The organism is Streptosporangium sp. H16 (assembly GCF_051918855.1).
Taxonomy (GTDB): Bacteria; Actinomycetota; Actinomycetes; order Streptosporangiales; family Streptosporangiaceae; genus Streptosporangium.
Map to the genome: position 1 here is coordinate 1 of NZ_JBPXMD010000049.1, position 41,284 is coordinate 41,284.

General features: G+C 67.0%; 39 protein-coding genes and 2 pseudogenes. 23 read left to right on the forward strand and 18 right to left on the reverse strand.

All coding sequences use genetic code 11. The features are described 5' to 3' along the window. Positions 1–86: 86 nt before the first annotated feature. The 6 genes from ACTOQ2_RS40195 to ACTOQ2_RS40220 form a co-directional block, all read right to left on the reverse strand. On the reverse strand, positions 87–737 hold the full coding sequence (locus ACTOQ2_RS40195; protein WP_440106704.1) for an arsenate reductase ArsC: 651 nt from the start codon (positions 735–737) through the stop codon (positions 87–89). A gap of 576 nt (positions 738–1,313) precedes the next feature. Next, entirely contained in the window at positions 1,314–2,681 is a 1,368-nt protein-coding gene (locus ACTOQ2_RS40200) for a M28 family metallopeptidase (protein WP_440106706.1), read from the reverse strand. A 344-nt stretch (positions 2,682–3,025) separates the two neighbouring features. Then, positions 3,026–3,163, reverse strand: coding sequence for a hypothetical protein (locus ACTOQ2_RS40205; protein WP_440106708.1), 138 nt, complete (start codon positions 3,161–3,163; stop codon positions 3,026–3,028). Between the two features lie 319 nt (positions 3,164–3,482). Further along, positions 3,483–3,830 (reverse strand): ArsR/SmtB family transcription factor, encoded by a 348-nt coding sequence (locus ACTOQ2_RS40210; RefSeq protein WP_440106710.1) that lies wholly within the window; start codon positions 3,828–3,830, stop codon positions 3,483–3,485. A gap of 9 nt (positions 3,831–3,839) precedes the next feature. Continuing rightward, the gene (locus ACTOQ2_RS40215) at positions 3,840–4,997 is read right to left on the reverse strand and encodes an MFS transporter (protein WP_440106712.1); all 1,158 of its coding nucleotides are present in this window, start codon (positions 4,995–4,997) and stop codon (positions 3,840–3,842) included. 89 nt (positions 4,998–5,086) lie between these two features. Beyond that, positions 5,087–5,767 (reverse strand): FAD-dependent oxidoreductase, encoded by a 681-nt coding sequence (locus ACTOQ2_RS40220; protein ID WP_440106714.1) that lies wholly within the window; start codon positions 5,765–5,767, stop codon positions 5,087–5,089. 642 nt (positions 5,768–6,409) lie between these two features. Here ACTOQ2_RS40220 and arsM point away from each other — a divergent pair. Beyond that, positions 6,410–7,171: an arsenite methyltransferase gene (gene arsM / locus ACTOQ2_RS40225; RefSeq protein WP_440106716.1), complete on the forward strand. Its 762-nt coding sequence runs from the start codon at positions 6,410–6,412 to the stop codon at positions 7,169–7,171. On the opposite strand, the gene ACTOQ2_RS40230 is transcribed toward arsM, so the two are convergent. After that, positions 7,168–7,503 (reverse strand): ArsR/SmtB family transcription factor, encoded by a 336-nt coding sequence (locus ACTOQ2_RS40230; protein ID WP_440106718.1) that lies wholly within the window; start codon positions 7,501–7,503, stop codon positions 7,168–7,170. The genes arsM and ACTOQ2_RS40230 overlap by 4 nt on opposite strands. 65 nt (positions 7,504–7,568) lie before the next feature. On the opposite strand from ACTOQ2_RS40230, the gene ACTOQ2_RS40235 reads away from it, so the two are divergent. The 6 genes and pseudogenes from ACTOQ2_RS40235 to ACTOQ2_RS40260 all read left to right on the forward strand — a co-directional run bounded on the left by ACTOQ2_RS40235 (position 7,569) and on the right by ACTOQ2_RS40260 (position 12,475). Continuing rightward, positions 7,569–8,648 carry a flavin-containing monooxygenase gene (locus ACTOQ2_RS40235; RefSeq protein WP_440106720.1) on the forward strand — a complete coding sequence of 360 codons (1,080 nt, stop codon included), beginning with the start codon at positions 7,569–7,571 and terminating at the stop codon, positions 8,646–8,648. 2 nt (positions 8,649–8,650) lie between these two features. Further along, positions 8,651–9,514 (forward strand): hypothetical protein, encoded by an 864-nt coding sequence (locus ACTOQ2_RS40240; protein ID WP_440106722.1) that lies wholly within the window; start codon positions 8,651–8,653, stop codon positions 9,512–9,514. A gap of 193 nt (positions 9,515–9,707) precedes the next feature. Beyond that, positions 9,708–10,079 (forward strand): annotated as a pseudogene (locus ACTOQ2_RS40245) (hypothetical protein); the annotation flags it as partial. Between the two features lie 339 nt (positions 10,080–10,418). Beyond that, positions 10,419–10,550 (forward strand): hypothetical protein, encoded by a 132-nt coding sequence (locus ACTOQ2_RS40250; protein WP_440106724.1) that lies wholly within the window; start codon positions 10,419–10,421, stop codon positions 10,548–10,550. A 342-nt stretch (positions 10,551–10,892) separates the two neighbouring features. Beyond that, positions 10,893–11,159, forward strand: a complete 267-nt coding sequence (locus tag ACTOQ2_RS40255) for a hypothetical protein (RefSeq protein WP_440106726.1) — start codon at positions 10,893–10,895, stop codon at positions 11,157–11,159. Beyond that, on the forward strand, positions 11,156–12,475 hold the full coding sequence (locus ACTOQ2_RS40260) for an MFS transporter (RefSeq protein ID WP_440106728.1): 1,320 nt from the start codon (positions 11,156–11,158) through the stop codon (positions 12,473–12,475). Before ACTOQ2_RS40255 ends, ACTOQ2_RS40260 begins: the two co-directional genes overlap by 4 nt. A 552-nt stretch (positions 12,476–13,027) precedes the next feature. Here ACTOQ2_RS40260 and ACTOQ2_RS40265 read toward each other — a convergent pair. Both ACTOQ2_RS40265 and ACTOQ2_RS40270 read right to left on the reverse strand, forming a co-directional pair. Further along, entirely contained in the window at positions 13,028–13,552 is a 525-nt protein-coding gene (locus ACTOQ2_RS40265; protein ID WP_440106730.1) for a DinB family protein, read from the reverse strand. Positions 13,553–13,559: 7 nt separating this feature from the next. Further along, positions 13,560–14,036 (reverse strand): hypothetical protein, encoded by a 477-nt coding sequence (locus tag ACTOQ2_RS40270; RefSeq protein WP_440106732.1) that lies wholly within the window; start codon positions 14,034–14,036, stop codon positions 13,560–13,562. Between the two features lie 15 nt (positions 14,037–14,051). Between ACTOQ2_RS40270 and ACTOQ2_RS40275 the strand changes: the two genes are divergently transcribed. From ACTOQ2_RS40275 to ACTOQ2_RS40295, 5 genes are all read left to right on the forward strand, one after another. Beyond that, positions 14,052–14,339: a hypothetical protein gene (locus ACTOQ2_RS40275; RefSeq protein ID WP_440106734.1), complete on the forward strand. Its 288-nt coding sequence runs from the start codon at positions 14,052–14,054 to the stop codon at positions 14,337–14,339. 244 nt (positions 14,340–14,583) lie between these two features. Then, positions 14,584–15,993 carry an FAD-dependent oxidoreductase gene (locus ACTOQ2_RS40280; protein ID WP_440106736.1) on the forward strand — a complete coding sequence of 470 codons (1,410 nt, stop codon included), beginning with the start codon at positions 14,584–14,586 and terminating at the stop codon, positions 15,991–15,993. A gap of 24 nt (positions 15,994–16,017) precedes the next feature. Beyond that, complete coding sequence (locus tag ACTOQ2_RS40285) at positions 16,018–16,269, forward strand: hypothetical protein (protein ID WP_440106738.1); 252 nt, start codon at positions 16,018–16,020, stop codon at positions 16,267–16,269. A 263-nt stretch (positions 16,270–16,532) separates the two neighbouring features. Then, positions 16,533–16,877 (forward strand): metalloregulator ArsR/SmtB family transcription factor, encoded by a 345-nt coding sequence (locus ACTOQ2_RS40290; RefSeq protein WP_440106740.1) that lies wholly within the window; start codon positions 16,533–16,535, stop codon positions 16,875–16,877. Between the two features lie 14 nt (positions 16,878–16,891). After that, entirely contained in the window at positions 16,892–17,971 is a 1,080-nt protein-coding gene (locus ACTOQ2_RS40295) for an ArsO family NAD(P)H-dependent flavin-containing monooxygenase (RefSeq protein ID WP_440106742.1), read from the forward strand. Positions 17,972–18,520: 549 nt separating this feature from the next. Here the strand turns inward: ACTOQ2_RS40295 and ACTOQ2_RS40300 are convergent. From ACTOQ2_RS40300 to ACTOQ2_RS40315, 4 genes are all read right to left on the reverse strand, one after another. After that, positions 18,521–19,774: a GNAT family N-acetyltransferase gene (locus ACTOQ2_RS40300; RefSeq protein WP_440106744.1), complete on the reverse strand. Its 1,254-nt coding sequence runs from the start codon at positions 19,772–19,774 to the stop codon at positions 18,521–18,523. Continuing rightward, positions 19,764–20,120: an ArsR/SmtB family transcription factor gene (locus ACTOQ2_RS40305; protein WP_440106746.1), complete on the reverse strand. Its 357-nt coding sequence runs from the start codon at positions 20,118–20,120 to the stop codon at positions 19,764–19,766. The genes ACTOQ2_RS40300 and ACTOQ2_RS40305 overlap by 11 nt, the downstream gene beginning before the upstream one ends. Before the next feature lie 75 nt (positions 20,121–20,195). Further along, on the reverse strand, positions 20,196–20,504 hold the full coding sequence (locus ACTOQ2_RS40310; RefSeq protein WP_440106748.1) for an ArsR/SmtB family transcription factor: 309 nt from the start codon (positions 20,502–20,504) through the stop codon (positions 20,196–20,198). 362 nt (positions 20,505–20,866) lie between these two features. Beyond that, positions 20,867–21,208 carry an ArsR/SmtB family transcription factor gene (locus ACTOQ2_RS40315; RefSeq protein ID WP_440106750.1) on the reverse strand — a complete coding sequence of 114 codons (342 nt, stop codon included), beginning with the start codon at positions 21,206–21,208 and terminating at the stop codon, positions 20,867–20,869. Positions 21,209–22,420: 1,212 nt separating this feature from the next. Here ACTOQ2_RS40315 and ACTOQ2_RS40320 point away from each other — a divergent pair. The 10 genes from ACTOQ2_RS40320 (at position 22,421) to phnE (ending at position 33,750) form a co-directional block, all read left to right on the forward strand. Further along, positions 22,421–23,284 (forward strand): amino acid kinase family protein, encoded by an 864-nt coding sequence (locus ACTOQ2_RS40320; RefSeq protein WP_440106752.1) that lies wholly within the window; start codon positions 22,421–22,423, stop codon positions 23,282–23,284. Positions 23,285–23,412: 128 nt separating this feature from the next. Next, on the forward strand, positions 23,413–24,006 hold the full coding sequence (locus ACTOQ2_RS40325; protein WP_440106754.1) for a cupin domain-containing protein: 594 nt from the start codon (positions 23,413–23,415) through the stop codon (positions 24,004–24,006). Positions 24,007–24,713: 707 nt separating this feature from the next. Next, positions 24,714–25,301, forward strand: coding sequence for a hypothetical protein (locus tag ACTOQ2_RS40330; protein WP_440106756.1), 588 nt, complete (start codon positions 24,714–24,716; stop codon positions 25,299–25,301). Further along, the gene (locus ACTOQ2_RS40335; protein ID WP_440106758.1) at positions 25,298–26,071 is read left to right on the forward strand and encodes an SDR family oxidoreductase; all 774 of its coding nucleotides are present in this window, start codon (positions 25,298–25,300) and stop codon (positions 26,069–26,071) included. The genes ACTOQ2_RS40330 and ACTOQ2_RS40335 overlap by 4 nt, the downstream gene beginning before the upstream one ends. A gap of 65 nt (positions 26,072–26,136) precedes the next feature. Then, entirely contained in the window at positions 26,137–27,456 is a 1,320-nt protein-coding gene (gene aroA / locus ACTOQ2_RS40340) for a 3-phosphoshikimate 1-carboxyvinyltransferase (RefSeq protein WP_440106760.1), read from the forward strand. Next, on the forward strand, positions 27,453–29,042 hold the full coding sequence (gene gpmI / locus ACTOQ2_RS40345) for a 2,3-bisphosphoglycerate-independent phosphoglycerate mutase (protein WP_440106762.1): 1,590 nt from the start codon (positions 27,453–27,455) through the stop codon (positions 29,040–29,042). Before aroA ends, gpmI begins: the two co-directional genes overlap by 4 nt. Beyond that, a complete protein-coding gene (gene aepY, locus ACTOQ2_RS40350; protein ID WP_440106764.1) occupies positions 29,039–30,190 on the forward strand; it encodes a phosphonopyruvate decarboxylase in 1,152 nt (383 codons plus the stop codon). The genes gpmI and aepY overlap by 4 nt, the downstream gene beginning before the upstream one ends. Before the next feature lie 5 nt (positions 30,191–30,195). Further along, complete coding sequence (locus ACTOQ2_RS40355) at positions 30,196–31,107, forward strand: phosphate/phosphite/phosphonate ABC transporter substrate-binding protein (RefSeq protein ID WP_440106766.1); 912 nt, start codon at positions 30,196–30,198, stop codon at positions 31,105–31,107. A gap of 62 nt (positions 31,108–31,169) precedes the next feature. After that, on the forward strand, positions 31,170–31,946 hold the full coding sequence (phnC, locus tag ACTOQ2_RS40360) for a phosphonate ABC transporter ATP-binding protein (protein ID WP_440106768.1): 777 nt from the start codon (positions 31,170–31,172) through the stop codon (positions 31,944–31,946). Then, complete coding sequence (gene phnE / locus ACTOQ2_RS40365; protein WP_440106770.1) at positions 31,921–33,750, forward strand: phosphonate ABC transporter, permease protein PhnE; 1,830 nt, start codon at positions 31,921–31,923, stop codon at positions 33,748–33,750. The genes phnC and phnE overlap by 26 nt, the downstream gene beginning before the upstream one ends. A 375-nt stretch (positions 33,751–34,125) precedes the next feature. Here the strand turns inward: phnE and ACTOQ2_RS40370 are convergent, their stop codons facing one another. The 5 genes and pseudogenes from ACTOQ2_RS40370 to ACTOQ2_RS40390 all read right to left on the reverse strand — a co-directional run bounded on the left by ACTOQ2_RS40370 (position 34,126) and on the right by ACTOQ2_RS40390 (position 40,006). Then, the gene (locus ACTOQ2_RS40370; RefSeq protein WP_440106772.1) at positions 34,126–34,674 is read right to left on the reverse strand and encodes a thioredoxin family protein; all 549 of its coding nucleotides are present in this window, start codon (positions 34,672–34,674) and stop codon (positions 34,126–34,128) included. 1,591 nt (positions 34,675–36,265) lie between these two features. Beyond that, positions 36,266–36,445, reverse strand: a complete 180-nt coding sequence (locus ACTOQ2_RS40375; protein WP_440106774.1) for a hypothetical protein — start codon at positions 36,443–36,445, stop codon at positions 36,266–36,268. 1,091 nt (positions 36,446–37,536) lie between these two features. Then, a pseudogene (locus ACTOQ2_RS40380) lies at positions 37,537–38,293 on the reverse strand (IS256 family transposase); the annotation flags it as partial. Between the two features lie 455 nt (positions 38,294–38,748). Beyond that, positions 38,749–39,636 (reverse strand): permease, encoded by an 888-nt coding sequence (locus ACTOQ2_RS40385; RefSeq protein ID WP_440106776.1) that lies wholly within the window; start codon positions 39,634–39,636, stop codon positions 38,749–38,751. Further along, on the reverse strand, positions 39,629–40,006 hold the full coding sequence (locus ACTOQ2_RS40390; RefSeq protein WP_440106778.1) for an ArsR/SmtB family transcription factor: 378 nt from the start codon (positions 40,004–40,006) through the stop codon (positions 39,629–39,631). Before ACTOQ2_RS40390 ends, ACTOQ2_RS40385 begins: the two co-directional genes overlap by 8 nt. A gap of 923 nt (positions 40,007–40,929) precedes the next feature. Between ACTOQ2_RS40390 and ACTOQ2_RS40395 the strand changes: the two genes are divergently transcribed. Further along, positions 40,930–41,250 carry a hypothetical protein gene (locus tag ACTOQ2_RS40395; RefSeq protein ID WP_440106780.1) on the forward strand — a complete coding sequence of 107 codons (321 nt, stop codon included), beginning with the start codon at positions 40,930–40,932 and terminating at the stop codon, positions 41,248–41,250. The last annotated feature ends 34 nt before the right edge of the window (positions 41,251–41,284 follow it).

Consider the following 41,284-nt stretch of genomic DNA (forward strand, 5'->3'; position numbering starts at 1 on the left):
TCCATCGGACCTCCGGGGATAGATGCTTATCGAAGTCATGCTCTGTCCATATTGACAGACGTCTATGAGTGCTCGGTATGCGGAGGTCAGCTGACCGGCACGCCGAGCTCGTCAAGGAGGGCGCGCACCCGGCGCTCGATCTCCTCGCGGATCGGACGCACCTCCTCGGCGCTCTTGCCCGCCGGGTCCTCCAGCTCCCAATCCAGGTAGCGCTTGCCGGGAAAGATCGGGCAGGTGTCCCCGCAGCCCATGGTGATCACCACATCGGCGGCCCGGACGATCTCCTCGGTCCACGGCTTGGGGAACTCCCGGGAGATGTCGATGCCGCGCTCGGCCATCGCGGTGATCGCGGCCGGGTTGATCTCCGTGGCGAACTCCGAACCGCCCGACCAGCCAACCGCGTAATCGCCGGCCAGATGGGAGAAGAAGCCCAGCGCCATCTGGGAGCGGCCGGCGTTGTGCACGCACAAGAACAACACGATCGGCCGCCCGTCGCTTTTGCCCTCGACGCGAGCCAGGGCGTGCAGCCGCTGGCGGGCGAAGCGCTCGGCCAGCAGCGGCAGGAAGTTGGCCACCGCGGCGCGGGTGGCGAACTGGTCGTAGCTGGTGTGCAGGAATCGCTCGATCGTCTCGACCGAGAAGGTGCCGGCGAACTCCTCACCCAGCCTGCGGGCCGCGGTGGCGATGGCCAGCTGCTGGTCGATGGTCAGGTCGTCGCGTTTGTCGGTACTGGTCATCGCTGGCTCCCAGAGCGTTCGATATGGAATCGACGAGCGTCTAATTCGACTCACGCCGATATTGACATCTACCGATCCTGATATGGGTAAACGGCGAATGAACAGCCGACGTGCATCTTTGCCCAGCCCTGGGTGGGAGGGCAGCATCGGCCCGTGCCACGGGCGGGCGCGGCTGGAGGTCTTGACGCTCTGGGCGTCGATGAGGCAGGCCGACGGCTCGGGCCGCGCGCCTCAGGCCACGAGAGCTCGGTCGCCATCACCGGCGAGCAGCCCAAGGTGTCGACCATCCCTTAGGCGTGTGGGCCTATGACGTGGTCAACACCGTGAGCCGTGGGCGCGCCTGTCCGTTCTTTTTCGGCAAGGGGTACTGAGGACTGCAAACTCGATGATCCCTCAGGCCAAAACATCGAGGTCGCGCGGACCGTTCGCGGTGAGACCGGTGTCCTTGTTGAAAACTGATCGACGAGCTCGACACCCGACGACCCGCCCCGGACCACCCGGACCTGCACAGCCCGCTGGAGTCGTCTACCCAGATATCTGGACTTAGAGAGCCCAGGTTCCGCAGGGTGCCGCCGTTCAGGGCCGGGGTGCGACGGTCAGCAGCCACACGGTGGCCACCAGCAATCGCGCGGCGGCCATCAAGGTGTCCGGCTCGACGCGCTCGGGGGTTTCGGCGGGGGTTTGGTAGCCGGGCATACCCATCCCGATGCCGATCGCGGCCAAACCATGCGCGGCGTAGCGGCGGTTGTCCGACGCCATCGCTCCGGCCCGCAAGGCCACCCCGGTGCGGCGCCCGGCCTGGTCCAAGGCGGCCAGCAGCCCATGGGCTGGGCCGCCCGCCTCGACGGAGGCGGCCTGGTGCAGTTGCGCGGCCCCGTCCAGGTTGATGACCTGGGTGCCCGGCGCCACGGCGGGGGCGTGGTGGGCCGAACCCCATGCGCCGCTCTCCTCGGCGTCCAGGAAGGACACCGACAGATCCACCGGCGCTCTCAACGAACCGCGCAGGACGCGGGCGGCCTCCAGCACCGCGGCCACCCCGGAGGCGTTGTCGGCTGCGGCGGGCAGGCGGCGATCCGGGTCGTCGCCCACCCCGTCGAAGTGCGCGCTCAGCAACACTTGCGGCCCACCTGCCGGCCCTGCCCCTGTTACTTCCTCATCCGGCGTGTTTGACGTGATGGGCAGGTGGGCGTGGACGTTGACTCCCTCGGCGCCGACCGACCGCAGTGGCATCGACGCCGTCACGTTCACCTGCCCCGCGCCGAGGGCGCCGGCCAATTGCCGGTGCAGGTCGGGGCGCAGTCCGATGACCGCCACCGCGCGCCGGGTGGGTCCGGCGATCATCTTGGGCATCCACCCCTCGGCGTCGGTGCCGCGGACCATCAGCACGCCGAGCGCGCCGCCGGCTTCAGCGCGCCCGCATGCCTGGGTCCAGTCCTCGGCTGAGGCCAGCACCCAGCGGCCGCCGAGGTCGGCCGCCTCCGCCCCCACCAGTGGCGCCGAGCGCGGCTCGGGCACCTCGGCCGAGACCAGGTGCTCGACGAAGTCGCGGCGATGCTCCAACGTCCGGACCGCCGCATCGGTGCTCCAGCTCAGCACCGGCGTGCGATACAACTCCCGTACCTCGGCGACGTCGAACGCATCGAGCCGCACCTGGGCGCCCAACCCGCTCAGCTGCTCGGCGAGCCAGGAGGCCGCGGCCCGTCCGCCGGGGGTGCCCACCCGTCGGCCCGCGTAGGCCTCGCCGGCCAGGTGTTCGACGCAGGCGAGCATCCGCTGCGCGCTGACCTGCTCCAGCGCGGCCGCCAGGCCGAAATCCTCGACCACCTCCGCCGCCACCGGCGGTGAGGCCGCAGGTGGGGTGGAGGGCGGGAAGCTCATCCGCAGCACCCGGCGGCGGCGCCACCGGCCGAGGGAGTCGCCACGGCTGGTGCCTGCCCGCAGCATCCGCTCTGAGCCGCCTGCTCGGCCTCAGCCGTGCTTCCGCAACACGACACCGCCGCGGTGTCGGCAGAGGCGGGCGACGTGGTGGCGGCAGGGGCGGGACTTCCGCAACATCCTCCTGCCGCGGGCGGGGCGAAGGCCTCCTGCAGGTTCCCGATGAATCCGCCCGCGCTCTGATCGGTCATGGCATGCTCCCCTTTTTCGGGTCGACGGCAGGCGTCGCACAGCCGCGAACCCCGTTCGAATTTGACGTTTATCTAAGTAGAGGCAGCGTCTCACTCTGATTAGAGGAATGTCAAGATAGACTCTAATCTAATTAGGGAAGTCTCGTCTCGGCGCACAGTGATTCAGGACGCATCGCGGGCGATGTCGTTGACGGTGTCACAGGTGACTTGGGAGACGGCCTCGTCCGGGTATGTGCGCATGATCATCCCTAGCTGAGGGCGGGCCTTGGCGGCGATCTCGGCGGCCAGCTCTTTGGCCACCTCCCGGCCGAGGTACGGGGCGGCGCGATCCAGCTGTCCAGCGGGGGGTCAGGCTCCACCACGGCGTAACCACGGCCCGGCGCCAGCGCGTCGGGCCGCGTCGGGCCGCGTCGAGGCGACGATCACACCACCGACACCGCTACCGGGGGCCACCTCACCATCACGAGCGTTGCGGGGACATGGGGAAGAACGCACCGCTCAACGTCCTGCTCCTCGGGTGGTGAACACTGAAACTCCGGTAGGAGGGCGAGCCGCACCATCGGGTGTGGCTCGCCGGCTCATTGCCGGTCGGCCGGTTACGCCATGAGGGTTTTCACGCTCACACGCTTGCGGGCTCGGCCATCGGGGTGAAGAGCGCTCCCAGCCGGGCCACGGCCGCCGGAACGATCGAGTAATAGACCCAGGTACCACGATGCCTGGAATCGATTAGTCCGGCCATCCGCAGCACTTTGAGATGGTGGGAGATCGTGGGGGCACTCAGGTCGAAGGCGCCGGTCAGGTCGCACACGCACGCCTCGCCGTCCGCGTGGGAGCCGATTATCGACAACAGGCGCAACCGGACCGGATCGGCGACGGCCTTGAGCATCGTCGCGAGCTCGGCCGCGCCGGTCTGTGACAGTGACTCACGGACGATCGGCGCGCAGCACGGGATGGGAACGGTGGTCATCACGACTCCTTAAGTCGGTACTTGGCTGAGTGGCAGGCGATGGTAGGCCGTCAGGGCGAGCGCGGCGGCCAGACAGGCTGAGGCGACTGTTGTCATCACCGAGCCGTATCCGATGAGTTGCGTCAGCGCTACGGCGCTCAGCGGGGCGGTGGCTCTGGCGGTGATGGAGAAGAACGCGATGCGCCCGGCAAGGCTGGCGTAGGCGATGGTGCCGTAACGGACGGTGAGCAGGTAGGGCTGAGTGATGGCGTCGATGCCGAAGCCGAGCCCGAACAGCAGCACGCAGCCGATCGCGCCCGGCACGCTGTCGCCGACCAGTGGCAGCAGGAGTGCGCCGATCGCCTGCAAAGTGAAGATCACCGCCGCGACGATCGCGGCTGGCAACCGGCGTTGCAGGCCGGTGGTGACCAGCCGTCCGGTCACCGATAGCACCCCGAGCAGTCCGGCGACGCCCGCGGCGAAGATCGGGGAATGGTCGAGGTGGACGAGGTAGGTGATCAGCAAGATGGCGATAGTGGCCACCGCGCCGCTGTGCGCGGTGAAAGCGATCACCAGCAGCCAGAAGGGCCGCGCCCGGACCGCAGCACGGACGATTGTGGTCCGCTCTCGAGAGAGGGCCGCAGCTTTGACGGGTGGGTGAGGGCGGTGGCGCAACACGAAGGCGTGCAGGGGGATCGCGCTGAGGCCATAGACCAGAGCCAGGACGACCAGGGCGTGGCGCCAGCCGTAGGACTCGACCAGCAGGCCGGTCAGCGGCAGGAAGATGGAGGAGGCGAATCCGGCGACGATGGTGAGGGCCAGCAGCGCGTTGGCCCGGCTCGTGCCGTCGAACCAGCTGACGATGACGGCGAAGGCGGGCTCGTACAACACCATGGCCGAGGCGATTCCGACCACGACGAAGACCGCGTACAGCTGGGGCAGGCTATCGGCTCGCGACCAGGCCAGTACCGCCAGCGTGCCCAGCGCGGACCCGGTCGCCATGAGCCCGCGACCACCTCGTGCGTCCACCAGGCGGCCGACCAGCGGAGCACATAGCGCGCTGATCAGCACCGCCAGGGTGAACGCCGCCGCGACCTGAGTGCCGCTGCCGACCAGATCGCGTTGCATCGGAGCGAGGAAGACGGAGAAGGCGTAGTAGAGAACGCCGTAGCCGATGGTCTGGGTCACGGCCAAGGCGGCGACGATCCGCCGGCCTCGGCTGAAACGTGGCCGACCGCTGCTCCTCGCCACGAAGATGGCGGCTTCGGTGGTGACGCTCACCCGCGTGCCTCGGACAAGGCGATCGGCCGGCGTCCATACGTCGTGGTCGTCCGATCCTCGGCGCAGGGGTCTTTGACGATGAATCCTTGGGAGCACAACCTGCGGGGCAAGGAGCCGGCCCTCGGAGCGATCGCGAGGTCGAAACCCGGTTCGCCGTTCGGCCTGCGGGCGGCGTTCAGCGTCCCACGGTGACAGATGAGCCCCAGCGCCTTCTTCCGGGCCACGGCGGGACATGCCCTGGACATTGCGGACTCCTTTGCGGTGGGCGGGTGCGGCTCAGCCGTAGCCGCCGGTGGTGACCTGCGGCAGCGGGGTGGCGAGCAGGCCGCCGCTGATGCCGGTGGCCGGCCGACGCGCCGCTCCTGGGCCTCGGCCGGCCCCGAGGAGCACATGCCGGTCTCGGGCAGGTCGAGCTGGACGTCATGGGCGGCCTCCCGGTCGCCGACGATGGCGACGACCTGCTTGTAGCCGGTGGCCATCAAGGAGGTGAGCGAGGCGCCGATCCACCGCCCGGCCTCGATCAGCGCGAAGTCCAGGCCGCGCTCGGCCAGATGAGCGGCGGCGGCCAGGCCGACCGGACCCGCTCCAACAACCGTGACGGGCAACGCGCCGGGCGCGGCGTGCGCCATGATCTGTTCGAACGGTGCAGCGGTGGTGCCGCAGTGGTTGTCACTCATGATCGCTTCCCCTGAATTCGTCTGGTGATCACCGGATTTCAGTGAAGGAGCGGCGGTCCGGGGACCGTCCGTAGCGGCGCTCACGCGGCAGTTCGTGTCACAGGCCTTGCCACGAGCCTCCTCAACGGCGAGGTCGGCGCTGGAGTGGAACTGGTGAGGCAGAACGTGCCCACACATCTCTTGCTTAGAATATTGTCTAATCAGTAAGCGGAGTCACCCTACTAATTAGAGGTTTGTTAAATTAGATAAACACCTAATCTGAAGGTGCGTTCGGGTCGGGCCGCGGCCACCTTTTGCCTGGGGAGGCTCGACGGGAGGCGGTGTGTCGATCGGTCGTACGCTGGTCTCGGCATTGGCGGCGAAAGCACTGAAGCCGGCCCCGGGCGGCGATTCCCTTCTCCGCAGACGAACGTCTTCCCCATCGAGGCGACGCGCCGCAGCGACATCTCCGCCTCCTGAATGAAGTCTCGCCTTCAGCGGGCTCGCACCAATGGCGGGCGCCCACCGCCGGATCCCCTGCCAGCCTGCGGCGATCTCCGCGATCTCCGCGATCCCCGCAGACGGGCCACGCTCTTGCCATCCTTCGATCGGTGAGTTGCTATTTAGATAAAGCTCTCATCGGTGACGAGCAGGGAGGTTGTCATGACACAGCTCGACGACCTGCGCGAACAGGTCAGAACGCGCTATGCGGCCGCGGCTCGGGCCGTTACCGCCGGCACGCCTTCGGGATGTTGCGCGGACCGATGCGGTTGCGATCCCAGTGATCTTGAGCCGATCTTGTTCGGTAGCGGCCTGTACGGCACGGACGAATGCCAGGCTCTGCCCGCCGACGTGGTCGCGGCGAGCCTCGGCTGCGGCAACCCCGTCGCGGTAGCCGACCTCCACGACGGCGAGACCGTCTTGGATCTCGGCTCCGGTGCAGGGCTCGACGTTCTGTTGTCGGCCCGCCGGGTCGGTCCTACCGGCAAGGTCTACGGCCTGGACATGACCGACGAGATGATCACTCTGGCCGAGGCCAACGCGGCCAGGGCCGGTGCCGCCAACGTCACCTTCCTCAAGGGCGCCATCGAGGCCATCCCGCTGCCCGACCGCACCGTCGACGCCGTGATCTCCAACTGCGTGATCAACCTTTCCGTCGACAAGCCCGCCGTCTTCGCCGAGACCTTCCGCGTCCTCAAGCCCGGCGGCCGGCTCGGGGTCTCCGACGTCGTCGCCGAAGACCACCTGTCCCTCGCCGACAGGGCGGCGCGGGGCGACTACGCCGGCTGCATCGCGGGAGCGGTGTCCGTCAAGGAGTACCGCGAGGGCCTGAGTGCCGCCGGATTCGTCGCCATCGAGATCGTCCTCACCCATCAGGTGGCCGACGGGATGCACTCGGCGATCGTCCGGGCGCTCAAGCCTTAGCCGCAGGCGGTGTCCGGTGCGCACGCATCCGGCGGGCAGCACGCCTGCAAGCTGACCTGCAGGTCGGCTAGCGCCTGGCCGATCCGGCCGGGGTCGGCCCGGTAGTGAACGGTCTTCCACTCCCGCCGCGAGGTCAGCATCCCGCCGTCGCGCAGCATGGCCAGGTGGATGGAGGCAGCCGACTGGGCCAGTGACATGCGTTCGGCGACTTCGCCGACGGTCAACTCGATCCCACCGGAGAATAGCATCAAGATCTGCTGACGGGTGTCGCTGGCCATCGCCTTGAGCAGGCCGCGCGCCGCATCGCTCAGCTCGATCGAACTCGACGTCATAGTCATAGCATCACCCCTCCAGCATCATATTGTCATTTTCGAAAATGACAATATGATGCTGGGTCATGGACACCATCGTCATCGGCGGCGGCCAATCCGGCCTGGCCGCCGCCCGCGCCCTGCTGGACGCCGGCCTGACCCCTGTGCTGCTCGAAGCAACAGACCAGGTCACCGGCTCCTGGCCGCATTACTACGACAGCCTCACCCTGTTCTCTCCCGCCCGCTACAGCTCACTGCCGGCCATGCCCTTCCCCGGCGATCCGGACCGTTACCCGCACCGCGACGAGGTCGTGGACTATCTGGCCCGCTACGCCCGTGACCTCGGCCGCCTCGGCGCAGACATCCGCACCGGCGCCCGCGTCGTCGCGGTGGAGGGAGGCGAGAGGGGCGAGGAGGGCTATGTCGTACGGCTCGCCGACGCCACCACCCTGAGCGCCCCCAGCGTGATCGCCGCCAGCGGCTCCTTCGCCAACCCCAATCTTCCCGCCCTGGAAGGCCGGGCGGACTTCACCGGCGACATCCTGCACGCCGCCGGCTACACCAGCGCCACACCCTATGCGGGCAGGCGGATCGTCGTGGTCGGCGCCGGCAACTCAGCCGTCCAGATCGCCTACGAACTCGCCGAGACCAGCGCGGTAACGCTCGCCACCCGCGAGCCGATCCGTTTCGTCGACCAGCGCCCGCTGGGCAAGGACCTGCACTTCTGGTTCTCCGTCACCGGTTTCGACCGCCTTCCCGCCCGCCTGGTGAGCACCCCGCCCGGTGTTCCCGTCCTGGACGAGGGCCGCTACCGCCGGGCGCTGCGCCAAGGCCGCCTGAAGCGGCGTCCGATGTTCACCCGTTTCGACGGCGACCACGTGGTGTGGGCCGACGGCAGTCGCGAACACGTCGACGTGGTGCTGCTGGCCACCGGATACCGGCCACACCTGCATTACCTGGACGGGCTCGGCGCGCTCGATGACAGCGGCTACCCCCGTCATACCCAGGGCCTGTCCACCACGCATCCCGGGCTCGGCTTCCTGGGCTTGGAATGGCAGCGCACCCCCTCCTCCAACACCCTGCGCGGAGTGGGCCGCGACGCCCGTCACCTCGCCCGGAAACTGAAGGCCCACCTGGAGACACAGCACTCTCGAGCGGGCGCGTAACGGTGGACGGCTCCCCGACGGTGACGATCGCGCTGGTCGTCCTGCTGGTGGCGACCATGCTGACAGTGGGCACCGGTCTTACCGGCTCCGCCTTCACCGGCCTGCTGCGCCGCCCGCTCGCACTCGCGCTCGCGTTGACGGTCAACGTCATCGTGATCCCGGCCGCCGCCGTCATCTTGACCGCCTGGCTGCGGCTGGACGGCCCCATCGCCTACGGGCTGATCCTGGCCGCCGCCGCACCCGGTGGAGGAACCGGTGCGCTGCTGACCTACCACGCTCGCGGGGACTTGGCGTTGGGGGTGAGCCTGCAAGGAGCACTCGCCGTCCTGGGCCTGGTCGCGGTGCCCGCCTGGAGCCTGGCCGCCCCCTACGACGGTGCCGCAACCGGCGGGGGCGGCGGCGCGCAGGTCGTCGCGACCCTGCTGGGACAGTTGATTCCCGTCACCGCCGGCATGCTGTTGCGAGCCCGCAAGCCGCTGCGTGCCGACCAGGTGGCCAAGGTATGCCGCCATGTCGCCAACGTGCTGCTGATCACGATGGTGATCTACATCTTCGCCACCACCGCCGACCAACTGGCCGACATCCCTTCACCCGCGTTCGCCGCGTTCGCCCTGCTGGCACTGGGCTCGTTGGCCTCCTACGCCACCCCCGGGCTCCTCACCTCACCCGCCCGGCGGGCGGTGGCGATGACCACGACCGTACGCAACCTGTCGCTGGCGCTGCTGGTCGCCGACTTGGCCGCCGACCCTGGTCAGGTGAGCGTGACGGTGCTGGCCTACGGACTGGTCATGTACGCCGCCGCCGCACTCGCCCTCATCCCGCTCCGCCGCTCCAGCCGCGACCTCATCACCGTTTCCCGCCGGTAGTAACCGCCTTGTCCGAAGAGGACCACTCATGATGGATCCCATCCCCGCCGCCGTCCTGCCGGTCGCGGTGATCGGCGCCGGGCCCACCGGCCTGGCCGAGCGCCGCCTGCCCTTCGTCGTCCTCGAAGCCGGTACCGGCGCCGCCGCATCGGTACGCCAGTGGGGACATGTGCGCCTGTTCAGCCCGTGGCGCTACGGCCGTGCTCCGACCTTCCTGCTGGCCACCGGGTATGAGCAGGCTCGTTCGGTCGTCGCCGCCCTGGCCGGTGACTGGGGCAGCGCGCGGGAGGTCCGGCTGGAACTGCCCGAGACCGGTGTGTGCTCGGCGACCTTGGGCGTGCGGGCGATCGCCGAGAGCTTCGGCCTTGCTCCGGACGTGCCGGCCAAGCTGATCGCGGCGGCCACCCGGCACCTGCCGGCGCGCCCCAGTGCCGCCGATGCCGTCCTGGCCGCGGCCGCCGAGCTGGGCATCGAGTCCGCCGCCGCACTGCGACTGGCCGCGTTCACCTCCGAGCAGTTCGGCGAGGCCCCGGTGGCCGCCGTGCCACGCGGTGCAACTCGTTGATCTGCGGCGCCACATCCAGAAAAGGTGGCGATGCCGGAGGCTTCGCCACCTTTTCCGCGCGAGGCCGTCCCCTTTCAGGCATGCGGACGTTCTGTGCCGCCACAGGTGCAAAAAACCACGGACCCCTGCGAACACTGTGCTCTGGGTGCCGACGTCAGTAAGGAGAGGCGTTCCCGGCCGATCTTCGGCTGGGGGAACGACTCATCTGGACAGACGTCGCGCTCGAAGAAGGATCCGTCCCGTACCTCTCCAATTGAACTACCAGTTGATTTGACAAGCTTCTAACTAAAATGACAAGGTGAAATTTGATTAGACACTTTTCGAAACATGAGGTGTGAGATGCGTTTCCCGTTTCGCCGTCCGGCCTCGCTGAACACCTCCTTCGACGAGACCACCGGCCAGGTCCGGGGTCGCGCCTGTCGCGCCGAAGCCGTGATGGAGCGCGTCCCCACCCCCTGGCCGAACCGCTGAAGCCGGTGGCAGGCAATCAACCATGAGCGGCAGGCGTCCCCGCCCGGCGGCCGCCGGGCGGGTCGGGCGGAAGACTCAGACGGCCAGGCCATGCCGGGACGCCCCGTCGCCGACGGTGCTCGGCGCAGATCCGGTCAGCCCGGCCCGTGCCATGTATTCGGCCAGGTATGAGACCAGCATTCCGATCCACAGGCCGGTTGTCAGATCAGGGTCTCGGCCGCCTGGCGTGGCGGAAACGCAGCGGACGCAGGCTGGCTGCTCGCAGGCACCGAGCCATCGACAACCATCTCGCCTCACCGACGGCTGCCGTGGCGGCTGAACCGCACCCGAAAGGACGTGTTCATGCCCAAGGAACTCCTCACCGCGATGTTCAAACAGGCGCCGCACCTCATCTGCGGTCACGGCCCGCCGACCTGCCACCGGATCGGTGAGCATCGCGTCGCCCGTCGCGTCGACGTCGATTCCAGCCATGCGTCGGCCCCCCGGATGGCCACTGCCGGGGCCGGGCGGTTTCAGGCCTCGAACCTCGTCCTCGGTACCAACTGCGGCACGCGGACAAGCACACCAGGCGGCCAGGAGCCGATCACCTGCCCGGCCCGGTTCACATGAGCCCTCTTGCGCAGGCAGACCAGGCCACCGCCCGAGCGGAAAACGGCGGCCGAGCCGGTTTCACTGCCCGACGGATCGTCGCCGTCCTGGCTCTCACCCAGACCATCGGGTACGGCGTGCTCTACTACGCCTTCTCGGTCTTCCTCACTCCCATGAGCCGTGATCTGGAGGTCGGAGGAACACAGATCACCGTCGCGTTCACTTTGGCGGTGCTGACCACCGCGCTGTGCGCGCCGCTGGTCGGCCGCTGGCTGGACGCCCACGGCGGCCGGGCTTTGATGAGCGCCGGTTCGGCCCTTGGGACGCTGGCGGTGCTGGCCTGGTCAAGGGTGGAGACCCTGCCGCAGCTGTACGGGGTGTTCCTGGCCATCGGTGCCGCCTCGGCGATGGCGCTGTACGAGCCCGCTTGCGCGCTCATCGTCAGCTGGTTCGATGACCCCGCCGGTGGTCCCTCCGCCAGCCGAAACCGTGCGAACGCACTGCTGGCGCTGACCGTCGTCTCCGGGTTCGCCTCCTCGATCTTTCTCCCGTTGACCGGCCTGCTGGTCCAGCATCACGGCTGGCGCCATGCTCTGATCATCCTGGGGATCGGCTACGGGGCGACCGCAGTCCCGTTACATGCCCTGGTACTGCGCCGTCCCCGCTCCGCGGTGACGGCGGCCAAGGTCGCCACATCGGTCCAGCGGACCGGCCTGGTCAAGGCGGCGGCGCGAGAGCGCCCATTCTGGCTGCTGGCCACCGCTTTCACCGCACACAGCGGCGCGGTGGCCACCATCGCCATCTTGCTGATCACCTACCTGATCCACCTCGGTCATCGCCCGGTCTTCGCCGCGGCCGTCGCCGGTCTGCTCGGTGTGCTGTCGGTCACCGGCCGCTTGGTCACCACGGGACTACGCCGCTGGTGGCCTGCGGCCCCGGTCGTGGCAGCGATCTTCGCGGTACAGGGCGCCGCCGCGCTGCTGCTGCCCCTGGCGGGCCGGACCGTGCCGGGCGCGATCGGCTGCGTACTGGGCTTTGGGATCGGCTTCGGCGTGGGAACCATCACCTTGCCCCACCTGTTGGCCGAACGCTACGGCACCGTCGCCTATGCCAGCCTGTCCGGACGCATCGCCCTGTTCTCCATCGCCGCCAAGGCCCTCGCCCCGCTCGGCGCCCTGGCCTTAGCCCTGGCTACCGGGTACGGCTGGGTGATGGCCGCCGTGGCGACCGCGTGCGTGATCGCCACGGCGGCGCTGACCGCTTACCATCGCCTGTCGCTGAGGCGGCCCTTCGATCAGGAGGCGGTGCGGGAACCGCGGCAGGAGACATCATCATGACGTGCGTCACCCCCACCACGAGACCGCAAGGCCGTGCTGCACGGTGTTTCTCCCACCACACATAGTCCTACGGCACGGTCGGGGACATCTTCTCAGGCCAGCTCGGCGCCCCTGACTCGTTACGTTCGCCACATCACCGGGTCAAGGTGATGCCGGGCCTCTCCCGCCGAAGACGTACACGCCCCGCGAACGCCCTGATCCAGACAGCCGAGTCTTGCTGAGACCACGAACCACCAGCACGCCATGGCGCCACGTCGCGAACATGCTCGTGGCGTTATCAACGCAGGTCAAGACAAGTGTCAATGACGAAGCGCTCAGAAAAACCGAACCGGTGTGAACGCCGACCAAGATGATGCGGGCGAGCCGACGGCGTCGCCGAAAAGGGGTCGCCGACCCGGTGCCGCCTGCCGCGACCGGCATGCCGTCACGTTTGCCGCAGCCATGACAGGCGTGGTGGCCACCGAATCTCCGGTTCCGAGCCGGGAGGCGGAGATCACCGAATACACCGTCGGCGGCCTCGCACCTCGGCCCGCAGATCTTTGAGCTCTCATCTCATGCCCCGGTGGCGCCGTCGATCCGTTGGCGCAGCAGGTCGGCATGACCGTTATGGCGTGCATACTCTTCGATCATATGTAGATACACCCATCGAAGGCTCATCTGGACCTGCCGACGCGTGTGGTAGAAGGTCTCCTCCAGGGAGCGCCCGGCTACTGCCGTGCGGGCCAGTTCGGTCTCACGGGCGAAGACGTCGAAGTCCGCTTTCGCGTTGGTGGCGTCGACATCGTCGAAGTCACCGTCGGGGTTGGTGTCGGGGTCGCAATACAGGAAGTCGACCGGTTCACCAGCCACCCGGCGCCGAAACCAACTGCGCTCCACCTCGGCCATGTGACGCACCAGACCCAGGAGGGTCAAATTCGACGGTTCGATGCTGCGCCGTGTGAGCTGCTCAGGGGTCAGCCCGGCGCATTTCATCGCCAGGGTCTGCCGGTGGTGATCGAGCCAGGCTTCCAGGAGGGTGCGCTCATCGGCGACCGGCGGCACATCGGCTCGTGTGCCCTGCGGAGCAGTCCAGTTCATCGAACCATCATGCCCGCGTTGCGGGAAAACCGACGTCTCCTGCCCCGATACGGGCCGCAACAACCGGGTGCCGGATCCGGCCGAGCAGTACCTTCCGACGATCCACACGTTCCAGAGGGCGGGAGGCGGCCGAGTTGTGGTTCCGGGCTGTTTGCGGGCCCGCCGATGGCCAAGGCGGTTCCGCGACATTGTTGATTGTCGGCGGCAGTACCGAAGACGGGCCTGCAGATCGCGAGGGCAGCGGTGACGGTGTGCCTGTCGGCCCGCTAAGCACGATTTTGCTCTCCTCGGGAGAGGACGCGATGCCGCCGCGTTTGGGTTCGGCGAGCTGTTCGGAGGCGCACGGTTGTCCTCTGCCGATGAGCTCGGCGACCTGGCCGACCGACAGTTCGCCGCCGCGTGTGAACAGCGGCACGATGTGCTGGCAGGCCGGGCTGGCCGGCACTTGAAGAAAGGCATGGACGGCCGGGCTGAGCTCGATCATCTCCGGCTCGCTCGTGTGTGCCGTGCAGCACGTCGTCTCTGCTGCGCGAACAGGTGGAGCCTCGACATCCGGCGACTACCGAGCCTGCGATACCTGCGCCCGTTGGGGGCGCTGGCCGTCGACGGCTTCCCCCTGCACCATGGCGGCAGTTCCACCACGCATCCAGGCTTGGTCTATCTGGGACTGGAGTTTCAGCGCTCGTTCGCCTCCAGCACCCTGCGCGCAGTCAGCCGGGATGCCGCCTACGTCGTCGGCCCCTTGGTCGCACACGCGAGCAACGCTCCAGCCGCCGTCGGCCTGTGATCCGGCCGCTTTGACCCATCATTGATTTGACATGCTTCTAAGCAATGCGTCATGATGGCTATTGCTTAGATGGACTTCTATCCAGGAGGGTGTGATGTCCACTCCGCCATCCACATCGTCCAGGAGCGAACGTCTGCCTTGATCGGGCCCGCTCGCCGAGGTGACGCCCCTGCGGCGCCGTCGAGCGGACCGCCTTGCCCCTCTCGCCCATCTCCACCCACGACGCGTATTCAGGAGAAGAGTCATGAGTGACAACTGCTGTGGCCCGTCCGCAATCGAGATCGAAGCGCCCGTCTCCCCTTCTCAGAGCGGCCAGCTGCCGATCGTGGTGATCGGTGCGGGCCCGGTCGGCTTGGCCGCCGCGGCCCACCTGGCCGAGAGGGGCCTGGACTTCCTGGTGCTGGAGGGGGGCCCTCAGGTCGCCGCCTCGGTCGCGCGATGGGGTCACGTGCGGGTGTTCAGCCCGTGGAAGTACAACATCGACGCCGCAGCTCGCCGCCTGCTGCAGGCCGACGGCTGGAGTGCGCCCGATGAGGACTGGCTGCCCACGGGCGCCGAACTCGTCGACGACTACCTCGCACCACTGGCCAAGCTGTTCGATGCCCGGATACGCCTCAACGCCACGGTGAGCGCGATCAGCCGCCTGGGTTATGACCGGGTCCGCACGAACGGCCGGGAGGAGGCGCCCTTCCTGCTACGGCTCGAGAACGGTCAGGAACTCCAGGCGCGGGCGATCATCGACGCCTCCGGCACCTACACCAGCCCCAACGTGCTGGGCGCCAGCGGACTGCCCGCTCACGGTGAGCAGACGGTGGCCGAGCGGATCGACCATGCCCTGCCCGACGTGCTCGGCACCGACCGTGAACGCTATGAGGGCAGCCACGTCCTGGTCGTGGGCGCGGGTCACTCGGCCGCAACCACTTTGCTGGCCCTGGCCCAGCTGAAAAACACCCCCATCACCTGGGCGATCAGAGCGGGCAGCGCAGGACGGACCTACGGCGGCGGCGACGCCGACGCCCTGCCCGCCCGCGGCGCACTCGGCACCCGGTTGCGGGCCCACGTCGACTCGGGCCGGATCCACTTGCTGACCGGTTTCTTCACCCACACCGTGGAACGGGACGGCGACCAGGTACGCGTGGTCAGCCGCGACCCGTCCGGCGCCGAGCAGACGGTGCGTGCCGACCGGATCGTCAGCGCCACCGGCTACCGCCCCGACCACTCGATCGCCGGCGAACTGCGTCTGGACACCGACCCGATCCTGGGCGCCCCCCGGGCACTGGCGCCGCTGATCGACCCCAATGCCCACTCCTGCGGCACCGTGCCCGCCCACGGCGTCGACGAGCTGGCCCACCCCGAAAGCGGGTACTACGCCGTCGGTGTCAAGAGCTACGGCCGCGCCCCGACCTTCCTGATGGCCACGGGCTATGAGCAGGTGCGCTCCGTGGTGGCCGCGCTGGCCGGCGACTGGGAGGCGGCTCGCGAAGTGCGTTTGGAACTGCCCGACACCGGCGTGTGCTCCTCGAATCTCGCCGAGGCTCAAGAGCAGCGCGTCGGCCTGGCCACCGGCATCAGCGGTGGTCTGCTGTCGGCCCCGCTCCAGCTGGCTTCCGTCTCGGCCACCGGCTCGGCTTCTGAGGGCGGCTGCTGCGGCTGAGCCGCCGACCGGGAAGGACCTGTGATGTCTGAGGGATATCCCACCGCGGCGCAGAAGGAGGCCTTGCGCCTTATCTGTGACCACGGCCCGCTGGACACAGACCAGCTCGGCGAGTACCTGATCGCCGCCCGCCACGCCAGCACCAATGCCGGCTACGCCCCGGCGATCGCCCGCATGGCCGGCACCCTCATCTGGCGGTTGCACGCCCAGGGGTTCATCACCGAAGCCGATGACGCGTGGATCACGACAGCCGACGGCCGTCTGATCGTCTGCTGACGATGAGCTCAGCCACCTCGTAACGCACAACGCCGCCGCCTCCGCTACGCGGAGCGGCGGCCGTCTGCGCTGCGGCACGTAGATCACCGCCGTCCCGGTTACGGCTCAGGCCCTTCAGGGCCGGTGCGTCGCAGTGAGAAGCGACAGCACCGGCTCAGATCACGGGTTTCCTTTGGGATTACCGACGCACTCATGGTGGGACGTTCACTGTTTGCCCGCTATCGCCTATAATTTCGACCAATGTCGAAACAAGGAGCCGCGGGATGACCCCCACCGTCCGGTGCTGTGCACCGATCATGCGTGAGCCGCTGAGCAGGAGCGAGGCTGCTGATCTGGCCGTGTTGCTCAAGGCGGTCGCCGACCCGGTCCGGTTGCGGTTGCTGTCGATGATCGGTTCCCATCCCGGTGGTGAGGCGTGTGTGTGCGACCTGACCGATACCTTCGATCTGACCGCTCCGACGATCTCCCATCACCTCAAGGTGTTGCGGGTGGCCGGTCTGATCGACAGCCAGCGGCGTGGCACCTGGGTCTACTACTGGGTGGTGCCGGAGGTGGTGGCCCGGCTGGGTGAGCTGTTCGCCTCACCCGCCACCGCCCAGAGCGTGTAACCGGCTTGGGTGCGGTGATCGGCGCACCGCGACTCGTCGACGTCCTGGTCATCGGCGCAGGGCAGGCCGGGCTCGCGGCCGGCTACCACCTCCGCCGCGCTCAGGCCGACTTCGTCATCCTGGATGCCCAATCCCAATCCGGCGGCGCCTGGCGACACGCATGGCCCTCCCTTCGCCTGTTCTCTCCCGCCCGCTACAGCTCACTGCCCGGCCGGATGATGCCGCCCTCGCGCAGCGGCGACTATCCCGACGCGGCCGATGCCGTCGCCTACCTGACCGACTACGAACGACGCTACGACCTGCCGGTGATCCGGCCGGTGACCGTGCACAACGTGCGGCGCGGCGACGCCTGCCTGCGGGTCGAGACCGACGCGGGAATATGGCGCGCCCGCATCGTGATCAGTGCGACCGGAACCTGGTGGCGCCCCTACGTGCCCTACTACCCCGGCATCGGCGACTTCACCGGCCGCCAGCTCCACACCGCCGACTACCGCGGCCCCGAGGCCTTCTGCGGCAAGAACGCGGTGATCGTCGGTGGCGGCAACTCGGCCGCGCAGATCCTCGCCGAGATCTCCACCGTCGCGCGGGCCACCACCTGGGTCACCCGGCGAACCCCCCGGCTGCTGCCCGACGAGGTGGACGGCAAAGCGCTGTTCGATCTGGCCACCCGCCGTCATCACGCCGCGCTGGCCGGTGAAAGCGCGACCGGAATCAGTGATCTGGGTGACATCGTCGCCGTGCCCGCGGTTCGCCAAGCCCGCGACCGGGGCGCGCTCAAGGCCGAGCCGATGTTCAGCCGGATCACCCCGCACGGCGTCGCCTGGAGCGATGGCGCCGAGCTGGCCTGCGATGTCATCGTCTGGTGTACCGGCTTTCGGCCCGCCCTGGGCCATCTGGCTCCGCTGCGCCTACGTGGCCCCGAAGGCGTGATCCCCACGACGGGCACCCGCGCCCTCGGCGAACCCCGCCTGCATCTGCTGGGCTACGGCGACTGGACCGGACCCGCCTCCGCCACCTTGATCGGAGCCGGCCGTACCGCCCGAGACACCGTCGCCGAGGTCATGAAGCAGGTGAGCGAGGTTTCCGACGGCTGACATCGTGCGAGCGCCCTCTCACCGTCGGCCGCTGAGGTCACGTCGACGGCCAGGGGCGTGGATATCTCCCTCCTGGGTGATCCGCTGGCGAGCGGCCTGCTGAAGGGCATCCCAGGGGCTGCCCGGCGGCGGGGTGTGGGCGAGGTCGAGGTCGGTGATCTGCGCGACGGTGATGCTTGTGGTGGATGCCCGCGGCCAAGGCGTCAACGCGTTCGGCCACCTCGGGCGCCGAGGTGGCCGAACAGTTACGCGCCGAGCAGATGGCCGGTGGACCGGTCACCGGTCGATCGCGTGCGGATCGGCGTCGCCTCCGGATGGTAGGCCTGGTGGTTCTCAGCCGTACTTTTCGATAATCAGCGGGGCGCCCCCGTCTCAGTGGCCTTCCGGTCACCTACGCCGGTACCTGGTGCCGACCACGGTCTGGTCCGCCCGATCCGTGACGAGATCCGTACCCGGGCCAAGTGCGCGGCCGGTGCGGCGCTTGGCTGCGACCGGCAGCGGCATCACCACCGAGACTCCTGCGGCAATGGTTACCCGGCGAAGCAGTGATCAGAGTCCGGCGACCGCGCTGCGCCGTTCCATCATGATCACGTCACGCCAGGTGCCGTGGTGGCGTCCGACGCGCTCGCGGGTGCCGACCAGGCGAAAGCCGAGTGCCTGGTGCAGGGAGAGGCTGGCGGTGTTCTCCGGGAAGATCCCGGCCTGGATCGTCCAGATCCCGGCGTCCTCGGATCCGGCGATGAACGCGCTCAGCAGGGCGCGGCCGATGCCGTGGGCCTGGCAATCGGGGTGGACGTAGAGGCTGTGCTCGACGACTCCGGCGTAGACCGGGCGCGCGGACACCGGTGAGGCGGCCACCCAGCCAACGACCTGGCCGGTGTCGGTGTCGACGGCGACGTAGCGCAGGCGCGCGAGCCTGCCCGCGGTGAAGCCCTCCCAACTGGGGGCCGTCGTCTCGAAACTGGCCTGGCCGCTTTCCAGGCCCGTCTGGTAGATGGCCAGCACCTGCTCGGCGTCGGCCTCGCGCATCGGCCGGATCTCCAGTCCCGGCGAGATCGCGGGTTTGACCGCCTGGACGATGGCCGAATGCACGCCGTCGCCGTGATCGGCTGTCAGGGTGATCGAGGTGGCCACGAACCCGGCCGCGGCCAGCAGAGCCCGGTATTCAACGATGGTGAGGGATCCGGCGACGCAGCCCACCCGCTGCTCGGTGGACGCGCGTCGCTGCGCCTGGGTGGCTTCATCAGTGGCTTCGCCGGTGAGGCTGTCGGTGACGACGTCGCTGATGCCCAGGCGCCCGCCGGGCCGCAACACCCGGAAGGTCTCGGCCAGCACAGCGGCCTTGTCGCTGGAGAGGTTGATCACGCAGTTGGAGATGACGACGTCGACCGTGTAATCCGCCAGCGGGATCGCCTCGATCGCGCCGCACAGGAACTCGACGTTGGCCGCGCCCACCTCCGCGGCGTTGTGCCGGGCGAGGGCGACCATGTCGGCGCTGGCATCCAGGCCGTAGACCTTTCCGTACGGTCCGACGCGGCGCGCCGACAGCAGAACGTCGATGCCGCCTCCGGAGCCCAGATCGAGCGCGGTCTCGCCCGCGCGTAGCTCGGCGACGGCGACCGGGTTGCCGCAGCCGAGACTGGCGCGCAACGCGCCCTCAGGCAGCCCCGCGGTGTCGCTGTAGCCGGCCGCGCCGAAACGGCCCCGCTCGAACGCATCCGAGCCGCAGTCGGCGATGATCTCACCGGCCACCGCCGCGCGAGCCAGGCCCGAGTAGCGCTTGACGACTTCCTCATGTGCCATGGCGTGTTCCTCGGTCGGGAGCGGGGGCCATAGGGGCAGGGTTGCCCATCACCACGTCGGCGGCGGTGGGAAAGCAGCTCACGCACTCTTCGTTGATCCGGTACAGGCTGGAGGTGCCCTGCCGCTCCACCAGGACGAACCGTACCTCCGACAGGATCTTCAAGTGGTGCGACACCGTCGACTGGCCGATCCCGACGGCGGCGACGATCTCCCCGACGCTCATCGGCTCGCGCCGCCGGGCCAGCAACGACACGATCTGGATGCGCGTGCCGTCGGCCAGCGCCCTGAACCAGCCCGCATACTCCTCCGCAGCCTCGCGCTCCAACGGCCCCGATTCCCGATTCATCAAAAATCGACGATAGTCGATGGATATCGGGAGGGCAACCCCCCTTGATCTCGCCCAGCCGTCACGTCCCGGGAATCACTCGATGTCCGCGGCGGGTGAGGCGAACAGCTCACCCAGCCGGGCCACCACCTCCGGCACCACCCAGTAGTAGACCCAGGTGCCACGCCGCTGGCTGTCGATCAGACCGGCCACCCGCAACACCTTGAGGTGATGGGAGATCGTCGGAGCGGTCAGATCGAAGGTATCGGTCAGGTCGCACACACACGCCTCACCACCGGGATGGGAACCGATCATCGACAGCAACCGCAACCGGACCGGGTCGGCGACCGCCTTGAGCAACACGGCCAGATCAGCAGCCTCGCTCCTGCTCAGCGGCTCACGCATGATCGGTGCACAGCACCGGACGGTGGAGGCGGTCATGACGTCGGTCCCCTAATTCGATGGCTACCTAAATTTTACGCGACGGTAGGCGATTGGGGCGAACGCGCCGAGAACGCAGGAAGCGGCCACAATGCACATCACCGCAGTAAAGCCGACGATCTCCACCATCACCACCAGAGGTGCGACGGCTGTGGCCATGGTAACGGGCAGAGTCATGGCCCCGCTGACACCTGGTGTAGGTGGCGTGCCGTACGCCGGTCGGCGGGTGGTGGTCGCCACCGCGAAGCCGAGACCGGACGGGGCTACCGGGACGAACGCGCCGGAACCATTCGGGACCAGAGGAAGGAATCTTCCCTCGCGGCCGGTCAGGCCGGGACGGGGACGGTGATCAGAACAGACAACTCGGCCAGGGTCTCGGGGACCAGCCGGTAATACACCCAGGAGCCGCGCCGCTCGGAGGCCAGCAGGCCGACCTCTTTGAGGACCTTCAGATGATGGCTGATGGTGGGCTGGGAGACGTTGAAGGCGTCGGTGATGTCGCACACGCATGCCTCGCCACCGGCGTAGCTGGCCACGATCGACAGGATGCGCAGCCGCACCGGATCACTCAGCGCCTTGAACACCCGCGCCACGGCGGCGGCCTGCGCGACGTCGAGCGGCTCGCGGGTCAGCGGCGGACTGCAATCCAGCAGTTCCAACGGCTCCATCGATCCCTCCCTGGAGAAGTCAACCGAAGCGGACTCTCACTCATATTGGCACAGGTCTATTTATCTTCAATGCGGTTTATCGACTTGCCGGGCGGCAGATACACCGAAGTCACCGGCAGGGCACGCACCTGGCTGTTCGGCCACGTCGCGGGATCGGGCACCCCTTCTTGCCGTTCTTGCCGTTCTGTTCACCCGGTTCACGGTTCAGGTGACGCCCTTTCGAAAGCCCCGGCCAGACTCCATCGCAGTCCATCGTGACCACAAGGGCGATCTCCCGTCCCGGGCGTGGAGAACTCGAGGTGCCGACGCCGGCCCTGACGGCGAACCCGATGCCGCCGGACCAGACGATCACGCCACCGCTCAGGTCTCGGGACCGGCTGGGGCGCATGATGGACAGCGCGACGGTCCGCCTGGTGCTCCTCGGGGAAGCCCGGCGCACCGGCGCCATCGGCGCCCCGTGGCTGCGGTCCGGCTCGTCACGTTCAAGCCGAACAGGCCAGTGAATTGCGAGCCACACGCTGAACACGGCCTGTTTCTGCAGCCATTTATTGCTTGACGGGTGGCATCAGGGGAATGCGGAGATCGGCTCATACACCACGTTCGCAGGATGTGATGGCTGGCGGCCTGGCCCCTCCGCCGATTCAAGGGGAAGACGCCTCCCGCCGACGCCCGCGATCTTCGTGCCGGGAAGCCGGCGGCCGATGCACAGGAGGACCGAAACTCCGAAGCCGGTAACCGCGGCGGCCCCGGCGGCGGTGTCTTCGTCGCCGCCGATCCCATCACCAGCAACAACAACCCCACGAGCTTCTGGAATAACTCACCCGCCTACAGCTCCTTACGCGCTCGCGCGATGCCGATAAAACCCCTCGCTCACCTGTGCAAAGCCCGGATGGCACCACCACCTCTCTGATTACAGAGCGAATTATCTCCATCACCCTAGGTTGCAATAGCCATTACTGTTGTCAATAATAGATATTATAAGGTGACCAGAATGGCCGTACACCACGCATATAGATAAGAGTAAATTTCCTACTCGCAACCTCTAGACGCCGCCATTTGGAGCCGCTAACGTACGAGAGAGAAAAGAGTAAGATCAACAGTAAAGCCGAGATGGCCACCTCCTCACGGCCGCTCGCCTGACCATTCGGTCAGCTTCCGATTAATCTTTCCGGAGCGCAGAGGACGATAACGTTGAGCAGTAGCCCCGTTGTCATGGAAGAAAACAGACGGCACGCACCCGAAACTCCCGACAGGAAAGGGCAAGAGCAAATCCTCGCCATCAAAGTCGGAGGAAGCCTCTTCTCCGACAAGAGCATCGAGGGCAGCTTGGACAGGGCGGCCATCGCCGAATACGCGCACGTGATCGCCAACCTGTTCAAGAGCAACCGGGGACGCGTCGTCTTCATCTCCGGAGGCGGAGCCGTCGGGCACGGCGCGCTGCGCGACATCAACGGGTCCGATCCGTTCGGCTGCCTTCCCCTGACCAAGGCGCTCGCGGACGTCAGATGGGCCTGGACCGAGGCCCTGGTAGGCGAAGGGGTCCGGGCACTGCCCCTGCAGCTCGGGGCGATGTCGGCGCTGAACGGGGACGGCACGTTCTCCGTCAGGGCCGACACCGTCCGAGACGTCCTGGCGAGCGGCGCGCTTCCCGTCCTGTCCGGCGACAGCGTCCTGGGAAGCGACGGCGCTTTGTACGGCCTGTCCAGCGATCGCGTCCCGGAGTTCTTGATGCGCGCCCTGAAAGTCCCCTTGCGGGTGGTGAGCTTCACCGACGTGCCGGGAATTCTCCTGGATGGACCCAACGGCAAGGAAACCCTCAGATACGTCGACCCCGGCCAGCCGGACGAGGCCTACAACGCGCTTTGGGCGAAGAGCGAGTGGGACACCACCGGCGGCTTCAAGACGAAGCTGGATGCCCTTATCAGCTGCGCATCTTCGGGCGCAGAATGCTTCATTCTTCAGGGGTCCGCGCATGACGCGGAGCGCCGATACCTTCTCTCTCCGTACAGCCAGTGGCCGAAAGACGTTCACTGCACCCGAATCGCGCTTCCGGAACCGGAGGCGCACCAAAGCTGACCCGGCAAAGGAAAGGGGGCAAGCGGGAATCGGAGAACCTTGCATTCGGGTGAATGCTGCCTCCGTACAGATTTACCAGCACAAAAGACCGATGACCGTCTCATCGAAACTGCGTCAAGGAGATTCACATGACCATCGCACCCGCCCTGGAAGAGACCTACGGCCAGAAGATCAGGGCTCGCAGGGAGCACATCAAGATGGACCGCGACGCCTTCGCGGGGGCCCTGGGAGTGACCCCCGACGAGGTCACCGCCCTTGAGGAGAACAGCGGCGTCCTCACCCTCGACAGACTGACCTCCATCGCGAGCGTGCTCGGCACCTCGCTGCCCGAGCTCACCCCGGAGTTCGTCAGCGACCTCGACGGCGGGGTCCGCTACCAGCTTCCGGGTGACAACCCCGTCATCGAGGGGCACCGGGGCGACACCGAGTACTACACCTACAACTGCCTGGTGCGTACCCGGACCGTGCCGAAGCTGGTTCCGCTCCTGCTGGAGGTGAACGTCGACGACCCGGAGAAGGCCGCCTTCAACGTCGGGCACGACGCTCACGAGGTGATCTACTGCATGGAGGGTGACATTCACCTGAAGTGGGGCGACAAGGAGAACCCGAAGGAGGTCACCCTCCCCCAGGGAAGCAGCTTCTACATCGCCCCCGGCGTCCCGCACACCCTGACCACGACCAAGGGCTCGGGACCGGGCAAGGTCATCTCCATCAACTTCTGATCGATCAGAAGTTGATCAGCCGGCTCCCCGGCGCCTCGGGACCTCTCCCGAGGCGCCGGGGAACTCACCCCCCACGCGTCATCTCGCCGGTGATGTCCTACCGGATTTTGCTGCGTTCACGGCCGCTTCCCAGCGTGCGGTTCGCCGACATTCCGTGATCAGCGGCGTTGGCGCCCATCGCGCGGCGGTTCGGGGTCGTGTGGCGCCCCGGTCGTTCATCGCGGCGAGTCCCCACCCGCCATTGCCGCCGGTCACCCCGCCTGGTGAGACCGGGACCGGATAGTGACGGCGCGGCCTCCATGAGCCTGCGGGCTGTGCGGCGCGCCGCACGACCGGAGCACTGAGGCCCGGCGGCACCGGCCGCGAAGCAACCGGGGAGAAATCGGCGGTCGGCACCCCACGACCACAGGTCCAGCAGGTCCAGCGGTGTCCCGGTCGTAGAGCGGCTGGGATCGGCGGGTTTCCCCCCTTCAAACGGCCCAGGTCACCTGCGGGAAAGACCTCATAACCGGCGCCGGCCTCTGGGGATTTCGCCGGTACGTGCCGCAGCCCTCGCAGACGCGACGACGCCCGGTGAGAGGTTCACGGGGAACAGCGCGTCCCGGTGGCCGCCACGGCAAGGACTCTTCTCGGCCGCGTGGTCCTTTCCCCGCAGCCATGGCCGAAGAGGGTGTTGCCACCCGAAGACGCGCGAACACCATTCGATCATGAGGTACGCGAAACCCCAGAACACAGGCACCGAACCGGTGCTTGTGGTCTTCGTATCGCGGCAGGAGAGGCCGGGTGTCTCGGGCCTTCCTGCGATGGCAGACGACGGCGAGCCACTAAGGAAGATGGCCCAACGTATGGAAATCTCCCCCCACTTCTCTTCGACCACGCCGTACGACCCTTTGTCGGTCGCCTACTTCGCGTCCTGCCATGACGGTCCTGGGCGCTTCACGGCCGCACTGTCGGCAACCGCGACCGAATCCGCGGTTGACATCGGCCCCGGGCTTCGCGGGGTGCGGCGTAGCGCACCAGACAGCCCGAGCCCGGTCGTCGGCGTCCACAACCCCACCGAAACGGTGCAGGAGTTCGTGGCCCACCCCCTTTTCCCCGAGGTCGTCGCGGGACGAGCGCACCTGGTGTTCGTCAGCGGCCATGTGGAGACCGTCGGCGCCCCAGGTGAGCCCCCCCGCTTTCGCCTGCGTCCCGGCGCCCATGTCTGGCTGGCGCAGGCGAGCGATTCGGGATCGGCCGGAGCGCCTCATCGATCGCACTCCGCCGCCCGCGAGCACACCAGCGTCCACTCATGAGCGCGGAGTCCGCCGACGGACAGCGCACTGCTCTGATCACCGGCGCCGGCAGCGGTATAGGGGCGGCCACCGCCCGCCGCATGGCCGCCGAAGGGTATCGGGTCGTGCTCACCGGCCGGCGCCTGGAGCGGCTGGAGAGCGTCGCCAAACAGATCGCCTCGCACGGCGACACGGCCGAGATACGTCTTTTGGACGTTACCGACCAGGCCGCCGTAAGTGCCGTCGCCGACGAGCTGGATCGCTGTGACGTTCTGATCAACAACGCCGGAGGGGCCATCGGCACCGAATCGGTCGCGCACGCCGCCGCCGGTGACTGGCGGGCCATGTACGAGACGAACGTGCTGGGGGCGCTGCACATGACGCAGGCGCTTTTGCCCAAGCTCACCGCCAGCGGTGACGGAACGGTCGTGGTCGTGTCCTCCACGGCCGCGTTCACCGTTTACGAGGGTGGCGGCGGCTACAGCGCCGCCAAGCACGGTGAGCATGTTCTCGCCGCGACCTTGCGCCTGGAACTGTGCGGCGAACCGGTCCGCGTCATCGAGATCGCCCCCGGCATGGTTCACACGGAGGAGTTCTCCCTGAACCGCTACCGGGGGGACGCCGGCAAAGCCGCGGAGGTCTACGCGGGCATCGCCGGCCCGCTGGTCGCCGAGGACGTCGCCGACGCCATCGCCTGGGCCGTCACCCGACCCTCCCATGTCAACGTCGACTTCCTTGTGCTGCGTCCCCGCGCGCAGGCCGCACAGCACAAGGTCCACAGACAGTCGTGACACGAGCACGGCGCCATGGTTTTCCCGAATACCACCGCAACCGATGATGAACAGGACGGCCACTTGTGGAAAGCACCCCCCAGCCCTCGACCCTTGACCTTCCCGAAGTCGCGATCACCCCGTTGAAGGAACTGGACGCGACCGTCGGCGTCGTCGGTTCCAAGAGCTACACCAACCGCTTTCTGGCGATCGCCGGTCTGTGTCGCGACCAGACGGTCCTGCACAACGCCCTCCACTCGCAGGACACGCTCCTCCTGGCCGACGCCCTGCGACGGTTCGGGCACGTCGAGGTGGACGTCGACGGTGTCTCCAAGAGCATCACGGTGACCCCCAACGGCCGTCCCATGAGTGCTCCCGAGGGCGAGATCGACATGGGAAACGCCGGAACCCCCATCCGTTTCCTCATCACCATGGCCGCCCTCGCCCAGGGGCGAACGGTATTGACGGGCAGCACCCGCATGCGGGAAAGGCCGATGGGGCACCTCCTCGACGCGCTGGGCGTGCTCGGGGTGAACGCGCGCGCCCTGGCCGCGAACGGCTCACCTCCGATCGAGATCCAGGGACCGATGCTGCGGGGCGGGCCCACCCGCATCGACGGGACGGTGAGCAGCCAGTTCGCCAGCAGCCTGCTCATCAGTGCCCCTGTCACCGAACAGGGGATCGATCTCGACGTCGTCGGCGACCTCGTCTCCAAGCCCTACGTCGACATGACGGTCACCGCCATGCGGCAGAGGGGAATCGAGATACGGCGCGAGGGCTACTCGGCCTTCTCTGTCCAAGGCGGCCAGAGCTACCGCGGCGGAGAGATCACCGTGGAGCCCGACGCCTCGGGAATGTCGTACTTCCTGGCCGCGGCCGCGATCCTCGGCGGCAAGGTCACCATCCCCGGGATCGGCCTGGACTCCCTCCAAGGAGACGTGGGACTCGTCCAGGTGTTCGTCGACATGGGATGCACCTCCAGCGTCGACGGCGACGGCATCACGCTGGAAGGTGGGACACTGCGCGGGATCGACATCGACATGACGAACATGCCCGATGTCGTTCCCACCCTCGCCGCCGTCGCGGCCTACGCCAGCGGACGCACCCACATCACGGGGATCGGCAACCTGCGTTTCAAGGAGTGCGACCGGATCGAGGCCGTCAGCACCGAGCTGGGCAGGATGGGGGTCACGGTGGAGACCACCGAGGACACCATGACGATCCACGGCGGCTCGGAGCCGAAGGGCGCGGTGATCGACACCTACGACGATCACCGGATCGCCATGACGTTCGCCATCGCCGGACTGCGCACCCCGGAGGTCGTCATCCGCGACCCGGCATGCGTCACCAAGTCCTTCCCGAACTTCTGGGAGCGGCTCGAGGGCCTGCGGGGAGAGCGACGGTGAGGCTCTCTCCCGGGATCCTGCTGATCCTCGACGGATGGGGACAGGCACCCCCCGGCCCCGGCAACGCGCTCGCCGCCGCCGATTCCCCCTTCCTCGACGAGCTGACCTGCGATCCGCGCAATCTGCTGCTGGCGGCCTCCGGCCGCGCGGCCGGCCTGCCCGACGGGGTCGTGGGCAACTCCGAGACCGGTCACCTCATCATGGGAGCCGGCCGGCCGGTGGAGTACGACAGCCTGCTCGTGGAGCGTCAGGTGCGATCCGGTGCGCTTGCCTCCCACCCCCTGCTCGATGAGGTCTGCCGGCAGCTGGCTCGAACCGACAAAAAACTTCATCTGGTCGGGCTCACCTCCGATGGGCGGATTCACTCCGACATCGCTCACCTTCCCCAGGTGCTGCGGGCGGCACGAAACGCCGGGCTGGAGCGGGTGAGGATCCACGCGATCACCGACGGACGCGACGTGCCCGACCATACGGCCGCAATGTACATGTCTCGTCTGACGGCCATGCTCAAGGAGGCCGGGGTCGGTTCCGTCGCCAGCGTGATCGGCCGCGACTACGCGATGGACAAGAGCGGAAGAGATCATCTGACCGCCAAGGCCTGCCGTCTGCTCCTCGACGGTGAGGCGGACCGCATCGCCCCCGACGCCGAGAGCGCGGTCCTGGCCCCGGAAGGCGACGGTGCCATCCCCCCGACCGCCGTCGTCTCCGCCGTTGGGTCGCCGACTCGCGTCCGCGACGGCGACGCCATCGTGTTCATGAACTTCCGTAGTGACCGCACCGCCCCTTTGGCCGACATGGTCGCCGCCTTTCTGGCCCGCAGTGGTCGCACCGGGGTGCGGTTGCTCAGCGTCGGCCAGTACGACACCAAAGCCGACATCCCGGCGCTGGTCCTGCGGGCGGATGCCTCCGGAGGAATGGCGGACGCCTTGGAGGATGCAGGCGTGCGATCGGTCCGGATCGCCGAGCGTGAGAAATTCGAGCACGTCACCTTCTTCCTCAACGGCCGAGACGCGCGCCGGCGGCCGACAGAGGAGCACCTGCTCGTTCCCGCGGCCGGCGACCGTCCCCTGCGTGAACATCCGCAGATGAACCTCAAGGAGGTCGGCCGCAGCGTCATCGACGCCATGACTCGCCCCGACGTCGGCCTGGTCGTGGCGAACCTGGCCAACATGGACGTGTTGGGACACACCGGCGACTACGCCGCGACCCGTGAGGCGGCGGCGGCCGTTGACCGCGCCGCGGCGCGGATCTGTGCCGCGGCCCGCGCCGCCGGACGCTGGGTGCTGCTCGTCGGCGACCATGGAAACGCCGAGCAGATGCTCACCACACCCGCCCCCGACGTCTCGCCCGTGGCCTACGGAGGGCACACGTGCAATCCGGTGCCCTGCGCGCTGGTGCCGGCAGGCGGGGAGCGACTGGCCTCCGTTCCCCCCGGCGCCGCGGCGATCCCCTCCGTCGGCCCCACGGTGCTGCGTCTGCTCGGCCTGCCCATCCCGGCGACCATGTCGGCTCCCGCCCTGGCCATGCACTTCGCCCATCCCTCGGCTCCCCCTACATCCGATTCCCGGCACGGAGTACAACGATGATCTCCGCCGAACTCTTCTGCGACGCCTTGGAGCAGCGCGGGTTCAGCGTCGCCAGCGGCGTTCCCTGCTCGTTCTTCGGCGGACCGATCGCGCTTTTGAGCCAGAGGCCAGGCCGGTACGTCCCCGCCGCCAACGAGGGAGGAGCACTCGCCGTGGCGGCGGGGGTGGCACTGGCCGGCGGCCGTTCCTACGTCATGTTGCAAAACTCCGGGCTGGGCAACCTCATCAACCCCCTGACCTCGCTCGTCATGACCTACCGGATCCCTTTGCTCAGCTTCGTGAGTCTGCGCGGCTGGCCGGATCCCACCCAAGACGAGCCTCAGCACGCCGTCATGGGGCCGACCACCCGGCCCTACCTGGAACTCCTCGACCTGCCGAACTGGACGCTGCGATCCGGCGACGACCCAAAGCGTTTCCAAGAGATCCTGGACGCCGCCCTGCGGGCGTTCCAGACGGGCCAGGCCCCTTTCGTCCTCGTCGAGAAGGGCGCCGTCGCGAAGGCCACCGCCGCCGAACCCGTCTGCCGGCAGCCGAACGGCCCAACTCACCGGCTCGACAGCACCGAGGTGGTGCAGGTGATCGCCAAACTCGTCGGCGACACTCCCATCATCGCCACCACCGGCTACACGGGCCGTGAACTTTTCGGGGTGGAGGATCGGCCGGCCAACTTCTATATGCAGGGCTCCATGGGACACGCCTCCTCGGTCGCGCTGGGGGTCGCCCTGGCCCGGCCGGAGCGCAAGGTGGTCGTTCTGGACGGCGACGGGGCCGCGCTCATGCACCTGGGCGCGCTGTCGACCATCGGCTTCCAAAGCCCGCCCAACCTGGTTCACATCGTGTTGGACAACGGTGTCCACGAGTCTACGGGTGGCCAGCCGACGACATCGGCCACCACCCGGCTGGAGGGCGTCGCCTTGGCGTCGGGGTACCGAAGCTGCCGTCGGTATCACACGCTTGCCGAGGTAGGTGAGGGGGTCGCCACGGCCCTGGCCTCCCCTGGACCGCACATGTGCGTCATCCCCACGCGTCCGCGAAGCGGCCCGATACCACCGCGCGCGACCAACGCCCATCCGCCGGAGTCCATGCGTGCCCGCTTCACGGCCGCGGTGGGCGCTACACCGAGCACCTCTGCGCCGAACGAAGGGTGACCTTTATGCCTCGATCACTGCCGAAGAAGAAATCACTGGGAATTATCTGTGCGCTCACTGTTCTGGTCAGCGCCGCCTGCGGTTCCGGGACGAACAGCGTCACCAATCCCGAGACGATCGTCATGGGACTGATTCCGAACGAGAACGCCTCCACCTTGAAAGCCGAGTACGCGCCGCTGGTCAAATTGGTCTCCGAGGCGTCCGGGAAAGAAGTCAAACTCGAGGTGATGAACAATTACGCCACCCTGATCGAGGGGCAGCGTGCGGGCACCGTACATATTGCGATGTACGGGCCGCTTAGCTACGTTCTGGCCAAGGACTCCGGCGTTGACATCTCACCGATCGCGGCGGAAATTTACAAGAAAAACGGCTCGGCCAGCTACCAGGGTTATATGGTCGTCCGCGCCGACAGCGGAATCAAAGACCTGCAAGGCCTGCGCGGGAAGAACATCTGCTTCGTCGACCCCAACTCCACCTCGGGGCGCCTGTACCCGCTCGCCGCCCTCATCGAGGCCGGCCTGCACAAGGGGGACTACAAGGAAACGTTCTCCGGAGGGCACGATGCCTCCCTCCTGGCCGTCCGCGACGGTGACTGCGCCGCCGCGGGCATCAGGGACCTTCTTTTCAACGAAGTGCTCCCCCACCAGGAGGACATCAACATCAAGGACTTCACCATCCTGTGGAAATCACCACCCGTGGTGAACTCCCCCCTGGCCATCTCCAACCGGCTCGACGCCAAACTCCGCACCTCCATCACCACGGCGATACTGGAGCGCGGAAACGCAGACAGTCTCGGTGTCGACAACATCGCGGGCTACTGGGGATTCACCAAAGTAGACGACGATTTCTATGACCCCATTCGCAAGATATGCAAGATCACTGGGGCGGAGGCCTGCAAGGGAAAAAACGACCAGTAGAAATCGGTCACCATGACGTTCGTTTTTATTCAGGTTCGCGACAACAGTGGGTTGAGGTGTAGATGGACAGCCGGCAGACACAGGAGCCCGTGATTTCCCTGGAGGGAGTCACGAAGAACTTCGGAAATGACATCATGGCGCTTGACAACGTCAGCCTCAATGTGCCGGAAGGCCAGTTCCTGGCACTGCTGGGCAGTTCGGGGGCAGGCAAGTCCACCCTGCTCCGCCACGTCTGCGGCCTGCACAGGCCCACCAGGGGGGCGGTCCGCGTGCTCGGGGTGGATGTCCGAACCGCCAGTGAGAGGATGACACGGCGCCTTCGATGCCGCATCGGGTTCATTTTCCAGCAGTTCAACCTTGTCGGACAGCTCAGCGTTTTGGAAAACGTGTGCAGCGGCGCACTGGGGCGCCTCAGCGGCCCCCGGCTCGGACTGTTCTCCTACTCCTCGCGGCTGCGCCGGGAGGCTTTGGAGCACCTGGACCGGGTCGGGCTCGCCGATCAGGCGTTTCAGCACGCCGGCACCCTCTCCGGCGGCCAGCAGCAGCGGGTGGCCATCGCACGGGTGCTGATGCAGCGCCCGGCGGTACTGCTCGCCGACGAACCCGTGGCCTCCCTGGACCCCGACAGCGCCCAGACGGTGATGCGACTGCTGCACGACATCGTTCGCGACAAGGGGGTGACGCTGGTCAGCAGTTTGCACCAGATGGATTTGGCGCTCTCCTGGGCCGACAGGATCGTCGGTCTTCAGCGCGGAGGGATCGTGTTGGACACACCGGCAGGCGCCCTGAACACCGACACTGTGATGGGGATCTATGGTAACGCAGCATCAAGCCGGTGACACCGAGAGCGTCGCAACGGCTGAGCGTGCCAGGGGAATCGTTTCCCCGGAGGTCACGGATACAAAACCGGTACCGGTGCGCGCCGAGGGCCGCAGGCGTCCCCGGCGCCATAAGAGTGCCGCCGCTACCGGTTTCGTATCCGTTTTCCTTGCGATCGGAACCTGGTCGGTGCTGGAGCTGGAGATCAACCTCTCCACCCTGGCGCTCGGCTACTCCAACGCCGTCGCCTTCATCCAGCGGATCTGGCCACCAGAGGTGCCGAGCCTCGACGAGGCGCTGCGGCAGAGCGGTCTCACCCTCGCCATCACCTTGCTGGCCACCCTGCTGTCCATCGTGATCAGCCTGCCGCTGGCCGTCTGGGCGGCGGCCAACACCACCCGCGGCGCCCCGTTCCGGGTCGGCTCGCGCAGCGTGATCGTCGCAGCGCGCGCGATTCCCGACATCGTGCTGGCCATCATCTTCGTGCGGCTGTTCGGCCTGGGAGCCTTGTCCGGAATTCTCGCGATGGGCCTGCACTCGGTCGGCATGGTCGGCAAACTCTATGCGGACGCGATCGAGCAGACCTCCGACAAGCCCCGAGACGCCCTGCGCAGCGTCGGCGCCACCCGCAGGCAGCAACTCGTCACCGGGGTATTGCCCCAGGTACTGCCGGCCCTCATCGCGGTCGGCCTGCACCGCTTCGACATCAACCTGCGCCACTCGGTCATCTTGGGATACGTCGGTGTGACCGGGATCGGCTTTGAGATGTACAAGGCGTTCGGTTCACTAAAATTCGGCCTGGGCATCAGCTGGGCCCTCATCTTGCTGCTGCTGTGCCTGCTCACCGAGCTGCTGTCCACCTCCATCCGCAGAGCGCTGCTTCGCGACTCCCTGGCGTTGGAACAAAGCGATCGCCATACGATGATCGGATTCCTGCGGCGCCGTCTGACGGCGCGTACGGGCTTGTCGGCCGCGACGTCGCGGCAGGCGCGGCCGGTCGGCCCGCGCCCCGTGGCCGCCGCACCCGTCTGCGTAAGCCTCAGGCCCGTTTCGCCCGCGTGGACGTTCGCGCGGGCGCGCCGGCTGCTGTACGCCGTACTCGCCGTGGCGATCGTAGCGTGGTCCTTTACCGGCAGCGGGGTGCTGGACAGCAGACTCGCGGGCGGTCTGGCGGGATTCCTCTCCACCCTGGCCATGTTCTGGCCGCCGGGTTCAGCGGGAATCATGAACGAGCTGCTGCAGGCACTGCTCGTGACGGTCCAGATCGGTTTCGCCTCCGCGTTGATCGGCGCGATGTTCGCGATACCGGTCGGATCGTTGGCGGCCCGTAACATCTCAGGCCACCGTAGCCTGCACGTTTTCTTCCGCGGATTCGTCCTGCTGGTAAGAGGCGTGCCCGAGCTGGTGCTTGCGATCCTCTTCGTCGTGGTCATCGGCCTGGGCCCGGTCGCGGGTGCGCTGGCGCTGGCTGTTGGATCTATCGGCCTGCTGGGCAAACTCGTGGCCGACTCCCTGGAGGAGATCGACCCGCATCCGATCGAGGCGATGCGAGCCCTCGGTGCCTCCCGCATCCAGATCTACTTCACGGCTGTCCTCCCTCAGGCGGCGCCCGCGATCATCGGGGCGACCCTCTACCAGTTGGACGTCAACATCCGTGCCGCCACGCTGCTGGGGCTCGTCGGCGGTGGAGGCGTCGGTTTCTATCTGCTGCAGGCCTCCCACACCCGGGAGTACGAGGTGATCACACTGATCGTCTTGATGACGTTCGCGGTGGTCTTTGTGCTGGAACTCCTGGCAATGCTCGTCCGGCGGATCCTCAGATGAGCCGCAAGGAATTTCTCCGCAGTGCACCAGGTCACATCACCTGAACCGTACAAAGCAGGGCAGCATGTCGACACAGCGAAGCGAGTCGACGCACGCCGGCCGCTGAGGGCTGGATTCGCGGACGGGCACCTGCGCCGCGGTGATGGACGGCGAAGGCCAGGCGCACAGGGACACCAAGACGCCGCACCGGCGGCCGGCCGCTAGATGGCCCGGCCGCCGGTGAGCCTTTGCCGGGGCCTTCGCGTGGAGCCTTCACGATGGCTACCGGCTGGGCGCCGGTCACGGGAACACCTGGCGGCTTCGGGCCCCGGGGTCCCCGGCCAGGAGACCGCCGGGACCGGCAGTACTGTGACGGATCCGCGGGAGACCGCCAGGCTAGGCGGGCTCGTTACCGGGCCGCCACTTGATGTTGCAGCCGGCGCTGGGCCTGTGCGGTTCCGGTACGGGCTGTCCGGCGAGCACATGGTCGATGGCCGCGCGCAGGGCGGCACCGTCGTTGGGCAGGTCGTTACCCGGTCGTCCGGCGTCGAGCTGGCCGCGGTAGACCAGGCGCCGCTCGGCGTCGTAGAGGAAGAAGTCGGGGGTACAGGCGGCCCGGAAGGCCTTGGCGACCTCCTGCGGCTCGTCAATCAGGTAGGGGAAGGTGAATCCGGCCCGGCGCGCCTGCTCACTCAGATGCTCCGGCGTGTCCTCGGGGTGGGCGGCCGTGTCGCTGGAGCAGATGCCCACCGTGGCCACCCCCCGCTCGTGGTAATGCGCGGCGACCGCGGCGATCTCCTTCTCCACGTACAGCACGTAGGGGCAACGGTTGGACAGAAAGACCACAAGCAGAGCGGAGGCGTCGGCGAAGTCGCCGATCGACACTTTGCGGCCATCGATCGAGGGAAGGGTGAAATCCGGGGCGGGCGTCCCAAGCGGGACCATGAAAGAGTTGGTAAATACCATATTTATATTGTGCAGGATCAACACTCGTTCAGGCAATGTCATGTCGTAACGAAAAAATTCTGGCTCCGAATTCACGACAGCCGAAGTCTGGATGGCCGCCTCAAAAGGGTGTTCCCAGTCAGCTTTTTTTGAAGTCCGACAAATACTGTCACCCAGAGTGATATCCAATTGGACACATGGTTCTAATATCCGAATCCACACGGCTGGTAGGTGAGATAACACACCATCCCACCCTGATCGACGGAACAGTGAGGCATCGTTTCACCTGGTCGGCTGCGGTTTACTCACCGGTTCCGGACTGTCGGCCGCGGTAACGGCCAGCTCTGTCGAATCCGCAACCGAAAATTGAAGGTTGCTGGAATTCCGACTGGACAGCCAGCTCGCCATATACGCCGGTTTCAACCCCATCGCAAAAATCAGCGGCACCTGAAAAGGATCAACCAGATATCCGGTGCGTCTCTTGATGCAGTGCGAAGCCGACCATCCTCGCGCGGGGGCTCGGCTACCGCATTGTTGTGCGCGTGTCGCTCCTCCAGGAATTAGCGCTCTTCTCCCACTACCTGCATTAGCCGTCCCTGCCGGAAGGAGCGGAACAGGAACGGCGGCCGGGCCTCCTTTGTGCGGGGGAGACCGGCGATGTCATGGCGGCCGAGGGACCTGGGAATGGTCTTTGGTGGTGCGGCCGGCTCCGCGTCCGGGCGTCACGTGCTCTGTCTCACATCCCGCCAGCCGGATCATGGGGTGTCGATACTCGGACCCGGATACCGTCGGCATCGGCGGGACGGCGGTGAGCGCCTGCGCCGGGGGTGGTGGTCGGCCTCATCCGGAAGGGGCTGGGTGAAAAACGCCGCCGGCCTTATAGGAGGTGTTTGAGGGCCCGGCATCACGGCGTGGTCGTGATGCCGGGCTGACGCCGGCGAATCCGCGCGGGCCGCGGCGCGCGCGCCGACAGGAAGGAAAGTCAGATGAAGACGGCTTGGCCATCCTTCGGATCGAACCTTCGGCGCCGACTCCGCGATCGGTTGAGTTCACCGAGGGCCGGACGAACCGCGAAAGGGGAGCACAGCGGAAGAAAGGATCAAGACAGGAAGCACGCACCTTGCCAGGTACTGCCGATCACAGAAAGTGCGGCGTCGGCTTTCCCTGACTACCGGCCGAAAAACGTCGATGTCTCGCTTGTGGCCGGCAGGACATGGCCGACCACATCGCCGTCACCTTCATGGCGCCATGGCCGCGCCGGGACCACGGTGTCCCTGCCGGCCGGTCTCCCGTCGGGTGGCGAGGCCGCCCGCGTCGGGGGTATCACGGCGATCCTCGCCGATCACGGGCGCACAAGCGGCCGGGAGGACCATCTTCGCGCTCATGACCGGCGAGGCACGCACCGGCGCGATGTGCGACGTCACCTGGGTGGGGTACATGCGATGGCAGGTCATCGCCGATCGCTGACCGTTTCGGTGAACTCACCTGCCGAAGCGTACGGATGCCACCTGCGGCTACCCGATGCCGCCCCAGCCCTGAGGCCGCGACGTCGCCACGCGAGATCTCGAAAGCCTCTCGCGAAAGCGCGCCCCTACGTCCGCTGCTCGAAGCACACCACGGCGGGCTCGGACGATTCCGCCTTCACCGGCTGCACCTCGTTCGCCGGTTCCGTCGTTTCGACCTCTTCGGTCACGCTGACGGCACCGCAGCAGCTGTCCAGTTCCGCCTTCTTTTCACCGCCGAAGAGCTTGCCAAGGAAATTCGCAGCCATGCTTTCTTCTCCCATCTGTGATGTAGAGCCACTTCATTAGTGGAATTTGGCTCGTGCTGTCCGGTCAGCGCCAGGACCGCGCGGTAGAGCCATTGGAATCGAGAACCGAGCCGCCCCGCTGTCTCGTCGATGGAGACCACGCCGGCTGAGACCGATCGGCATCCCAACTTTGAACACATCTCATTACTATCAACAGGAATTACAGGTGTCAATCACGATCGTTGGATTGATGGGCCAAAGCGGCCATGCTCCTGAACCTGCCATAAATGACCGTTTCGCAGGTTTTGGCTTCGCCGTATCTGAGGGCGAGCAAAGGCGGCATCACCCTTCATCCTCTCGGCTCTCGACACGAGGCCGTCGACACCAGTCGGCTGTTTTGGACAGTAAGCGGGGAAATATCGGACAGAGAAAAACTGTATCGCCCGGTGCGCTGCACGACCCATTGCCATGGAGGCAGGCGACATTGCTTGTGCAGGTCGCAACGGAAACGTGGCTGCATGCCCGGGGACCAGCCGATATACCCTCGGCGATCGGAGGCGGCTCGCAAGTTCAGCGACTGACTCGCGGACATCATCTCAATACTGTCTTCTCCGCCGCCCTCACCCGAGAACACGCCGCAATCGGCGCCGTGTCCCGGCGCCAAGCAGACGACCTGCGTGAGGTTTCTCCCTGCTCTGTGCCTGTCCCCTAGGTTTCGGGCATGCCCGGCTTGAAGACGACGGCTACTTTCGCCTGGGCGCACAGAAGCGGCAGTGCGGTGAACCAGGTATCGGGAGCGTGCAGGGGCGGCGCCCGCAGGGCGGGAATGAGGTCGACCAGGGCGTCACGGCGGTAGGGCCGACACTGTACTTTTCGGGCGGACGGCTCACACAGCCGACCGGACCGCACTCGACGCCGTGGCGGTTGGAGGGGATTCGCATCCTCCCGAGGCGTTGACCGCTCCTGCCCGTACTGGCCTGCGGCAACGCCACAGAAAGCGGTCGGTGGCTTCACCGGCGGGCCATCTTTCGTGATCGTCTGCCGCCTTGACCTCGCGTAAGACACGTGCCGGCGCCCGAATCATCCGGGGTCGGCGGGGTCTCCGGGGCGGCGTAGAGCGTCCGGCAGCACTGCCAGGACACCGGGCAGCGTTGAGGCGAGCGCGTCGCGCAATCCAGCGTGACGGTTGGAGACGACCAGCCTCACCCCGGTCAGGCCCCGTGCGGTCAGGCCACGCAAAAAGGTCAGCCAGCCCACATCGGCCTCACTGGAGGCGATGTCGACACCGAGGATCTCCCTATGACCGTCGGCGTTGACACCGGCGGCGATCAAAACGTGCACGTTGACCATACGGTCGTCCTCGTAGATCTTCTGGGGCAGCGCATCGACCCATACGAAGGTGTACAGGCTCTCCAGCGGCCGGTTACGTGAGCCCTCGACGATCTCATCCAGCTCCTGCACCATCGACGGCAGTTGCGCCTTCGACAGGGCGGTCACTCCCAGCGACTCGATCAGCCGCTCCACCCGTTGCGTGGAGACTCCTAACAGGTACGAGGTGGCAACCACGCTGGCCAAGACGCGCTCGGCTCGTGGCTCGCGCTCCAGCAGCCATTGAGGATAGTAGGAGCCGAACCGCAACCTGGGGATGGCCAGCTCGATCGTGCCCGCACGGGTACTCCACTCCCGCCGCCGGTATCCGTTACGCGAGTTGGCCCGCCGCGGGTTCACCTCCCCGTACCCTGCCCCGCACATGCTTTCCACCTCGGTGTCCATCAGCCGCTGCGCGAACTCGCGGATCATTGTGCGCAGTACGTCCGGAGACACCGCCGCCAGGGTGGTTTCGAAATCCTCCCCGATGAGGGGCACGATGCCACCCGCAGACACGTCGTTCTCCTTCGCAGCTGGCTTGACCGTTGTGAACGGATTCCGAGGTGGCCGCCTCACCTATCGGGGAACGAAAACCGCCAAAGCAGACAGGAACCTTACGACTGCTGCCGGGTAGGTGAACGTCCACCCTCGTGCAGGTCCCGCCCCGGTCTTTGACCAGGCCAGATGAAGGGGTACGAATCAATTCAATCGTTCCCACGCCGCTGAGCGGTTTTCGGCGGCCGCGCGCCGTGTCGCAGGAGGAACGACGGCGCTTGTTGCGTGCAAGCCGGTGTGTACGGCGGCGGCGTGCCTGGGCGGTGAACGCTTCGCCCAGCGTGGTCCGGGACCATCCGCGTCGACGGTGAGGCCGACCGTGAGACTGCCACCGGCCTCTTCGGAGACACTACCGAAGAGGCCGGGGAGGACATGCGCCGAAACTCGATCGGCGCACGGGTTCAGAAGAGGGGGATGATCAGTCCTCCGGCGATGGCGACGGCGAGGACCGACACCACGAACGCGGCCACCAGTCGGGGCTTGAAGATCGCCGACAGCATGGACAGTTCCGGCAGGCTCGCGCCGGCACCTCCGATGACCAGAGCGAACACCGGTCCCAAAGCCATGCCCGCCGAGCTCAGGGCCAGGCCGATGGGAAGAATGGACTCGGTGCGGACATACAGCGGGATGCCGACCAGGGCTGCGAGCGGGACGGCGAAGATGTTGCCGGGGCCGGCGATGTCGATCAGGAAGGACCGAGGAACGGCACCGTAGATGAAGGCCCCGATGCTCACACCGACCAGCAGCGGGATGACCAGCGGCTTGAAGAACGACGTCGCCTGCTTCCAGGCCGGGCCCGCCTCCGAGCGCATTCCCCGCCAGGGCGAGGTGTCGTGGTCCTCGGCGCTGACGGTGACGCGCTTGACGTACTTCTCCAGTCCCATCTTCCCCCACAGCAGGGAGATGGCCATGATCACGATGAATGTGATGATGCCGTATCCGATCATGATCTGCCATCCGAAGAGGATCCAGATGATCCCCAAGATGATCGGGTCCAGGAGCGGGGAGGAGATGAGGAAGGCCGCCGCCCCGGTGAAGGGCACACCGATCTTCAGCATCCCCATGAGCATGGGCAGGGTGGAGCAGGAGCAGAACGGGGTCAACGACCCCAGCAAGATCCCCTTCATCGGCGCCGTGAACCTTCCGCCGGCCATCCACCGCTGGAGCCTCTCATCGCCCAGGCGCCGCTGGAGCAGGGCGACGATGAAGGCGACGGATAAGAACAGGGCGACGAGTTCGACAGTGATCGTGCCGAAAAGCTGGAGCGTCTCTGCCCACTTGTCAGACATCGTCATCCTCCTCACTCAGGCAGCATGCCTGGGCACCTTCAGGGGTCAGGGCCGCCAGAGAGGCGAGCCAGCGAACCGGCATTCCGAATTCCTCACAGCACAGGGCGTAGACGTTGGAACGCCCCTGGGGCATGACCTTCACAAGTCCCTGTTCGCGCAGCGGCCGCAGGTGGTGGCTGATAAGCGTCTGGCTTAGGCCGGTGGCCTCCTGCAGTTCCTTGACGTTGCGTGGACGCTCGGCGAGAAGCAGCGCCAGGACCACTCGGTTCTCATCGGCCAGCGCCCGGAGTTTGGGAACAAGGCGGCGGGCCCGTTCTTGATTGGACAGTTCTTCGCCCTCGAGAAGGCGAATATCCAGTTCTCTCAACATGACCTCATAACTATCAACAGGGTTTGTTTATGTCAACAGTACTTCTTGATATAGCGGTCCGCTTGGCCAATCCCGGCAAACGGTACATTCGGGTTCGATATACGCAACAATTGAAGACCGAAATACCCCTAACAACCTGTCCGGATCCCGAGGTCGGCGGTCGCAGCACCGATTCGCTTCCGGCCAGGGACGGCCAGGCGGCCCACCGTCAGGCTGATGTCTCCGGCCGACCGCTCAGCGCGCTGCCACGCAACGCAGAGTCGCACAGCAGTGCCGCGAACACCATCAATCCTTTCCCGGCCTCGCCCATAAGCCTCACGGTAAATCCGGCGACGGGCGTTGAACCAGCCGTACTCTGGCGGGAACTACCATTGCGTCAGTAGTGCGTTCCGCCCCACTGAGCGACCCGGTATCCAGCCAATGTGCTGGTCGCGGCATTGCCCGCGTACTCGTTGGGAAACAAGCCGGTGTCCATCTCTGCGAAAGCGCGGAGACCCTATTATGCGGCGGCGATCTCGTGAAGTCTCGCCCTGCTTGCGGGCAGTACGCGCCGATGTCCCTTGCCCAGAGGTCCCCGTCGCCGTGGCCTCCCACCGCATCCAGCACCTCGGGCAAAGCAGCACCGCGATGGCCTCTGGCCGGTGTCGACGAGTTCATGCCCCCGCCCTGCCGCCGCACTGCGCCTCGGCGTCGAGGCTCTCCGGCTCACATCATGACCTCAAGCCCCCGTCCCGGCCGGATAGCTCTTCAGGCACCGAGTCTCAGGCCGGACTTTCCCGCTATCGTACGGATCATTGATGATCTATGGGTTTGGACATCACGTAGGAGCGCACCAGGTCACCTCAGCCGTGGCCTTCGTGTGAGAGGCCGCCGGGGGCCTGCTTGCGTCCGGCGAGGGCGGCCACATTCGGCAAGGAGAAGCGGTGAACCTGCGACTGGTCGATCTGATCCACGGCGTGTCGTTTCTGGAGAACGCCTTCGTCAGGTGGGTGCTGAGCTTCGCCGTGTCACCTGGCATCGCCCAGCACGTGAGCGGACAGCATCCGGTGGCCGTCGGGGATCACCGCTATCGGCTGGACTTCCTCATCGCCGGGTCACGGCTTCGCGTCGCCATCGAACTGGACGGATTTGCCTTCCATCACGGTAGGCAGGCATTCGTGCATGACCGGATCCGCCAGAACGACCTCGTCGGGCTGGAGTACGGTAGGTGTCAAGTCAAATGCGACAGGAGTCTGCTGATCTGATCGCTAGGCGACCTCTTCCTCGGGCTGGTTGATG

Excerpts from the sequence above, each read along its gene's own strand:
- ACTOQ2_RS40250 (WP_440106724.1), top strand. The coding sequence starts at position 10,419 with ATGCGTTTCCCGTTTCGCCGTCCGGCCTCGCTGAACACCTCCTTCGAC.
- ACTOQ2_RS40210 (WP_440106710.1), bottom strand. The coding sequence starts at position 3,830 with ATGACCACCGTTCCCATCCCGTGCTGCGCGCCGATCGTCCGTGAGTCA.
- ACTOQ2_RS40195 (WP_440106704.1), bottom strand. The coding sequence starts at position 737 with ATGACCAGTACCGACAAACGCGACGACCTGACCATCGACCAGCAGCTG.
- ACTOQ2_RS40285 (WP_440106738.1), top strand. The coding sequence starts at position 16,018 with ATGTCTGAGGGATATCCCACCGCGGCGCAGAAGGAGGCCTTGCGCCTT.
- ACTOQ2_RS40375 (WP_440106774.1), bottom strand. The coding sequence starts at position 36,445 with ATGGCTGCGAATTTCCTTGGCAAGCTCTTCGGCGGTGAAAAGAAGGCG.
- ACTOQ2_RS40290 (WP_440106740.1), top strand. The coding sequence starts at position 16,533 with ATGACCCCCACCGTCCGGTGCTGTGCACCGATCATGCGTGAGCCGCTG.
- ACTOQ2_RS40310 (WP_440106748.1), bottom strand. The coding sequence starts at position 20,504 with ATGCGTGAGCCGCTGAGCAGGAGCGAGGCTGCTGATCTGGCCGTGTTG.
- ACTOQ2_RS40355 (WP_440106766.1), top strand. The coding sequence starts at position 30,196 with ATGCCTCGATCACTGCCGAAGAAGAAATCACTGGGAATTATCTGTGCG.
- ACTOQ2_RS40255 (WP_440106726.1), top strand. The coding sequence starts at position 10,893 with ATGCCCAAGGAACTCCTCACCGCGATGTTCAAACAGGCGCCGCACCTC.
- ACTOQ2_RS40305 (WP_440106746.1), bottom strand. The coding sequence starts at position 20,120 with ATGAATCGGGAATCGGGGCCGTTGGAGCGCGAGGCTGCGGAGGAGTAT.
- aepY (WP_440106764.1), top strand. The coding sequence starts at position 29,039 with ATGATCTCCGCCGAACTCTTCTGCGACGCCTTGGAGCAGCGCGGGTTC.
- ACTOQ2_RS40235 (WP_440106720.1), top strand. The coding sequence starts at position 7,569 with ATGGACACCATCGTCATCGGCGGCGGCCAATCCGGCCTGGCCGCCGCC.
- ACTOQ2_RS40390 (WP_440106778.1), bottom strand. The coding sequence starts at position 40,006 with ATGTTGAGAGAACTGGATATTCGCCTTCTCGAGGGCGAAGAACTGTCC.
- ACTOQ2_RS40335 (WP_440106758.1), top strand. The coding sequence starts at position 25,298 with ATGAGCGCGGAGTCCGCCGACGGACAGCGCACTGCTCTGATCACCGGC.
- ACTOQ2_RS40260 (WP_440106728.1), top strand. The coding sequence starts at position 11,156 with ATGAGCCCTCTTGCGCAGGCAGACCAGGCCACCGCCCGAGCGGAAAAC.
- ACTOQ2_RS40230 (WP_440106718.1), bottom strand. The coding sequence starts at position 7,503 with ATGACGTCGAGTTCGATCGAGCTGAGCGATGCGGCGCGCGGCCTGCTC.
- ACTOQ2_RS40370 (WP_440106772.1), bottom strand. The coding sequence starts at position 34,674 with ATGGTCCCGCTTGGGACGCCCGCCCCGGATTTCACCCTTCCCTCGATC.
- ACTOQ2_RS40265 (WP_440106730.1), bottom strand. The coding sequence starts at position 13,552 with ATGAACTGGACTGCTCCGCAGGGCACACGAGCCGATGTGCCGCCGGTC.
- ACTOQ2_RS40220 (WP_440106714.1), bottom strand. The coding sequence starts at position 5,767 with ATGAGTGACAACCACTGCGGCACCACCGCTGCACCGTTCGAACAGATC.
- ACTOQ2_RS40385 (WP_440106776.1), bottom strand. The coding sequence starts at position 39,636 with ATGTCTGACAAGTGGGCAGAGACGCTCCAGCTTTTCGGCACGATCACT.
- ACTOQ2_RS40280 (WP_440106736.1), top strand. The coding sequence starts at position 14,584 with ATGAGTGACAACTGCTGTGGCCCGTCCGCAATCGAGATCGAAGCGCCC.
- ACTOQ2_RS40300 (WP_440106744.1), bottom strand. The coding sequence starts at position 19,774 with ATGGCACATGAGGAAGTCGTCAAGCGCTACTCGGGCCTGGCTCGCGCG.
- ACTOQ2_RS40315 (WP_440106750.1), bottom strand. The coding sequence starts at position 21,208 with ATGGAGCCGTTGGAACTGCTGGATTGCAGTCCGCCGCTGACCCGCGAG.
- phnE (WP_440106770.1), top strand. The coding sequence starts at position 31,921 with ATGGTAACGCAGCATCAAGCCGGTGACACCGAGAGCGTCGCAACGGCT.
- arsM (WP_440106716.1), top strand. The coding sequence starts at position 6,410 with ATGACACAGCTCGACGACCTGCGCGAACAGGTCAGAACGCGCTATGCG.
- ACTOQ2_RS40330 (WP_440106756.1), top strand. The coding sequence starts at position 24,714 with ATGAGGTACGCGAAACCCCAGAACACAGGCACCGAACCGGTGCTTGTG.
- ACTOQ2_RS40200 (WP_440106706.1), bottom strand. The coding sequence starts at position 2,681 with ATGCTGCGGGCAGGCACCAGCCGTGGCGACTCCCTCGGCCGGTGGCGC.
- phnC (WP_440106768.1), top strand. The coding sequence starts at position 31,170 with ATGGACAGCCGGCAGACACAGGAGCCCGTGATTTCCCTGGAGGGAGTC.
- ACTOQ2_RS40270 (WP_440106732.1), bottom strand. The coding sequence starts at position 14,036 with ATGATCGAGCTCAGCCCGGCCGTCCATGCCTTTCTTCAAGTGCCGGCC.
- ACTOQ2_RS40325 (WP_440106754.1), top strand. The coding sequence starts at position 23,413 with ATGACCATCGCACCCGCCCTGGAAGAGACCTACGGCCAGAAGATCAGG.
- ACTOQ2_RS40320 (WP_440106752.1), top strand. The coding sequence starts at position 22,421 with ATGGAAGAAAACAGACGGCACGCACCCGAAACTCCCGACAGGAAAGGG.